The 57671-nt window shown below is 55.0% G+C and carries 51 protein-coding genes, 1 tRNA gene and 1 riboswitch (2 of these 53 cut by a window edge); of the genes, 28 read left to right on the top strand and 24 right to left on the bottom strand.

The window, feature by feature from the left end; all coding sequences use genetic code 11:
* The 9 genes from mutM to PUV47_RS06935 form a co-directional block, all read left to right on the top strand.
* Positions 1-188, top strand: partial view of a bifunctional DNA-formamidopyrimidine glycosylase/DNA-(apurinic or apyrimidinic site) lyase gene (mutM, locus tag PUV47_RS06975; RefSeq protein WP_274217794.1) — the end only. The gene continues 709 nt to the left of window position 1, outside the view; only the last 188 of its 897 coding nucleotides appear in the window; its start codon lies off the left edge, out of view; it ends in the stop codon at positions 186-188.
* A 97-nt stretch (positions 189-285) separates the two neighbouring features.
* Positions 286-1230: an L-lactate dehydrogenase gene (locus PUV47_RS06970; RefSeq protein ID WP_274217793.1), complete on the top strand. Its 945-nt coding sequence runs from the start codon at positions 286-288 to the stop codon at positions 1228-1230.
* 165 nt (positions 1231-1395) lie between these two features.
* Entirely contained in the window at positions 1396-2823 is a 1428-nt protein-coding gene (gene gndA, locus PUV47_RS06965) for an NADP-dependent phosphogluconate dehydrogenase (protein ID WP_274217792.1), read from the top strand.
* 141 nt (positions 2824-2964) lie between these two features.
* Complete coding sequence (locus PUV47_RS06960) at positions 2965-3609, top strand: GntR family transcriptional regulator (RefSeq protein ID WP_274217791.1); 645 nt, start codon at positions 2965-2967, stop codon at positions 3607-3609.
* A 114-nt stretch (positions 3610-3723) separates the two neighbouring features.
* A complete protein-coding gene (locus tag PUV47_RS06955; protein WP_274217790.1) occupies positions 3724-4524 on the top strand; it encodes a DeoR/GlpR family DNA-binding transcription regulator in 801 nt (266 codons plus the stop codon).
* Complete coding sequence (locus tag PUV47_RS06950) at positions 4521-5612, top strand: ABC transporter ATP-binding protein (protein WP_274217789.1); 1092 nt, start codon at positions 4521-4523, stop codon at positions 5610-5612. The genes PUV47_RS06955 and PUV47_RS06950 overlap by 4 nt, the downstream gene beginning before the upstream one ends.
* Positions 5613-5686: 74 nt before the next feature.
* The gene (locus PUV47_RS06945; protein WP_274217788.1) at positions 5687-6976 is read left to right on the top strand and encodes an ABC transporter substrate-binding protein; all 1290 of its coding nucleotides are present in this window, start codon (positions 5687-5689) and stop codon (positions 6974-6976) included.
* Positions 6977-7049: 73 nt separating this feature from the next.
* Positions 7050-7928, top strand: a complete 879-nt coding sequence (locus PUV47_RS06940; RefSeq protein WP_274217787.1) for a carbohydrate ABC transporter permease — start codon at positions 7050-7052, stop codon at positions 7926-7928.
* The gene (locus PUV47_RS06935) at positions 7925-8782 is read left to right on the top strand and encodes a carbohydrate ABC transporter permease (RefSeq protein WP_274217786.1); all 858 of its coding nucleotides are present in this window, start codon (positions 7925-7927) and stop codon (positions 8780-8782) included. The genes PUV47_RS06940 and PUV47_RS06935 overlap by 4 nt, the downstream gene beginning before the upstream one ends.
* Before the next feature lie 11 nt (positions 8783-8793).
* Here the strand turns inward: PUV47_RS06935 and PUV47_RS06930 are convergent, their stop codons facing one another.
* Entirely contained in the window at positions 8794-9312 is a 519-nt protein-coding gene (locus PUV47_RS06930; protein ID WP_274217785.1) for a hypothetical protein, read from the bottom strand.
* 250 nt (positions 9313-9562) lie between these two features.
* Positions 9563-11566: a bifunctional metallophosphatase/5'-nucleotidase gene (locus tag PUV47_RS06925; RefSeq protein ID WP_274217784.1), complete on the bottom strand. Its 2004-nt coding sequence runs from the start codon at positions 11564-11566 to the stop codon at positions 9563-9565.
* A 343-nt stretch (positions 11567-11909) separates the two neighbouring features.
* On the opposite strand from PUV47_RS06925, the gene PUV47_RS06920 reads away from it, so the two are divergent.
* The 6 genes from PUV47_RS06920 (at position 11910) to PUV47_RS06895 (ending at position 15994) form a co-directional block, all read left to right on the top strand.
* Positions 11910-11986: transfer RNA gene (locus tag PUV47_RS06920), tRNA-Arg, on the top strand.
* Between the two features lie 283 nt (positions 11987-12269).
* A complete protein-coding gene (locus PUV47_RS06915; RefSeq protein ID WP_274217783.1) occupies positions 12270-12896 on the top strand; it encodes a TetR/AcrR family transcriptional regulator in 627 nt (208 codons plus the stop codon).
* A gap of 1 nt (position 12897) precedes the next feature.
* Positions 12898-13671 (top strand): enoyl-CoA hydratase/isomerase family protein, encoded by a 774-nt coding sequence (locus tag PUV47_RS06910; RefSeq protein WP_274217782.1) that lies wholly within the window; start codon positions 12898-12900, stop codon positions 13669-13671.
* A 42-nt stretch (positions 13672-13713) separates the two neighbouring features.
* The gene (locus PUV47_RS06905; protein ID WP_274217781.1) at positions 13714-15243 is read left to right on the top strand and encodes an AMP-binding protein; all 1530 of its coding nucleotides are present in this window, start codon (positions 13714-13716) and stop codon (positions 15241-15243) included.
* Positions 15243-15626: a MaoC family dehydratase gene (locus PUV47_RS06900; RefSeq protein ID WP_274217780.1), complete on the top strand. Its 384-nt coding sequence runs from the start codon at positions 15243-15245 to the stop codon at positions 15624-15626. Before PUV47_RS06905 ends, PUV47_RS06900 begins: the two co-directional genes overlap by 1 nt.
* The gene (locus PUV47_RS06895; protein WP_274217779.1) at positions 15623-15994 is read left to right on the top strand and encodes a phosphate acetyltransferase; all 372 of its coding nucleotides are present in this window, start codon (positions 15623-15625) and stop codon (positions 15992-15994) included. The genes PUV47_RS06900 and PUV47_RS06895 overlap by 4 nt, the downstream gene beginning before the upstream one ends.
* 39 nt (positions 15995-16033) lie before the next feature.
* Here PUV47_RS06895 and PUV47_RS06890 read toward each other — a convergent pair whose 3' ends face one another.
* The 13 genes from PUV47_RS06890 to PUV47_RS06830 form a co-directional block, all read right to left on the bottom strand.
* Positions 16034-16825: an alpha/beta fold hydrolase gene (locus tag PUV47_RS06890; RefSeq protein WP_274217778.1), complete on the bottom strand. Its 792-nt coding sequence runs from the start codon at positions 16823-16825 to the stop codon at positions 16034-16036.
* On the bottom strand, positions 16822-17883 hold the full coding sequence (locus tag PUV47_RS06885; RefSeq protein WP_274217777.1) for a branched-chain amino acid ABC transporter permease: 1062 nt from the start codon (positions 17881-17883) through the stop codon (positions 16822-16824). The genes PUV47_RS06890 and PUV47_RS06885 overlap by 4 nt, the downstream gene beginning before the upstream one ends.
* An 11-nt stretch (positions 17884-17894) precedes the next feature.
* A complete protein-coding gene (locus tag PUV47_RS06880) occupies positions 17895-18923 on the bottom strand; it encodes a branched-chain amino acid ABC transporter permease (protein WP_274217776.1) in 1029 nt (342 codons plus the stop codon).
* Positions 18920-19645, bottom strand: a complete 726-nt coding sequence (locus PUV47_RS06875) for an ABC transporter ATP-binding protein (protein ID WP_274217775.1) — start codon at positions 19643-19645, stop codon at positions 18920-18922. Before PUV47_RS06875 ends, PUV47_RS06880 begins: the two co-directional genes overlap by 4 nt.
* Complete coding sequence (locus PUV47_RS06870; protein ID WP_274217774.1) at positions 19645-20415, bottom strand: ABC transporter ATP-binding protein; 771 nt, start codon at positions 20413-20415, stop codon at positions 19645-19647. The genes PUV47_RS06875 and PUV47_RS06870 overlap by 1 nt, the downstream gene beginning before the upstream one ends.
* 132 nt (positions 20416-20547) lie before the next feature.
* Complete coding sequence (locus PUV47_RS06865) at positions 20548-21744, bottom strand: substrate-binding domain-containing protein (protein WP_274217773.1); 1197 nt, start codon at positions 21742-21744, stop codon at positions 20548-20550.
* A gap of 332 nt (positions 21745-22076) precedes the next feature.
* Positions 22077-23300, bottom strand: a complete 1224-nt coding sequence (locus PUV47_RS06860; protein ID WP_274217772.1) for a M10 family metallopeptidase — start codon at positions 23298-23300, stop codon at positions 22077-22079.
* A 411-nt stretch (positions 23301-23711) separates the two neighbouring features.
* Positions 23712-24647, bottom strand: a complete 936-nt coding sequence (locus PUV47_RS06855; RefSeq protein WP_274217771.1) for an alpha/beta hydrolase — start codon at positions 24645-24647, stop codon at positions 23712-23714.
* A 12-nt stretch (positions 24648-24659) separates the two neighbouring features.
* Positions 24660-25862, bottom strand: a complete 1203-nt coding sequence (locus tag PUV47_RS06850) for an MFS transporter (RefSeq protein ID WP_274217770.1) — start codon at positions 25860-25862, stop codon at positions 24660-24662.
* A 197-nt stretch (positions 25863-26059) separates the two neighbouring features.
* Entirely contained in the window at positions 26060-27262 is a 1203-nt protein-coding gene (fabV, locus tag PUV47_RS06845) for an enoyl-ACP reductase FabV (protein WP_274217769.1), read from the bottom strand.
* A 46-nt stretch (positions 27263-27308) separates the two neighbouring features.
* The gene (locus PUV47_RS06840; RefSeq protein WP_274217768.1) at positions 27309-27728 is read right to left on the bottom strand and encodes a MaoC family dehydratase; all 420 of its coding nucleotides are present in this window, start codon (positions 27726-27728) and stop codon (positions 27309-27311) included.
* 43 nt (positions 27729-27771) lie between these two features.
* Positions 27772-29364 carry an acyl CoA:acetate/3-ketoacid CoA transferase gene (locus tag PUV47_RS06835; RefSeq protein ID WP_274217767.1) on the bottom strand — a complete coding sequence of 531 codons (1593 nt, stop codon included), beginning with the start codon at positions 29362-29364 and terminating at the stop codon, positions 27772-27774.
* Between the two features lie 136 nt (positions 29365-29500).
* The gene (locus PUV47_RS06830; protein WP_274217766.1) at positions 29501-30436 is read right to left on the bottom strand and encodes a LysR family transcriptional regulator; all 936 of its coding nucleotides are present in this window, start codon (positions 30434-30436) and stop codon (positions 29501-29503) included.
* Between the two features lie 303 nt (positions 30437-30739).
* Between PUV47_RS06830 and fabG the strand changes: the two genes are divergently transcribed.
* Together fabG and PUV47_RS06820 are read left to right on the top strand one after the other, a co-directional pair.
* Positions 30740-31474, top strand: a complete 735-nt coding sequence (gene fabG, locus PUV47_RS06825; RefSeq protein WP_274217765.1) for a 3-oxoacyl-ACP reductase FabG — start codon at positions 30740-30742, stop codon at positions 31472-31474.
* Between the two features lie 10 nt (positions 31475-31484).
* Positions 31485-32690 carry an acetyl-CoA C-acetyltransferase gene (locus tag PUV47_RS06820; protein ID WP_274217764.1) on the top strand — a complete coding sequence of 402 codons (1206 nt, stop codon included), beginning with the start codon at positions 31485-31487 and terminating at the stop codon, positions 32688-32690.
* An 89-nt stretch (positions 32691-32779) separates the two neighbouring features.
* On the opposite strand, the gene PUV47_RS06815 is transcribed toward PUV47_RS06820, so the two are convergent.
* Positions 32780-33805: a substrate-binding domain-containing protein gene (locus tag PUV47_RS06815; protein WP_274217763.1), complete on the bottom strand. Its 1026-nt coding sequence runs from the start codon at positions 33803-33805 to the stop codon at positions 32780-32782.
* 128 nt (positions 33806-33933) lie between these two features.
* Here PUV47_RS06815 and PUV47_RS06810 point away from each other — a divergent pair, with 128 nt between their 5' ends.
* The 6 genes from PUV47_RS06810 to PUV47_RS06785 all read left to right on the top strand — a co-directional run bounded on the left by PUV47_RS06810 (position 33934) and on the right by PUV47_RS06785 (position 41322).
* Positions 33934-34911 carry a substrate-binding domain-containing protein gene (locus tag PUV47_RS06810; RefSeq protein WP_413697772.1) on the top strand — a complete coding sequence of 326 codons (978 nt, stop codon included), beginning with the start codon at positions 33934-33936 and terminating at the stop codon, positions 34909-34911.
* A 155-nt stretch (positions 34912-35066) separates the two neighbouring features.
* Positions 35067-36557 carry a sugar ABC transporter ATP-binding protein gene (locus PUV47_RS06805; RefSeq protein ID WP_274217761.1) on the top strand — a complete coding sequence of 497 codons (1491 nt, stop codon included), beginning with the start codon at positions 35067-35069 and terminating at the stop codon, positions 36555-36557.
* Entirely contained in the window at positions 36550-37521 is a 972-nt protein-coding gene (locus PUV47_RS06800; protein ID WP_274217760.1) for an ABC transporter permease, read from the top strand. The genes PUV47_RS06805 and PUV47_RS06800 overlap by 8 nt, the downstream gene beginning before the upstream one ends.
* Before the next feature lie 70 nt (positions 37522-37591).
* Positions 37592-38509 (top strand): ABC transporter permease, encoded by a 918-nt coding sequence (locus tag PUV47_RS06795; protein WP_413697771.1) that lies wholly within the window; start codon positions 37592-37594, stop codon positions 38507-38509.
* 16 nt (positions 38510-38525) lie between these two features.
* Positions 38526-40064, top strand: a complete 1539-nt coding sequence (locus PUV47_RS06790; protein WP_274217758.1) for an FGGY-family carbohydrate kinase — start codon at positions 38526-38528, stop codon at positions 40062-40064.
* Between the two features lie 94 nt (positions 40065-40158).
* Positions 40159-41322, top strand: coding sequence for a hypothetical protein (locus tag PUV47_RS06785; protein WP_274217757.1), 1164 nt, complete (start codon positions 40159-40161; stop codon positions 41320-41322).
* 59 nt (positions 41323-41381) lie between these two features.
* On the opposite strand, the gene PUV47_RS06780 is transcribed toward PUV47_RS06785, so the two are convergent.
* Positions 41382-42494, bottom strand: coding sequence for a zinc ABC transporter substrate-binding protein (locus tag PUV47_RS06780; RefSeq protein ID WP_274217756.1), 1113 nt, complete (start codon positions 42492-42494; stop codon positions 41382-41384).
* Between the two features lie 113 nt (positions 42495-42607).
* Between PUV47_RS06780 and PUV47_RS06775 the strand changes: the two genes are divergently transcribed.
* The 3 genes from PUV47_RS06775 to PUV47_RS06765 are packed head-to-tail and all read left to right on the top strand — an operon-like array spanning position 42608 to position 44661.
* Positions 42608-43414, top strand: coding sequence for a metal ABC transporter ATP-binding protein (locus PUV47_RS06775; RefSeq protein ID WP_274217755.1), 807 nt, complete (start codon positions 42608-42610; stop codon positions 43412-43414).
* Positions 43407-44237 (top strand): metal ABC transporter permease, encoded by an 831-nt coding sequence (locus PUV47_RS06770; protein ID WP_274217754.1) that lies wholly within the window; start codon positions 43407-43409, stop codon positions 44235-44237. Before PUV47_RS06775 ends, PUV47_RS06770 begins: the two co-directional genes overlap by 8 nt.
* A complete protein-coding gene (locus tag PUV47_RS06765; RefSeq protein ID WP_274217752.1) occupies positions 44230-44661 on the top strand; it encodes a Fur family transcriptional regulator in 432 nt (143 codons plus the stop codon). Before PUV47_RS06770 ends, PUV47_RS06765 begins: the two co-directional genes overlap by 8 nt.
* On the opposite strand, the gene PUV47_RS06760 is transcribed toward PUV47_RS06765, so the two are convergent.
* Genes PUV47_RS06760 through PUV47_RS06745 form a run of 4 tightly spaced genes read right to left on the bottom strand, consistent with a single transcriptional unit; the run spans position 44658 to position 49207 of the window.
* A complete protein-coding gene (locus tag PUV47_RS06760; RefSeq protein ID WP_274217751.1) occupies positions 44658-45431 on the bottom strand; it encodes an ABC transporter ATP-binding protein in 774 nt (257 codons plus the stop codon). The genes PUV47_RS06765 and PUV47_RS06760 overlap by 4 nt on opposite strands.
* Positions 45428-46429 (bottom strand): FecCD family ABC transporter permease, encoded by a 1002-nt coding sequence (locus PUV47_RS06755; RefSeq protein ID WP_274217750.1) that lies wholly within the window; start codon positions 46427-46429, stop codon positions 45428-45430. The genes PUV47_RS06760 and PUV47_RS06755 overlap by 4 nt, the downstream gene beginning before the upstream one ends.
* Complete coding sequence (locus PUV47_RS06750; protein ID WP_274217749.1) at positions 46426-47313, bottom strand: ABC transporter substrate-binding protein; 888 nt, start codon at positions 47311-47313, stop codon at positions 46426-46428. Before PUV47_RS06750 ends, PUV47_RS06755 begins: the two co-directional genes overlap by 4 nt.
* A 46-nt stretch (positions 47314-47359) precedes the next feature.
* Positions 47360-49207 carry a TonB-dependent receptor plug domain-containing protein gene (locus tag PUV47_RS06745; RefSeq protein ID WP_274217748.1) on the bottom strand — a complete coding sequence of 616 codons (1848 nt, stop codon included), beginning with the start codon at positions 49205-49207 and terminating at the stop codon, positions 47360-47362.
* A 158-nt stretch (positions 49208-49365) separates the two neighbouring features.
* A riboswitch (cobalamin riboswitch) is annotated at positions 49366-49576 on the bottom strand.
* 231 nt (positions 49577-49807) lie between these two features.
* Here PUV47_RS06745 and PUV47_RS06740 point away from each other — a divergent pair.
* Positions 49808-51112: an HlyD family type I secretion periplasmic adaptor subunit gene (locus PUV47_RS06740; RefSeq protein ID WP_274217747.1), complete on the top strand. Its 1305-nt coding sequence runs from the start codon at positions 49808-49810 to the stop codon at positions 51110-51112.
* A gap of 62 nt (positions 51113-51174) precedes the next feature.
* Here PUV47_RS06740 and PUV47_RS06735 read toward each other — a convergent pair whose 3' ends face one another.
* A complete protein-coding gene (locus PUV47_RS06735) occupies positions 51175-53427 on the bottom strand; it encodes a type I secretion system permease/ATPase (protein WP_274217745.1) in 2253 nt (750 codons plus the stop codon).
* 48 nt (positions 53428-53475) lie between these two features.
* Positions 53476-54846, bottom strand: coding sequence for a TolC family outer membrane protein (locus PUV47_RS06730; protein WP_274218299.1), 1371 nt, complete (start codon positions 54844-54846; stop codon positions 53476-53478).
* Between the two features lie 478 nt (positions 54847-55324).
* On the opposite strand from PUV47_RS06730, the gene PUV47_RS06725 reads away from it, so the two are divergent.
* Positions 55325-55984 carry a GntR family transcriptional regulator gene (locus tag PUV47_RS06725; RefSeq protein WP_274217743.1) on the top strand — a complete coding sequence of 220 codons (660 nt, stop codon included), beginning with the start codon at positions 55325-55327 and terminating at the stop codon, positions 55982-55984.
* 33 nt (positions 55985-56017) lie between these two features.
* On the opposite strand, the gene gyrB is transcribed toward PUV47_RS06725, so the two are convergent.
* Positions 56018-57671: the 3' portion of a DNA topoisomerase (ATP-hydrolyzing) subunit B gene (gene gyrB, locus PUV47_RS06720; protein ID WP_274217742.1), read on the bottom strand. The gene runs 800 nt beyond the window's last position; 1654 of the gene's 2454 nt are visible here — the last part of the coding sequence; its start codon lies beyond the right edge, outside the window; it ends in the stop codon at positions 56018-56020.

Below are 57671 nucleotides of genomic sequence, written 5' to 3'. Positions count from 1 at the left end.
TAGAAGCGGGCGGCTCGACGCTTAAAGACCACGTTCAAACCGACGGCTCTCTTGGCTATTTCCAGCACAGCTTTGCCGTTTATGATCAAGAGGGCCAGCCCTGCCGCAAGCCGGACTGTAGCGGCACCATTGAACGCGTGGTGCAAAATGGCAGATCGACGTTTTTCTGTGGCTCGTGTCAGCGCTAATTTGTCACGTCCTGCTGTTTTGCTTAGACTAAGGTTGCAGATTGCCATGAACCAACCCTAAGAGTTCTTAAGGTTCGTGAACCCTCTGGAGAGTGTGATGAAAATTGGTGTTGTTGGTGTTGGCGCTGTTGGTAGTACGGCGGCCTACGCGCTTGTGCTGAATGGCGTGGGAAATGAACTGGTTCTGGTCGACTACAACCCAAAACTTGCAATCGCCCAAGCGGAAGATATCTGGCATGCGACCCCGTTTTCCCATGCGGTGAAGGTGCGCGCCGGTGATTACTCGGAACTGGCGGGCGCCAAGGTGGTGATTATCGCCGCAGGTGTTGGCCAGAAGCCCGGCGAGAGCCGCATCGAATTGCTGGCCCGTAATGCGCAGGTGTTTGGCACCATTATTCCCGAGGTCTTGAAGTATGCCCCGGATGCGATCTTGCTGATTGCGGCCAACCCGGTGGACATCATGACCAGTGTTGCAACGGAAATCTCCGGCCTGCCAGCGTACCGCGTGATCGGTTCGGGCACCATCTTGGACACAGCTCGGTTCCGCACGCTGCTTGGGCAGCACCTTGGCATTTCCCCCATTTCCGTTCATGCGGATGTGCTTGGGGAGCATGGTGACAGTGAAGTGCTGATCTGGTCTGGTGCCAAGGCGGGCAACACCAGCGCCCATAAATTCGCCGAGCAAATTGGCCGCCCGCTGACCGAAGAGGTCAAAGCCAGGATTGACGTGGGCGTGCGGCGCGCGGCCTATTCGATCATCGAAGGCAAGGGCGTCACCAACTATGGCATCGGCGCTGGTCTGACACGCATCGTAAAAGCGATCTTGCACAACGAGCATGCCGTGATCGGCCTGAGCATGGTGAACCCGGAAATCGTGGGCGTGAAGAACATTGCGCTTTCCATTCCACGCGTTGTGGGTGCCAAGGGCATTGAGGCCACGCTGTTTCCTTCCATCACACCGGAAGAGGAAGCGCAGCTGCGCCAGAGCGCCGAGTCACTCAAGGCCGCAGCAGATGCGGTCCTTTCAGCCACCCGGAGCTAATCTGCGGTAATCAATGAGAGAGAATGGGTCTTGGCACTTGGCAAGGCCCATTTTTTTGCCTATGCCACTGGCAGAGTTTTAATGCGTGCAAATGCTGCATAGGGGCGACAAAGCCGAACCGCGCAAGAAACGGTTCTCGACAAGAACAACTTCAGGAGTTCTGACATGACACAGGCGGATATCGGCCTCATCGGACTGGGGGTCATGGGTGCCAACCTGGCCCTGAACATTGCAGATAATGGATACAAGGTTGCTGTGTTTAACCGGACGCCGGAAAAGACAACAGCCTTCATGGAAAATGCGGCTCATCTGAAAGATCAGTTCATCGCGTGCTACAGCCTTGAAGAACTGGTGAAGGCCATCAAGGCCCCGCGCCCGATCATCATGATGGTGAAAGCGGGCGAAGCGATTGATCAGCAGATTGAAGCGCTGAAGCCGTTCCTCTCCGAGAGCGACATTCTGATTGATGCTGGCAACAGCGACTACCACGACAGCAACCGCCGCTATCGCGAGCTGGCCGACACGCCATTCACCTTTGTCGGCATGGGTGTTTCCGGCGGCGCAGAAGGCGCGCGTCACGGTCCGTCCATCATGGTGGGCGCATCTGAAGCTGCGTATACCCGCATTCAGCCAATTCTTGACGCGATTTCCGCCAAGCATGATGGCGAACCCTGCTCTGCATTGATGGGACCGGAAGGCGCTGGCCACTTTGTGAAGACACTGCACAATGGCATTGAATATGCCGATATGCAGATGATCGCAGAAGTGCATGAAGTGCTGACCAAGTGCCTCGGGCTTTCCATCGCAGAGCAGGCTGACGTGTTCAAGAAGTGGAACGAAGGCCCTCTGGCTTCTTACCTCATCGAAATCACCGCCAATGTGATGGGCGTGATCGACGAGGACAGCGGCAAGCCAATTCTGGAAGTGATCCTTGATACGGCGGGCCAAAAGGGCACCGGCCGCTGGTCTGCCGTTGAAGCGCATGCGCTTGGCGTACCAGCCACCGGCATTGACGCTGCTGTCGCCTCGCGCTGCATTTCCGCAAACCGGGCGCTGCGTCAGGAGATCGCCGAGATCTATCCAAACAACGAAGTGCCGCAGTCCTGGGAAGACAAGCAGGCTGGCATTGATGCCTGCGAGCGCGCGCTGATTGCGGGCAAGATCGCGGCTTATGCAGAAGGCTTTGCGGTTTTGGCTGCAGGCGGCACAGAGAACGGTTGGGACCTGCCAATGGGCACGATCGCCCGGATTTGGCGTCAAGGCTGCATTATCCGTTCCCGCTTTCTGGATGAGATCGCCTCTGCCTATGATGAAAATCCTGAGCTGCCTTCTCTGTATCTGGCACCGACCATTGCAGAGCGCATGAAGGATGCGGCACCGGGCCTGCGGGAGACGCTCTCCAAAGCGATCCTCTCCGGCATTCCAATGCCGGGTCTTGCCGCAGCCATGGGTTCATTTGAGATGATGCGCCAGAAGCGGACAGCGGCCTACGTCATTCAGGGTCAGCGTGACTTCTTCGGTCAGCACGGATTTGAGCGCACAGACAAGGAAGGCTCCGGTTTCCACGGTCCTTGGCCTGCTGGCGGCGCATAAATCCACACTCATAACGAGAACCACGATGTTTTATAGCAGGGACCGTTGCGGTACCCTGCTATTTTGCTAAAAGAATTAGGGAGCTGTGGGTCTTTACATCCGCAACTCATGCTGAAGTCCCTAGGAGAAAGTAGAGATACCGTGGTTGCCAACTCTCCAAACGGGGCGGAAATCTACCGCCTCCTGATCAAAGCCATTGAAGCACGTGAGCTCAAACCGGGCAGCCGTTTGAGAGAAGCGGAGCTGGCGGAAAAATTTGGCGTAAGCCGGACACCAATCCGCGAAGGCTTGAAGCGCCTTGAGGCACAGGGGCTTGCGGTTCATGAACCGAACCGGGGCATGGTGATCCCCACGCTGGACCACAACCAGATCAGCGAACTCTACTTTCTGCGTGAAGTGCTGGAAGGCACTGCGGGACGCTTGGCTGCCCAACATGCTTCGAGTGCGGAGATCGAGATTCTAGAAGAGATGGTGGCCTCTGACAAAGAGCACCTTGCAGATGCGGAGCGCTTGATCCGCACCAACCGCGAATTCCACCGCCGGTTTTACCTTGCCTCGCACAACCGGTATCTGGTTGAGCAGATCGACCATATGCGGCTGTCTCTGCTGTTGTTGGCTGGCACCACGCTGACGGACGATGACCGTCGTCGTCAAGCGATTGACGAGCACGCAGAGATTGTAGACGCGATTGTGAAGCGTGATCTTGATCGTGCAGACAGGGCCGCACGGCATCATATCGCTGAAGCGCACAAGGCGCGTCTCAAGTTTTTCACTCAGCTCACCTGATTAAGCAGACCTCCCTATTTTCGTTAAGGGAAGTCAAAAGTTCAGCAAACCATCACATTAGTTTCATATGAGCGCGGCAATGTTCATTTGAATAAAACAATGTGGTGGACTGAGTTGAGCGACCTATCACCCTCCAATCAGAGCATTAGCCCGCGGCAATCCGAGATCCTCAAGCTGGTGAAGGCCCGCGGCTTTGTAAGTGTTGAACTGCTGGCGGAGAAGTTCTCCGTGACCACGCAGACCATTCGCCGCGACATCAATCGGCTGAGCGAGCTGGGGCTATTGCGCCGCGTGCATGGCGGCGTGGACGAACCTGCGACGCCGCACAACATTGCTTACACGGCCCGCAAGATCCTGAATCTGGACGCTAAAAAGCGCATTGCCTCCGTCGTCGCCGGGCAAATACCAGACGGTGCCAGCCTTGGGTTTTCCATTGGTACGACGCCAGAGATGGTGGCACAGGCTCTGGACACCCATGAGGGGCTAAAGGTCTACACCAACAACATAAATGTGGCGATTGCCGCTTTGAAGAACCCGGTCACCGACGTGACGATTGCGGGCGGACGCCTGCGCCACGGCGACCGCGATGTGCTGGGCCTGAAGGCCGAAGAGTTCTTCAAGGGGTATAAATTCGACATCGGCATTTTTGGTGTGGCGGGCGTAGATGCAGACGGCACCCTGCTCGACTTCCACGAGGACGAAGTGTCTGCCCGTCAGGCGATCCTTGCCAATTGTCGTCGCTCCTATCTGGTGCTCGACCACTCGAAGTTTGGCCGTCATGCCCATGTGCGCGGCGGTTGGATCACAGATGTTACGAAAATCTTCGTCGATCGCGAGCCGCCAGAGGCGATTATGCGCCTGATTGCCAAATCCAACGCAGAGCTTGTTATCTGCAACCCGGATCAGAAGACATGACCCTTCAAGACACCAGCTCCACCAGCGTTGAACTCGCCAATCTGACCAAGAGCTGGGGTGGATTGAACGCCGTCAACGACATTTCATTGTCCATTCCAAGCGGCTCTTTTACCGTACTTCTGGGGCCGAGCGGCTGTGGCAAGTCCACGACCCTTCGCCTTATTGCAGGTCTGGAGCAGGCGACATCCGGCAAGATTATCATTGGCGGCAAGGACGTTACCCATGCCTCCCCGGCCCAGCGCGACTTGGCCATGGTCTTTCAGAACTATGCGTTGTTTCCGCACCTGAGCGTTGCGGAAAACATCCTGTTTGGCTTGAAGGTGCGCCGTGTCTCGCGCGCGGACCGGGATGAACGCTTGAAACGGGCGGCAGAGATCCTTGGGATCAGCGCGCTGCTTGAACGCAAACCTTCGCAGCTTTCCGGCGGGCAGCAGCAACGCGTAGCCCTTGGCCGCGCGATCGTTTCGCAAAAGCCGATCTGCCTGATGGATGAGCCTCTTTCCAACCTAGATGCGAAGCTGCGCCACGAGATGCGGGTGGAAATCCGCGCCCTGCAGCAGAAGCTTGGCCTGACCATGGTGTATGTGACCCACGACCAGACCGAGGCCATTACCATGGCCGATCAGGTGGTGTTGTTGAACAATGGAGAGGTGGAGCAGGCCGCCAGTCCGCATGAGCTCTACACCTATCCCGGCAGCGTGTTCACAGCGCGGTTCATTGGGACACCGCCCATGAACATTGCCGAGCTTCACGGCCTGCGCGATGCCGAATTGAGCGGCCCCGACCTTTTTCCGGAGGCCCCGGAAGACGCGCTGCTTGGCATTCGTCCGGAAGACATTGAGCTGAGTGACGAGGCCGGCGTGGCCGCGCGCGTGGAAGCAACGGAATATCTGGGTGCCGATACCCTTGCAACATTCAAGGTGGGAAGCGCGCAGCTGGTGGCCCGTGTGCCGGGCCGCAAGGCTGTGAAGACGGGAGACACCATGAAGCTGACATGGGATGCCGCCAAGAGCCTGACCTTCAACCGAACAACCGGCAAACGCCGGGACGTAATCAAGCCGGAAGAGCTGCAACTCAATCCGGCTTGAAAGCGCGCCGCCCTACTGGCGGGAAGCGCACTGGAATGCCCCCGAACATAGAGGCAATTAAAGGATATACATCCATGAAATCCCTTTTCAAGTCCTTGACGATGGCGGCATCTGCCGCTGCCCTTTCCCTTGGTACGCTTGCAAGCGCACATGCTGTGGATCTGGAGTTCTATTTTCCGGTTGCAGTGGGTGGCAAGGCCGCACAAACCATTGAAGAGCTGACCAACTCCTACATGGAGCAGCACCCGGACGTGAAGATCGACGCGATTTACGCCGGCTCCTATCAGGACACCGTTTCCAAGGCCCTGACTGCGGCGCGCGGTGGCAACCCTCCTCAGCTTTCCGTGATCCTGTCCGTGGACATGTTCACCCTGATTGATGAAGACGTGATTGTTGCGTTTGACGAGATCGCCACTTCTGACGACGACAAGGCATGGCTGAACTCTTTCTACCCGGCTTTCATGGAGAACTCCCAGACGGGCGGCAAGACCTACGGCATTCCTTTCCAGCGCTCCACGCCAGTTCTTTACTGGAACAAGGAAGCCTTCAAGGAAGCAGGCCTTGACCCGGAAAAGGCACCAGCAAACTGGGAAGAAATGGTTTCTTTCGGCCAGAAGCTGGTTAAGAAAGACGACAACGGCAACGTAACCCAGTGGGGCGTGCGTATTCCTTCCTCTGGCTTCCCTTATTGGCTGTTCCAGGGTCTGACCACGCAGAACGGTGTCATTCTGGCAAACTCCGAAGGGAACAAGACCAACTTCGATGACCCGAAGGTTGTTGAAGCTCTTCAGTACCTCGTGGACCTTTCCACCAAGCACGAAGTGATGGCACCGGGCATCATCGAATGGGGCTCCACCCCGAAAGCTTTCTTTGAAGGCAACACTGCTATGATGTGGACCTCTACCGGCAACCTGACAAACGTGCGTGACAACGCGCCGTTCGACTTCGGTGTGGCCATGCTGCCTGCCAAGGAGCGCCGCGGCGCGCCGACCGGTGGCGGTAACTTCTACATCTTCAAGGATTCCACCGATGAGCAGAAGCGCGCTTCTGTCGATTTCGTGAAGTGGATCACCGCGCCTAAGCAGGCTGCCAAGTGGTCCATGGCAACCGGCTATGTTGCGCCTACGCCTGCTGCCTGGGAAACCGACGAGATGAAGGCTTATGTTGCCGACTTCCCACCTGCTCTGGTGGCCCGCGAGCAGCTGGAGTTTGCTGTGGCGGAACTGTCCACCTACCAGAACCAGCGCATCACCCGCATCTTCAATGACGCCCTGCATGCCGCAATCACCGGCACGAAGAGCGCCGAAGAGGCTCTGAAGGACGCGCAGGCCGAAGCCGACCGCATTCTCGCAGAATACCGCTGATGATCTGCGGAGCCGGTCACGTGCCGGCTCCGTTTCCCTGCCCCGAACACGCGCTCTTGCAAGGACACTGACCATGACCCAACGCCTGCAATGGATCTATGGCTGGCTGCTGCTTTTCCCTGCCATGGTGATGCTGATGGCGTTCACCCATGTTCCGGCGGTGACCACAGTCATAAACAGTTTCTTTTCAACACCGCGTGGGCGACGCGAGGCCAAGTTTGTAGGCCTTGCCAACTACGAGAACCTGATCAACGACCCCACCTTCTGGAAGGTGCTTACCAACAATTTGTGGTACGCGCTGGCGACCATTCCCGCTTCCATCTTCCTATCGCTTCTGATGGCCTTGTGGGTGAACGACAAACTAAAGGGCCGCAGTTTGGTGCGCATGTCCTTTTTCGCCCCGACCGTGCTGCCGCTGATTGCTGTCGCGAACATATGGCTGTTCTTCTACACGCCGGGTTTCGGGTTGATTGACCAGATCCGCATGGGCTTTTTCGGCTTGCCGGAAAACAGTTGGCTGGGTTCTCAGGAGACGGTGCTGATCTGCATGATGGTGGTGACGATCTGGAAAGAAGCCGGGTTCTTCATGATCTTCTATCTGGCCGCGCTGCAGACCATCCCACCGTCTTTACGGGAGGCCGCAGCCATTGAAGGGGCAAGCCGGAGCACGTTCTTCTGGCGGGTGACCTTCCCGCTGTTGATGCCGACCACGCTGTTTGTGTCTATCAACGCCGTCATCAACTCGTTCCGAATGGTGGACCATATCTTCACCATGACTGGTGGCGGTCCGGACAATGCCTCCTCTCTGCTGCTGTTTTACATCTACGAAGTGGCCTTCAAGTTCTGGGATACCGCCTATGCCGCCACCTTGACGGTGGTGCTTCTGGTGTTGTTGTCGCTGATCGCCCTCGGCCAGTTCTTCTTCATGGACCGCAAGGTGCACTACCGATGAGCCAGACCCTTTCTCACATCAATGCCGAACTCGCGGAAAAGCCGCGGTTTGACTATGACCGCCTGCTCAACACCGTCGGCGCATGGACGCTGGCCCTGTTGTGGGCGGCCCCGTTGCTCTATGCTATCTGGACGGCGTTTCACCCGGCAGCCTATGAAGCGAACTTTGAGCTGTTTGCACCAGTGACTCTGGAGAATTTTCAGGAAGCCTGGGCGGCTACCCCGTTTGCGCGCTACTTCTTCAACACCACGATTTTGGTGAGCATGATCCTGATTGGCCAGTTCGTGCTGTGCACGCTCGCGGCCTATGCCTTTGCCCGTTTCACCTTTCCCGGTTCCAACTTCCTGTTCGCGCTGGTGCTGTTGCAGCTTCTGGTGATGCCGGACATTCTGATCGTGGAGAATTACAAGACCATTCGCGATCTGAGGCTCGTGGATACCATTGCCGCCATTGGGCTGCCCTACATGGCGTCCGGGTTCGGCATTTTTCTGTTGCGCCAAACATTCAAGACCATTCCCATGGAGCTGGACGAAGCCGCGCGCGTTGAAGGCGCAAGCCCTCTTGGCGTTCTGTGGCGGGTGTACATCCCGCTCGCCAAACCGACCTATCTTGCCTATGGGCTCGTGTCCGTGAGCCACCACTGGAATAACTTCCTGTGGCCGTTGATCATTACGAATTCAGTGGAGACGCGCCCTGTGACGGTGGGGCTTTCGGTGTTTGCGGCAATTGATTCCGGAGTGGAATGGTCGGTTATCAACGCGGCTACGCTGATGACATCCGGCCCTTTGCTCATCGCGTTCTTGCTGTTTCAGCGGCAGTTCGTGCAGAGCTTCATGCGAGCGGGCATCAAGTAGCCCTCGCCGGATCAGCGTGCGAAAAGGGCAGCGGCTGTTGTGGTTTCGTCGTTTTGACGGCTGTTTTGCTGGCTCGCCCGCAGTTTGACAAGGGTGGCACTGCGGCGGAACTCGCTCAGTTCTGCCTCTGTCAGGATGGCGGAAAGGTCCATCATGATCTCGCGCTCAAGCTCTGCCATGCGCGGTGAAATCTGCACGCGCTGGATCATGTTTGTGGTTTCACCCAGTTCAGCACCGGCGTCCTGATAGATACGGCGGGCGTTCACGCGGGCTTCCTCAAGGATCATGTGCACCAGATTGCGCTTGTCATCCGGCAGGTCCAGCTGCTTCACCACGCTCTGGATTTCCTGCTTTTCACCCCAGATGAGCGGCACCTCTTTCGCCCCGGTCGAGGCAATGAGGCCTGCGGAAATAATCAGTGCTGTCAGCAGCTTCTTCATTACCATTTCGCGCGTCATCTTCCAGTTGTTGCAATCTGAGGAACCCAGCGCCCGCCAGAACAAGTAATGGTTGGCGTGCGGGGCGTACATCCCACATCCATGGTTAACAAAGGGTGGAGATAGAAACCAGCTGAACCGCCCGATTCCGCTGAGAGAGCGCTGCCTAACCCTCAAATGCGGCGGAATTTGTATCCCGTGCGTCGTCGCGCTGTCATATTTCTTGTGCGCATGTGAGGCCACCGGGGAAAGTGCAGGATGCGCAAGGTAAAGATTGAATCAAATTCGGGGCGACTCATCAAGCCGCCCCGTAAGCCTTCATCTCATGCAATGAGAGCGATGATCAGGCTGTAACACGCAGGCGCTCGTCGAGCAGTACACCGGTTTCAGGTGAGATGAACTTCATCTCCCGGATCGCCGCAATAATCTCGTTGCGGTAGACAAGACCCGTGTGATTGAAGGTCAGCTTGCGTACATCCATGCTTGGGATGTCACCCGCGACGCCGCCGCCAATCGGCTTGCCGTTCCAGCTTTCACCAAACCCACCCAGCGAGATGTAGGTGTTGAACGCCATTTTAAACTCCTGATCCAACACCTCTTCAATTGGCTTGCCCTGAAGGGTGATGTTGACCGCTTTCGCTTCAGCTGCGCTGTTGCCAAGCACGATCTGATAGCGAATGCCAGAGGAGAAATGCAGGAAGCCGCGGGAGACGAAGCCCGTCAGGTCGGTGCCCTCAACCTCTTCCGGACGCAGCAAACGCTTTGCATTGTTGTTCAGGAAGTCACGGATTTGTGCGCCGGTCATGGTGGCTACATGCACCGCATCTGCATATGGCATCACATCGAACCACTGACGGAATGTCAAAGGCCCCTTATGGATACCTGTAGAGAGGCCGGTCGCATTGAACAGAGCAAAATCAACCGCGCCACCAGGGAACGTGGAGGACTGCTTGATGAGCGTGTCGTTCATGAAGTTGGCCAACGCGCTTTCGCCTACATAGCGGTCCGCAATGGTGCGCTTCGTGTTGACCAAGGTGTCGTCGGAGACCGTTCCAATCACCTCTGCCAGCTTTTCATCGAGCTTGGCCACCATTGGCGCGATAACAGCATCCTCAAAGGCGACATCATAGTCTGCTGGCTGCTCATAGCTCGCAAAACTAGGGTCATCCGCCCCAACGCGCTGATCGCGCTTCTTGGTTGGGTGCAATGTGACAGAGTTGAACCAACCATCCTGTCCCTTGTGAGCGGCGACGGACATGGAGATGTCACCCAGATACTTGCCGTGGGCAAGCGCCTGTGTGAGCAACAGGCCATTGACCATGTTGCCCTGATCCAGCCCCTCTTCGTTCAACAGGGTGTGGGAGTGACCGCCAACGAGAACCGCAGGCTTCTTGATCATCGGACCAACGGCCTCTGCGATGGCAAAATCTCCATCACCGATGGTGCGGGCAGTGGCTGCTTTACCACTTGCGTGTTGGCCCTTGCCATAGCCGCAGTGGCTAAGGATGACCACAACATCTGAGACCGCTTCTACGGCCGGATAAAGGTTCTTGATGGCATCCACCGGGCTTGCAACGGCCAGGTTCGGATCGCTTGGCTGACCGACGCGGGTGTCAATGGCTGTGGTGAGGCCGATGAAGCCGATGCGCAGGCCCTTCACTTCGGCCACGGCTGCTGGTGCGTAGTGCTCGTTCGGCTTCATGTGGTCAGAGCCATACACATTCGCTGAAAGAACGGGGAATGTGCAGTCGTTTTCCAGGCCGATGCGGAGCTGTTCTGCACCACGGTCGAACTCGTGGTTACCGAGAACGGAAATGTCCAATCCGGCCTCTGAATAAGCGCGATAACCGGCATCCACCACAAACTCATCCGGTGCCCAGCCCATCAGCTCGTCAAAAATGGATCCGGTGTGATCGTCACCGGCGGACAGGAACAACACGATCTCGTTTTCCTGTGCATTCGCCTTAGCTTCTTTCACCATTTTAACGATCTGGGAGAAACGGTGCGTATCGCCGCGCTTGCCATGAAACTCGGTGAGGTGGTTGTGCATGTCATTGAAATGCAGCAGGCGCAGCACACGCTGCTCGCCCTCTTTCAAGGCCGCTTCCGGCACCTGCTCACCATTTTCAGAGACAATCGCGGAGATCGGACCGCCCAGTGCATCCCCCTTCAAAAGGAAGAGGCGATCGAAAGCACCTTTGGGATTGTGGGGCGCTGGAACCATGGCCAACTCGCCGGCCTTGGGCGTTGCATTCGCTCGAATAACGAAAGAAGGCATGATTGCCGCCCCCAACGCCAGACTACTGGAGGTTGCAAGAAAGCTGCGTCTCGTGATCTTGGTGGTCATAAGTAAACTCCCCTTGTTGAAGGGAAGGCCTTACGGTGCGGCCACGACACTTGAATGAACTTAATGCAACAATTGCGTGAACATGATTGATGTGCTCTCAATAAGTGTACGCTCAGCGCTGGAGCTTGTCACGGCTCAAAACCGATCTGCGCCCCCCGCGCCAAACGACCACTTCATGCCATGCAGGTCGCTTGGCAGCAGAAAGGCGCACATAATGCGGGAGCCCCCGTCCAAGAACGCGTATCCACATTGTGGCGAACTATTGCAACTGGGGCGTTGCTCTGTCGCTGCAGATCGGTTAAAGACGAGAACGCTTCCGGCACAACTTGTGCCGTGACATCAAGCACCCGTAGCTCAGTTGGATAGAGCGCTGCCCTCCGAAGGCAGAGGCCATAGGTTCGAATCCTATCGGGTGCGCCATTTTCCCTGCCAAACATCGTGACCCCAAAATAATGAGCTTGCTTTGAGAGCGGTGCCTCTCAGCCAGGCGTTGGACGAGATTTGTTCTGAGCAAACCTCTGCTGGCTGTCACTTGCGCATCATTGCAGCCGCGGCATTCTAACCTCTCCAGATCTGAAAACATCAACGAACCTGTCAGGCCCTACCCAAACTGATTAGGCGGCTGAGGCGATAGCGCTTGCTTTTGCGGCGCCAAACATGAATAGTGATTCATGTTTCAACATTGTCAAACCGGAGAGTGAGCTTGCCGCGATCCCAAAACGCCACCGCAGGGCGGGCAAAAGCGCCGACCAAGCCAAAAACAGCCCGCGGTGAAGCAACAAAAAAAGCAATCCTGACCGCAGCAGAACGCGTGATAGGCGCGCAAGGCTACAACGAGGCTTCCATTGGCGACATCACGCGAGAAGCGGGCGTGGGCCAAGGCACGTTTTACATCTACTTCAAAAGCAAAGAGGAAGTGTTTCACGAGCTGGTGATTGAAATGGGCCGACTCGTGCGCCGGGAGCTTTCCTCTGTGGCACGGGATGCAACAGACCGGCTGGCCGCAGAAAAGGCTGGCTTGAAGGCGTTTTTGGAGTTTGTGCGCGCTCACCCGGATCTCTACCGCGTTGTGCAGGAGGCCATGTTTGTGGCCCCGGACGCTTACAAAGCCTATTACGACACTTTTGCCGATGGCTATCGGGAGGGACTCGTTGCTGCGGCTGAAGCTGGGCAGGTGAGCCCGGGAGATGCGCATACGCGCGCCTGGGCTCTCATGGGGATGGCTCGAGCACTCGGAGAGCGGGCCGTGATCTGGGGAGACGAGACCCCTGTCGATGACATCGTTGAGACCACCCACGATCTGATCGTCAACGGACTGAGGCCTTCCTGACATGACTGAACTCGTCAAGCTGACCCTTCATGATGACTGGGCTGAAATTCGCCTCAACCGCCCAGAGCGCCATAATGCTCTGGTGCCCGAGGTGCTTGACGATCTTCACAGGGCCATTGAGGCGGCTAAAGCGGCTGCGCCGCGGGCGTTGGTGCTGACCGGGGAAGGCCGAAGCTTCTCGACTGGTGGCGACGTAGGCGCGTTTCTGGAGGCTGCGAGCGACCCGGAACAGCTACGGGCTTACTCGGAACGGGTTGTGGGCGGCCTGCATGATGCACTCATGAAGCTGCTGGCATTCCCGGCCCCGGTGATCGCGCGGGTAAATGGCCCCGTGACCGGAGGCTCGGTGGGATTTGTTCTGGCTAGCGACATGGTGATCATGAGCCAGCGCGCCTTCGTCCAACCCTACTACGGTGTGGTGGGCTTTGGCCCAGATGGCGGCTGGACGGCACTTCTACCGGAAAAGATTAGAACGGCCAGAGCGCTGGAGGTGCAGTACCTCAACACTCGGCTCAGCGCTGAGGAATGCGTTTCACTGGGATTGGCGAGCCGCGTGGTTGAAACAGAGGAGCTGGACACGGGCATTCAAGAATGGCTTGGCGGCATTCGGGAGATGAACGCCAGTACACTCGCCGCGACACGGGCAAACGTCTGGGATGCGCCGCGCCGCGCCCAAGTGAAGGCTCGGCTGGATCAGGAAAAGGCGCGTTTTCTGGAGCGCATATCCGCGCCAGACACCCGAGAAGGAATGCAGCGCTTCACCAACAGGCACTAAGTTTCAAGAGGATCAGACTCACAAACATGCGGGGAGGGCATGATGGAATGGGTTACAGATATGGCGGCAAAGCGCGCAGGGCTTTCGCCGCACGCATTGGCGTTTATTGATTTGGAGAGCGGGCAGGAGTTCACCTTTGCCGCCCTCAATGAGCAGGCAGAACGCATCGCTGCAGGCCTTGCGCACATGGGTTTACAAACCGGGGACCGGGTTGCCATTTTGTGCCTCAACCATGTTGAGTTCTTTTCCATTCTGTTTGCAGCACAGAAGACCGGCCTCATTCTCGTACCGCTGAACTGGCGTCAACCCGTAGCCGAGCTGGAGCCGATCCTGAAATTGTCAGAGGCGACGCTGCTGATCCACGATGACGCTTTTTCTGAGGCGGCGCATGACCTGAAAGCACGCGTCGATCTGCCTCTGTGCAATCTGGAGGGAGACGGCGAACACGACTTGAGCGCAATGATGGCCGCCGCCCCTGCAAATTCGCCAGAGGCTCGCCCCATTGCGAGCAATGCGCCTTGGTACCTGCTCTACACCTCTGGCACCACAGGCAACCCGAAGGCTGTGATCCAAACGGCGGGGATGGCCTGGGCCAATGCCGTCAACTATGGTCAGGCCGTCGACCTTACCAGCACCGATACCAGTGTGAACTTCTTGCCGCTGTTTCATACGGCTGGCATCAACCTGTTGACCCTGCCCCTGTTTCTGGCTGGGGGCTGCTCCACGGTGCTGCGCAAGTTTGATGCAGATGCGGTAATTAATCTCTTGGCCGGAGGTAAAGTCAGCGCTTTCTTCGGCGTGCCTGCGATTTACCAAGCGCTTTCGCTGCATCCGCGCATTGATGACGTGGACTTCACCAAGCTCAACTCTTTGGGCTGTGGCGGCGCGCCCATCCCGGCGCACCTCCTGACAGAGTTCATGGAACGGGGCGCAACTATTTGCAATGGCATGGGCATGACCGAGACCGGACCAACCGTGTTCTTGATGGACAAAGCCAGCGCGCCACTCAAGGTCGGGTCTGTGGGCAAGGCGCAAATGCTGACGGATGTGCGTCTTGAGGGTGTCGACGGCCGCATTGTTGAAGGTGCCGGGACTGGCGAACTCCAGCTACGGGGGCCGGGAATTACGCCCGGATACATGGGAAATGCGCAGGCGACTGCAGCAACCTTTACGCCAGACGGATGGCTAAAATCCGGCGATATCGCCCAGCGCGACGAAGATGGCTACTACTATATCATTGATCGCATCAAGGACATGTACATCTCCGGTGGCGAGAACGTCTACCCCGCGGAAGTAGAGAAGGTTCTGACCACGCATCCAGCCATTTTGGAAGCCGTGGTGATTGGTGTCGCGGACGCCAAGTGGGGCGAAGTGGGGGCTGCTTTCCTGATTGAGCGCCCAGGCGCTGACCTGAACACCGCTGACATGACCGGGTGGTGCCGTGAACGATTAGCCGCCTACAAAGTGCCAAAGAGCTTTCAAGTGGTCGATGAAATGCCACGCACAGCTGCAGGCAAAGTGCGCAAGAATATCTTGAAAAACACGTTTACCAATGAAGCGGAGGAGGTCTGATGAGCGTCCTGAACCAGAGCATTCAAGAACGCTGGGTTCCAACGCAGCAAGACTTTGATGATTTTGCCGAACTGTCAGGTGATGACAATCCAATTCATGTTGACCCGGAGTTTTCCGCGCGGACACGGTTTGGACGCACCGTGTCACATGGCATGTTGCTCTACACACGCCTGTTTGGCCTGCTTAAAAGAGAGTGGCCGGACTTCGAACACGCATTTCAGGCTCTTGTGTTTCCCAATCCGACCTATGCGGGCGAAGAAGTGATTTTCAGCCTCACGTCATCGGAAGAAGATCCGAACAAGATCGTTCTGGAGGCGAAACGAGGGACAGACAACAAGCCTGTTTTGACGGGAGAGTGCTTACTCTCAGGAGGCGCGGCATGAAACTGGAACTTGGCGCATTTGCTGAGATCACGCGTAGCTTCAGCTCACAAGACATGTCCAACTTTGCCCGTCAGGCAGGCACTGTACCGGGTCACTACAGCACCGTGCCGGGGCCCCTGATTGGGGCGCTGTTTTCTTACCTTCTGGGAGTCAAGTTGCCCGGACGTGGCACCAACTATCTCAAGCAGGATTTGAACTTCCTGCAGGATGCTCCTCTCGACGAACCGCTGACTGCCCGCGTGACGGTGACGCGGCTGCGGCCCGAAAAACACCTGGTGGATCTGGCAACTGTATGCACCACTCAGACCGGTACGCTCGTCTGCGAAGGACGCGCTCTGGTCTACGTGGAAGACGTGGGCAAAGAGTGATCCAATGAGACAAAGAGGCCCGGCTCTTTGCCGGGCTTTTCACGAGGCCAGAAGGGCTCCAAGCACTTGTGAGAAGCGCTCGGGGTCTTCCAGATGGGGACTGTGGCCCGCTGCTTCAAACAGATTGAGTTCCACTCCGGGAACATGGTCCAGATACCAATTGCGCGTTCCAGCGCCATAAAGGGCGCTTTGTCCCCCAAACACCAAATGAAGCGGCTTTCCTAAAGCTGTGACGAGCGAACGAAAGTCCTGCGTAGTGAGCGACGCCCACATGGGCTTTAATAACTCTGGGTTGGCGCGGCGGATTTCTTCTTCTGCATGCATGAGCTTGCCCGGATCACAGGGCGCGCCAGTGGCGAACATGCGCTGCGCGATTTTGGGAACCAGCCCCGCCCAGCTCGGGACCAGCGTTGCCAGCAAGTGGTGATTACGGGCTTCGTCCAGCCCGCCCAATGAGCCGAACGGCCACTCCGGATCGTTTAGAACCTTCGGCGCCATATCAACTGCCACAAACTGTCGGATCCGATTGGTGCCGTGCCGCTGCGCCAAGGCAAAGGCCACATGGGCCCCCATGGACCAACCGCACAGAGTGACATCCCTTAGATTTCGGCGCTCCAACTCGGCAAACACGGCGTCTGCCGCGGCCTCAATGGTGAGCTCTGCGGCATTGAGGTTTTGGCCATGGCCCGGAAGATCAGGCACCAGAACATGTGCCCTGCCGCGATGCGCCCTCACCTGCTCCTCAAAGAAACCACCATGGCACGCCCAGCCGTGGAGAAGGACCAGGGGTGAACCACTGCCCTCCTCCCGCCAATACAGTTTGGAAGTCATGATTTCATTTCTCTAAGCCGACCAACAATGCCGCTTGGAAAGAAATAGACCGACAGAATGAAGAGCACCCCAAGCCACAAGAGCCAACGTTCCGGCTCCACCAGATGAGAGATGAACGGCACAAAACTGGTGGCGTCAGCTGCCACGCCCATCAGGTTTTGCAGATAGGTTTGCGCCAGAATGAAGATGGTTGCGCCCAATATGGCGCCGTACATGGTTCCCATGCCGCCGATCACCACCATCAGAAGGATATCAATCATGATCTCCATGGAAAGAGTGGTGGCCGGGCCCGTGTAGCGCAGCCAGATGGCAAGCAGAGACCCGGCCAAAGCTGCCATGACCGCGGAAAGGACCGTTGCCGTGGTGCGATACCATATAACGCGATAGCCGATAGCCTCTGCCCGAAACGCGTTGTCGCGCACAGCCTGCAACGTGCGGCCAAAGGGCGAGTTCACGATGCGGAGCATGACGATGAACAGGATCGCGGAGGAAAAGAAGACCAGATAGTAGTTCAGCAGCTTGCCATTGATGCGCACGCCGAAAACCTTGTCCGGCAAAAGTTTGAAGGCAGGTGTGAGTTCTCGCGGAATACGGTAATTGAGGCCATCCTCACCACCTGTGAGCCAAGAGGCTTGAGAAACGGCAATGGCAAAGGCGCTGGCCACAGCCAGCGTTACCATGGCGAAGAAGATTGCCTTTACCCGCAGGGAGAAAAGACCAATCGCCAGCGCGAAGGCGGCAGCGATGACCACACCTGCACCTGTGCCCCAGAGGATCGACAGGAACGTTGGCCCGGTAGCTGACAACGCGAGGGCCGTTCCATAGGCTCCAATGCCAAAGAACATGGTGTGGGCGAACGACACGATACCCGCATAGCCCAGCAGCAGATCGTAGCTGGCCACCAGAACAATGAAGATGCAGATGCGCGCCGCCGTTTCCAGTGATTTGGTGCCCGGAAACAGAAAGGGTGCCAACGCCAGCGAAATGACAACCGCAAGCAGAACAAGGCTCAACACTTTGCTGCGAGGATTGTCACCTGAGAGGAGAGTTTTCAGCATTTGTCTGTGCCTCACTTTGCCTTGACGACGGGGTAAAGCCCCTGAGGACGCCACATCAGGATGATGACCATGAGCGCAATGGTGGATACGAGAGCCACCTTTGGTGCGAGGAACGCCGTGTAGTTAGACAGCAAACCAACCAGTAGCGCGCCGATGAAACAGCCCTCTACGGAGCCAAGGCCGCCAATGATGACCACGATGAACACCAGCACCATGATTTCCGAGCCCATGTGGGCGGTGATGGTTTCCTGATAGAGCCCCCACATGACGCCGCCGAGCCCGGCCAGCGCTGAGCCAACCATGAAGACGATGAGGAACAAGCGGCGAATGCGATATCCCAAGGCTTCGACCATCTCGCCGTTCTCAACACCGGCGCGAACCAAGAGGCCAATCTTGGTAGACTTCAAGACGTGGCGCATGGCCAGAAACAAGGCAACGCCGATGCCGACCGCAACGAGACGATACTTTTCAATAGCTGCCTCACCAATAACGATGGAGCCGCGCAGGCTTTCTGGCCGTGCCACGTGAATTTCATCGGGCCCCCAGAACACATGAATGAGCTGCTGGGCCACGATAAGCCCGCCCATGGTCACAAGGATTTGCTTCAGGTGCTGGCCGTAAACCGGCATGACGATCACCCGCTCAAACGCATAGCCCATGAGCCCAGTGGCCACCATCGAAACCAGAATGGCGAGGAAAACGGCGGCAAGGTTTAAGAACACACTGCTGGAAGCCGTCCAGCCACCAAGCCAAATGAGAATGGAGAAGCCAACAAACGCGCCTACGGAGATAAACGCTCCATGGCCGAAATTGATCACGTCCATGAGGCCGAAGACGACGGTCAGGCCCGATGCCATGATGAAGATCATCAACCCCATGGCCAAACCGGCCACAGTGAGGGTGAGCCAGGCGGCGGGATCGCCAATGGCAACGAACCCCAGTACCGCCAGAACGGGTACAAGTGCAATTGGAAGCGCAGTGGTGATGCGCTCAAGAACAGGCGCTTTTTCAATGCGCGGCTTGATTGTTGTGTCGCTCATTGGTGGGCCTCCAGGCTCAATCCCATAAGTCGTTCCTGCATCCGAGCGTCACCAGCAAGTTCGGCCATTTCGCCCGCATGAACGATGTGTCCGTCATCCATGACTGAAACGGTGTCTCCAACAGCTGAGGCCATGGAGAAATTCTGTTCCACCAAGAGGATTGTGGTGTCCGTTTCCTTCAACTCCAGAAGTGCGTCACTCATGGCTTTGATAATGGCCGGCGCCAGACCCTTCGTCGGCTCATCAATCAAGATCAGCTTGCGCGGCTCAATGATGGCGCGAGCAACCGACAGCATCTGCTTTTGGCCACCAGACAGGGTTCCGGCCGAGGACTCCCAGAAGGTGCGGATTGGCGGAAACAATGTCTTGATCCACTCAAGGCGATCGGGATCCAGCGGTCCGCGTGCTGCTGCAAGGGTCATGTTTTCCGCCACCGTCAGATCTGTGAAGATGCCCATGTCTTCCGGCACAAAGGCAATGCCTGCGCGTGAGATCTCTGGGGTTGGCAGTTTGGTAATGTCCTGCCCTTCAAACAGAATCGTGCCCTCGCTGGCCTGCCAAAGGCCCATGATGGTGCGAAGTGTGGTGGTCTTTCCGGCTCCGTTACGACCTAAAAGAACGGAAACGCCCCCCTTGGGAACAACAAGGTCCACGCCCTGAAGAATGTGATAGGGGCCAATATGAGTGTGAACACCAGAGAGGGTGAGAAGAGGCTCTTTCATCACGCGGCCTCCGGAACTTTGCCAAGATAGGCCTCTTGCACCACGGGCAAGGCAATCACCTCCGCAGGGTCGCCATCAGCAACAAGGGCCCCGTTGTGCAAGACGATGATGCGATCTGCCAGCGACCGGATCACGTCCATCTTGTGCTCCACAAGCAGGATGGTGCGGTCAATGTCCTGCTTGAGGGACTTGATCAGATCCAGAATGATCGGCACCTCATCAACACTCATACCTGCAGTCGGCTCATCAAACATAAGCACTTGCGGCCCCAAGGCGATCATGAGCGCCACTTCCAGCTTTCGCTGGTCCCCATGCGGCAATGCCGAGACAATCTGCTCGCCGGAATCGATCAGATTGACTTCCGCCAGCACGTGCTCCGCACGCTCTATGAGTTCAATGTGACTTTCGGCAACGGAAAACATGTCAAAACCCAATCCGGCCTTGGCCTGTGCCACCAGACGCACGTTTTCTCGCACGGACAGGGAGGGAAACAGGTTGGTGAGCTGGAAGGCGCGGCCAATGCCACGATCCGTCCGCTCTGGAACGGACGCACGGGTGATATCAGCGCCGTTCAGGATGACTTGCCCCGCGGATGCCTTCAGCTGGCCGGAGATGAGATTGAAATATGTGGTCTTCCCTGCGCCATTCGGCCCGACAATTGCTGTAAGCGTGCCACGCTTGAACGCACAGCTCACGTGATCTACCGCGACATGCCCACCAAAGCGAATGGTCAGATCCCGCGTTTCAAGTATTGGATGTTCTTCAGTCATGTTGCAGTTCCCGCCCCGACAAGATGCACTTCACCCGACAATCCGGCGGCCGACCGCTGGAAAGCGCAGGAAACGATGGAGGTGCAAGGCGATGCACGTTGTGAGACGCCCTGCTCCTCCTTTGTTGGCTGGTTAGTTGCGGATTGGAATGTTCATGTCCTCAATGGACAGCTCGCGCACCAACTCCGGAATGCCCCACTCCACATCCGGATCAACCTTGATCTTGAAGTGGTACATGGCCTGCAGAGCCTGATGGTCTTCCGGACGGAAAAGCATCTTGCCCTTGGGGGTGTCGAATTCCATACCTTCCATGGCTGCGATCAGCTCTTCGGTGTCGGTGGACCCTGCCTTTCGGATGGCCTCAACAATCGCAAGACCTGCCGTCATACCGCCCGCAGTGAAAAAATCCGGCGGCGCGTTGAAACGTTTCTGGTGTTCGGAGACCAGCCACTCGTTCACCGGGTTCTGAGGGATGTCATGGTAGTAGTAGGTGGCGCCTTCCATACCCGGCAAAGCCTTGTAGGCTTTCATGGCTGCAAGGATGTTGCCCCCCGTGGCAATTTCAATGCCAAAACGGCCCGGCTCCATGGCCTGCACCTTGCTGATCAGATTGCCCCCACCAGCCCAAATGACAAACAGGAACTTGCGGCCTGGCTCATCTTTCAAGGCGTCGAAAATGCGCTGTGCGCTCGCGGTGAAATCCTTGGTGTCGGTTGGGGCGTATTCTTCGAACACCAGTTTGGCACCGGTGCCTGCCAGCGCTTCCTTGAAGGCTGCCACCCCATCGCGGCCGAATGCATAGTCCTGCGCCAGCGTTGCAATGGAGACGTTCTCGGCACCAAGCGCGACAGCATTTGCAACGGCATCTTGAGATGAATTGCGACCGGTGCGGAAGACGTAGCGGTTCCAGTTGGAGCCGGTGATGCTGTCTGCAACCGCAGGCTCGACGATGAGGATCTTCTCATATTCTTCCGCTACCGGAAGCATTGCCAGCGCCACACCGGAAGATACGGGACCGACGGCGATATCGACCTCATCGTCTCCGTAGGCTTCGGCCAGAACAGCTTTGCCAATGTCTGGCTTCAACTGCGTGTCTTTTTCAATGACGACGATTTCGCGGCCATTGATTTCCATGGTGCCTTCAGTGGCATATTCCAGCCCCATCATCAGGCCAACATGCGACTGTTTGGCGTAGGCCTCGTAAGGACCTGTCTTACCATAGACATGTGCGATTTTGATTGGATCTGCTTGCGCCGAGAATGCGCCTGCAGAAACGGCTAAAACTCCAGCCAGCGCAGAAGCCGCCAGCTGTCTCAGTAGAGACGCCATTTCGATTTTCCTCCCCAATAGATCAGTCGGAAAACCAGCGCCATACCTCCCCTGATGCAGCTGCCGTAGTTTTACCGACCTCGACTATATGAAACCTGAATCAGTGTTCATGTCAATCACTCGCATTACTTTAAGGGAATTATGAAAGGTGAGGCCCCACCAAGGAAGGACCGAAACTCACGAAAAGGCAAGGATTCTCGGCACTCAGTTGGCTCGGGCTTCTTTCGTCTAAGATGCGCGTGCCAGCCAACATAAAGCCGCTCCCATTGTTGGGAGCGGCGGATCTGCCCCATGCCGAAGGTAAAGGCCAGGCTTTTCAGTGCTGCAACGCGTCAAGCAAACGCGAAGTCGCTTTGATCCAGTTGGGCAATGCTCACATTCTCAAGGGTGATGGTTGAATTGCCCCAAGAAATGCTGGTGTCAAAACCTGAACTGAGAAACTCCAGGAGGTCAAAGCTGGCCGTTGAGAAGGACGAACCATCGTCAATCAGAATGGTATCGATACCGTCTTCAAAGTCGACGATTGTATCGCGATCGCCGAAGCCTTGCGTGGTCGCATCGAAAACGAAGACATCAGCCCCAGCGCCACCAGTCAGGGTGTCGTTGCCGCCACCACCTTCAAGGGTGTTGTCTAATGCGTTGCCGATGATCACGTCATCGCCATTGCCACCCACGGCTGCTTCAATTTCTGTGCCACGGGCAATCATCATGTTACCGGTGTGACCCCGAACACTCGAGATGGCCTCTTCATTCAAGTTGATGACTTGATCTTGAGAAACACTGCTGAAATTGAAGGTGTCGTAGCCGCCATCGTCCAAAACGGTGAACGTGACGGCTTCGTCGATGCGCGTAATGTAGGCAAGCGCATCTCCAGAGTCTGCACCATCGCCGTAAACAGTATCGCCAGTCCGGGTGGTACCCGTTGTGCCGTAGAGGTTCTGAATGGCGATGATGTCTGCGACTTGAGGTGTGAGAGCATACGCAAACGTGGCATCAATTGACGTGTTCTCGGTCTGGCTGAAATAGGACATGATCGAGGCTTGCCAACTGTCGTTGGTATAGTCGTTGTCGATGCCATAGTCTGCGCTGCCATTGTAGTTTCCGGCATGGCCCAAGCCCAACGCATGACCGATTTCATGGACATAGGTCTGGAACGAATAGTTGTTCAGATCATAACCATCTCGAGAGATCCACGAAGTCGACACGTTCACATAAGAGGCTGTAATCGTGTTGCCCGAAAGGTCTGAGTAGGCATAGGCACCCCTGTCATTGTCGTCAAAGGTGATATCCGCCGTGCCACGGGTTTGAACAAACTCAATACCCGTAACATCTGACCAGAGCTGGAGCGCATAATACGCATAAAACGCGCCTTTGTTCGTAAGACCCGAGAGGTTCACCGTCAGGACGCCATCTGAACCGACATCAAACGAACGGGTTGGGCGACCATTGGCTTGCCAATAGCCCGTGGTCAGTTGGTCTGCGATCTGGTCGTTGGTGAATGTTGGCGTGCTCGCAAGACTTGCCGCTTCATCACCTTGAAATGCTGTTGTGCTCATCTTTTTGTCCGTTTTCCCTTGGAAGGAGTATTGGGAAACCTGAAGAAACAGCCCTTTTCCGATGAGAAAATGAAATAATTCTCTCAGAGACCACCCCTTCAGGACGTATTATTACGTACCTAACCATGCGTAATTTTCAATTATTTAATCGTGATGATTTTCGAAATTTCATCAGTATTTGTTGTATAATGAAGTTTTCTATTTATTTAACGATTTAACTATTCAATTAATGTGATGACTTCATATGTTATGACTTATGAATCGAGCTCTTTATCAATAATCAATACTCAATAAAGTCAGAATTTTTAATCCAAAAAAACACAGGAAAATACCCAGCTCTCGGGAAAACTGATGCTCAAACGCAAACGGGGCCCCAAAAGGGCCCCGCAGCGCATCGAGTCTGAACGGTTCTTAGCTGTTTAAGAACTCATTCATGCGGGAGTAGACCAACTGGCACTCTTCCTTGACCAAATCTTCCAAATTCAGGAAGGTATGGGTCATATCGTTGAAGTAGAGATGCTCTGCGCGCACGCCTGCTTCCTTCACCTTCTCATAATAGAGCTTGCCTTCATCACGCAGTGGGCAGAACTCCGCCGTGACCACAAATGTCTCAGGCAGGTGGCGAGTGAAGTCTTTGAACAGGGTGGACGCGGCTTTACGGCATTCGCCTTTCTTGAAGTAGTTGTCGAAGTACCATGCACATTTTGCGGTGTGCAGCAGATAGCCAACAGCGTTTTCGGTGTAGGACGGTGTATCCATGGTGTAGTCGACGCATGGATAGACCAGGAGCTGCTTCTTGATGGTTACGTTGACATCGAACTGCGCCAGATGCGCAACCGCAGTTGCCAGTGCGCCGCCAGCGGAGTCGCCGCCGATGGACAGCTCGCGCTTGTACTTCATGCCACGACGGTCAAGCGCATCCCAAACGCCGCGCAGTGTTGCATAGGAATCTTCGACACCTGCTGGATACGGATGCTCAGGGGCAAGGCGATACTCTGGTGCGACCACGATGTGTTTCGTTGCCAGAGCCATCTTGCGATAGAGCGGGTCATACACCGTGACACTGCCCGCCATATGGCCGCCGCCGTGGTAGTACACCAGAACAGGAAGCTCTTCTTCTGGAGCCGGGTTAAAAATGCGAACCGGTACGTTGTAGCCTTCCGCATAAATCAGATCGTCCTGTATCAGCGCGACCTTTGGAATGTCCGTGACATGTGTCTTGGTCATGTTTGCCAGTGCTTCACGAGCATTGATTGCGTTCGGCTTGAAGCCATTCGCAATAAGCTCCGCAATGGTCTTGTTGAACTGATCAAGAAATGGAACGAGCTTTGGACTTACTTGACGCATTGGGGCCCCCTTTTATGCTTTTGCAGGTGCAACAGAGTGAAGTTTCTTTTTACCGGTTTCCGGCAGGAAGAACGTTGAGATGAACAGGGTGGCGGAACATGCCACCGCAAAGGTCGCTGCAATCGAGATGTTGCCAGTCTGATCAGCCATGACGCCCGCTGCATACATCAGAGCGGTTTCGATGATGTAGGAAATTGACCAGAACATTGCAAAGATGATGGTGATGCGACCTGGGTTCATGCCCGGCAGCTCCTGAGGCAACGTAACGAGACAAGTCATCGGCACGAACAGGAAGAAGCCAGCGAGAAAGGCGGATGCTGTCGCTACCATCGGACTTGAAGTGGTGATCATAAGCGCGGCAAAGCCGGTCATGGCAAGACCACACCAACGCATGATGGGCAGACGCAACGGGTAGCGCTTGGCAACAACAATGCCCACTACGGTACCAACCATACCGGCACCAATCATGATGGATGCCAAATACTGGGAGGACACAGCAAAGGTTGGGATCATTGGAAACAGCGCGAAGACGGAAATGTAGCAGAACAGCAATCCGGAATAGGCAAATGGCAACAGCCAGTTTACCGGATCTTTGACGCCATCCTTAAAGGTGTATGCCTTCTCCACTTCGCCAACGGCATTCTTTGGTCCGGAAAGCTCAAAGTCTTCTGAAATGAACCACCAGATGACGAGAAGAACGAAACTTACGACGGATATACCGAGGATCACGTTCTGCCAGCTACCAAGCTGGGACACGAGCGAACCCGTGAGCAGCAAGGCGAACAGGTTACCTGCGTTGAACGCGGCCGCGTTGAGGCCGTTGACGATGGGGCGCTCTTCCGGCGTGAAGTAATTGACGACGATTGGGTTGAAGTAAACGATCACAAAGGCACCGCCAAAGCCCATCACGAGACGTGAAAAGACATAGAGCGGATAGTTGGAGGCGAAGGCACCAGCAGCGCCAGCGACAACCAATAGTGATGCAAAGGCAAAAGCCTTTTTGGGACCGAGTTTGACCAGGAACCATGCAGCAATCAGGTTACCAATGATTTTTGCGATGGTGATGGCGTTTGTCATCCAGGTTGCGGCAGCAACACCCTCAACCTGATAGAAGGACATGATGTCTTTCGTCATCATGTTACCGGCGACCCATGACATGGCAAAGAGCGCATAAGTCATGAAGATCACGAATTCAATTACGTGCTTGCGGATCATTTTTGGGAACCTCCCTAGTCCCTTCTCTTGAATTAAGACTAGGCAAAACATATCCCGTTTTTTTAAGAAGCATTTTCCCGATTTCAGGAAGGTATATTGCTTTATATGAAATAATATAGTGATATATGTACAAATACATAAAATAAAAATGGCCCAGACTCTGATCCGGGCCATCAGGTATACGTAACGTAAGATAATTACGGCATTTTTATACTTAAGTCATCGACATAAACTTCTTTTTCGTAATCTACACCATCTAAGCCAAAACCATTGAGTGCAAGGAAATCCTTTTTATAGCCCTCGTAGTCAGAAATACTCTGGAAGTTGTTCTGATCAAGCTCTTTGAGAATGACTTGCACTTTCTCTTGCACATCGTCTCGCAACTCCCAATCGTCGATACGTATCAGGCGCTGCTCGTCCACCGGGACCAACTCTTCGCCGTTGTAAAGCCGATCAGCAAACAAGCGCTGCATTTGCTCAATGCAACCTTCGTGCAGCCCCAGCTCCTTCATTACCTTGAACAGAGCGAGGATGTATGGCGAAAAGGCCGGAATGAACACACTTGCCTTTGTCACCAGGGCCTTACACACGGCAACATGGGCTTGGCCACCAATCTCCTTAAGCTTGGCATCAAGCACATCTGCCGTTCCATGAAGATGAACCTTGGCGCGACCAAGAGTCCCTTCATGATAGATTTTATGGGTTATTTCGGAACCGATATAAGAGTAGGCAACGGTCTGACACCCGTGTGCCAACACTCCTTCGCCAGATAAGAACTCAATCCACTCCGCCCAATCTTCGCCGCCCATAACACGAACGGTATCCGCCACTTCCTGTTCAGTTGCAGCTTCAAGCACACCTTCCTGAAGCCGATCCTCTTCAAGATTGACGGTATAGCCCGTAAGCGGCTCCCCGATTGTCTTGAGAGACGAGCGGATTCTTTCACCGGTCTTCGGATCAGGTCGGATGCCTGTGGCGAGCGAATACACCACCAAGTCGACAGAGCCACCAAACTCGGTCTTGATGTAATCCACCACACCTTGACGCATGGCAGGCGAGAAAGCGTCGCCAATGAAGTTCTTGGCTATCAACCCTTCCTTTTCTGCGGCCTCGCGGAAATAGATGGAGTTGTACCAGCCAGCGGTCCCTAAGCCTGTTTCGGAAGGGCCACGCTCAAACGCGACACCAATCGTGTCCGCCCTTGCGCCACCAAAGGCGAGAGAAATGCGAGAAGCGAGACCAAAACCAGAGGAGGAGCCCAGTACAAGGACCTTCTTTGGCCCCTCCTTGATTTGTTTGGATTTTCGAACTTGGGCGATTTGGTCTTCGACTGCTTTTTGGCAGCCAATGGGATGACAGGTCTTAGCCACCTGCCCTTTGATGACTGGTTCGATTTTCATGGTGTGCTCTTCTGGGAACTTTGTGCGAGTGAAATTTGATTTTTGGTTATGCAGCGCGTGGCGGCCTGACGGTCGCAACGCCTTCGATGACGGCCTTGCCATCTTGATTGACGCTGACAGTGCGCAGCTTTGCTATTTTCTTTTCCTTATTAATTTCAATAACTTCGACTTCTGCCCGGATGGTGTCGCCAATATAAACCGGCGCCTTAAAGCGTAGCTCTTGGCCGAGATAGATGGTACCGGGCCCGGGCAGCTGCATGCCCAAGACCGTGGAGGTGAGCCCAGAGACGAGAATGCCATGGGCCACGCGCTTGCCAAAGACGCTTTCGCGCGCTGCGGTATCGCTGACATGCACCGGGTTAACGTCCCCGCTGATCCCGCAGAAAGCCTGAATGTCTGCTTCGCAGATTGTTTTTTCAAAATATGCTTTTTGCCCAACGGCAAGCTCGTCCAGTGTGTAACTCATGAGAAGCCTCGTGCATTCGTGATTTGTTATTCGCGCTGCGGCCTCAGGCCACAGCTTCCAGTAATTGTGGCTCTTCCCGCAGCGACTTAAGAGTGAGCCCAAGCGGCTCATCCATGAACAGGCGCGCCTCCATCAGCTTCAAGTCCGGGCTGACCTGAGGCTGAAAGTCCATCTGGTTCAGAATGTCCCTTTCCAGATCTACCCCCGGCGCAATTTCGATCAGCTCCAGCGTCTCCTCAGAAAGGCGGAAGACGGCCCTCTCGGTGATGTACATAACCGGCTTACCATTTCGGCGCGCTTGATTGGCTGAGAAGGTAATCTGCTGAACCTTATCGAGGAACTTCTTGATGCGGCCCTCCTGCTCGATCACCAAACGGCCTTCGCCAGCTGAGACCTTCAGACCTGCAGCGGTGAATGTTCCGCAAAAGAAAACTTCCTTGGCATTTTGAGTGATGTTGATGAAGCCACCGCAACCCGCGATTTTTGGCCCGAAGCGGGAAACATTGAGATCCCCGTTGCGATCGCACTCAGCAAGACCGAGAAATGCTTGATCGACACCGCCGCCATCGTAGAAGTCGAACATCTGGTCTTGTGTGATCACCGCTTCAGGAAAGGCTGAGGCGCCAAAGCTGAGCCCGCCTGCAGGGGTTCCGCCGATGGCACCTGGCTCAACGGTGGCAATCATCTGCTGGGTGACGCCCTCTTCATCTGTAACTTCTGCAATTACTTCCGGGACACCAATGCCGTAGTTCAGGATGGCTCCACTCTTCAGCTCAACAGCCGCCCGGCGGGCAATGATTTTCTTGGCGTCGAGCTTTCTGGGTCCACTGTTTTGCTGAAGAAGGTCACCACGGCCACAATACGCAGGGTTCATGGGCTCCGCGAACGTTTGCATGTGGTCTTCTTCGTTTGCAACCACGACGGCGTCAACGAAGATGCCAGGAATGCGCACCTGCTGCGGATCGAGCTCACCAGCTTCGACAATTTTCTTCACCTGAACGATGACCTTGCCACCCATATTGGTCACCAACTGCGCAGCGGCCAGGTTCTCAAGGAACAGGCATTCATCTTCCATGGTGATGTTGCCATTGGTGTCTGCCGTTGTGCCGCGCAGGAGGGCGACATTGGCGTTGATGCGCTTGTAAAAAAGGTACTCTTCGCCCTCCACTTCCATCAAGGAAACGCGGTCTTCTTGAGTCACCTTGTTGATCTTGCCACCCTCAAGGCGTGGGTCGACGAAAGTGCCAAGACCAACATGGGTAAGCGTTCCGGGTTTTCCGGCAGCGCTGTCGCGCAAAAGCTGCGCGATCACGCCCTGCGGAAAGTTGTAGGCTTGGATGCGCTCGCGGTTGGCCAGATCCTGAAGGCGTGGGATGAGGCCCCAATGGCCGCCCATGGCAAGGCTGACCAGCCCTTCATGAGAGAGGTGGTTGTTGGCCCGGTCCTGACCATCCCCTTGGCCTGCCGTGAAATAAAGTTCGAGATTGCGCGGCGAACCGCTTTCCAAGAAGCGATCTCGAATTGCTTTTTCTATGGCCTCTGGAACGACTGCACCAATAAAACCGCCTAAAATGACGCGGTCCCCGTCCTGAATAAGACCAGCGGCTCCCTCTGGCGTCAGAACTTTTACTTGCATCTTGTGACCCTTCATTATGGTGATGCAAGTGAACAAGGTCACGCATCACTTTTTTGCTTCCTAAGGCAAGTGTAGGAGGGTTCCGTGATGCGAAAAATAGACAATCACCTAAAAGACAATTGCACAATCGGGACAATTAAACCGCGCACTGCAGATCGCTGGCAGGCGATTCCTGACTAAGCTCTCGGGTGCGCTTGATCAGGAAATCCTTGAAGTTCGTACACATGAGAGGCATTTGGCGACGGCGTCGGAAATACAGGTTGTATTCGAACTCGGCGTCAATGTAGTCGCTCAGAATGGAGATGAGGCGACCGTTTGCCAGCTCATTTTGCAGGATGTGGATTGGAAGATAGGCAATGCCCCCGCCCGTGAGCGCGATCGACTTGATGATCTCGCTGTCATCGACCTCCACCGTGCGGGCGATCTCAACAGCGGCACAATCGCCATCGTACTCGAAGACCCATTTGTTTCCGCCAACAAGCGTATGGGCAAACAGACAGTTGTGGTGCCTCAGATCCTCCGGCGCTTTCGGGATGCCATAGCGATCCGCATAGTCAGGCGAACAGCACGCCACCAATGGATATCGGAGCAGAGAGCGGCGCACCAGAAGGCTGTCTTTCTCCTGGAAGCCGTTGTAGGTGGCGTTGGCCCGCACAAAAAAGTCTACCTGTTCAACCAGATCAACATCATATGCCGTCTGAAGAATTCGGAAGTCCACGTGCGGATGCTCAAGAAGGTATTCACCCACGATTTGCGCCAGAAAATCGCGGGCATAGAGCGGCGTTGCTGCGACACAGATCGTGCCCCGCTCTTCCTTGCCCAAGTTCTTGATTTCCGTGAAGATATCTTCGATTTCCGAGTTCACGTCGCTGAAGCGCTCGTAGAGCCGCTGGCCTGCCTCTGTTGCAACCACCTTGCGGGTGGAACGCTTGAGCAGGCTGACACCCATTTTCTCCTCAAGTTCAATGATCCAGCGACTTCCCGCACTTGCAGAAATGCCATAGAGCCGCGCCGCGTCCGAAAAGGAACCGGTGCGCACCACGTGCAAAAAGTACACGATCTTGTCGAGCATGAGGCCTCCACTTTGGCTTCGTGATTGGAGTGAGCGGGCACAGCCACTGCGGGAACTTAAGAGTGAGTTGCAAGAGTAAGGGGATCTCCTGCGGTGTATAGGCTAGGAAATGTCGCAGGCTACATTTTCTCAGGCAGTGGACCGTGTTTGAAACGACATGCCGCAAAACGCCTATCCCATTTCCTCATTATTGTTTTGCGGAGCTGTCTGTAATCATTCGGCGCGCTTCATGTCAAGAATATCACCAACAACCTGCGGGCGACCTGCCAGGTGCCTGCGCAGCGAAAAAGAGGTGGTATCACTATGCTCAAGGATAAAGTTTGCATCGTAACCGGCGGCGCTCAGGGAATTGGACGCTGTATCGTTGAAACCTTCGCAAATGCCGAAGCAGCCAAGGTATACGCTTGCGATATGAACGAAGATGCCATGGCGGATTACCGCGATCGGTTCCAAAACGTGGAGCCTGTGGCACTTAATGTATGTGATCGCGATGCGATCATTGGCTTCATCGAGAAGATCAAGGCAGACCATGGCCACATCGATGTGTTGGTGAACAACGCTGGCATCACCCGAGACAACCTTTTGGACCGCATGAGCGAGAATGATTGGGATCTCGTGCTTGATGTGAACCTGAAGGGCGTCTTCAACATGACTCAGGCTGTGGTGCCAGTGATGATTGAAGGCGGCGCGGGTTCCGTGATCACCATGTCCTCCGTGGTGGGCACCGACGGCAACATCGGCCAAAGCAACTACGCTGCCACCAAGGGTGGTGTAATTTCCATGACCAAGGGCTGGGCAAAGGAATTTTCGCGTAAAGGCGCTCAGGTTCGGGCGAATTGCGTGGCACCGGGCTTCATCAAAACACCAATGACGAAAGACCTTCCGGAAAAGGTCATTGACCACATGAAGAGCAAGACCCCGCTTGGCCGAATGGGTGAAGCCGAAGACATCGCAGAAGGTGTTCTGTTTCTCGCGAGCGATCGCTCCAAGTTCATCACCGGTCAGACGCTGAAGATTGACGGCGGACTGGTGATCTAACGAGGCTGCCATGACAAAGATTTTTATCGTAGGTGCAAAACGTACCGCACTTGGGAGCTTCCTTGGCTCTCTTGCCACCGTTCCCGCCGCAAAACTGGCAGCAACCGCAATTTCCTCCGCCCTTGAACAGAGCCGGGTTGCCCCTGATCAGGTCGATGAAGTGATTGTTGGCAATGTTTTGTCGGCTAATCAAGGCATGGGGCCGGGCCGTCAGGCGGCGATCTACGCTGGCATTCCAGACCGCATTCCAGCTTACACGCTGAACATGATCTGCGGCTCAGGCATGAAATCCATCATGGAGGCGGCAGCTCACATCAAGGCCGGAGATGCGAGCATCGTCGTGGCGGCTGGCATGGAAAACATGTCTCAGGCACCCTTTGCCTTGCCTGGCGCAAGCAGACAGGGCCACAAGATGGGCACGCAGAACTTGGCCGACACAATGATTGTCGATGGGCTCACCGATGTGTTCCACGGCTACCATATGGGCATCACGGCCGAAAATCTGGCCGACAAGTTTGAGCTGACTCGTGAAGCGCAAGATGCATTTGCGTTACGCAGCCAGCAAAAGGCCTCTTCCGCAGTGGAGGCAGGTCTTTTCGATGCCGAAATAGCGCCGATTGAAGTGAAAGTTCGCCGAAACACCTTTGTTTTTGCGCGCGATGAGTACCCTCGCGCAGATGCTTCTCTAGAGAGCCTTGCGAAGCTGAAACCTGCTTTCAAGACAGACGGTTCGGTCACAGCGGGCAATGCATCGGGGATCAATGATGGCGGCGTCGCCCTTGTTCTTGCCTCAGAGGAGGCTGTCGTCAGTTTTGGCCTTGAGCCACTTGCGGAAATCGTGAGCTACGGTCAGGGCGGCGTTGCGCCAGCTGTTATGGGTTACGGCCCGGTTCCCGCGATTGCTCAAGCCCTCGAACGAGCTGATATGCGCCTTGAGGAAATGGAACGGCTTGAACTCAACGAAGCATTTGCCGCACAAGCCCTTGCCGTAATGAAGGGTCTTTGCGTCGACCATGACGTGTCCATGGATTGGTTCGAGGACAAGACAAACGTTACAGGCGGCGCCATTGCGCTCGGTCATCCCCTAGGGGCGTCTGGCGGACGCATCGTGACCACCCTGCTCTATGGCATGATGCGCGACAACTGCACACACGGCTTGGCGTCGCTGTGTATTGGTGGCGGCATGGGAACCGCCGTGGTTTTGAGAAAACCATAGTCTCCACATCGCCGGTTCTCGCAGGGCGATCCCATGCACACCAGGAAAATGCCCCGTCGAAAAGGCGGGGCATTTTTGCGTGAGTGCCTTCAGCTGCGACGGATGACTTCCGGGAGAACTTGTGTCACGCCGGCCTTGCGCTTTTCCGGATCTTCAAGAAACTCAAAAAGCAAATCCATCATGACCGGCACGTTTTGGCGAACCATTGAGGTCTTGTTGCCCAACAGAGCGGCGTAAGGATCCCAGTCGAAGCACCCCAACGCGACCGTTTCCAAACCGGTGATATCGTTCTGCTGGAACCAATTCACGATCCCTTCCAGAGAAATCGTCGAGTTGATGAAAATGCCTTTCGGCAAGCCGCCCATTTTGTTTACGAACTCATCCAAGCTGCGCTCAGCCTTGTGGGCAGCATAACCACACGGCCGGATGTAGGCCTCGGCAATGCGGGCACCAACCTCCTCATGCGCGTCTTTAAAGCCGCGAATACGCTCGCCGGTGTTGTGATCCTCTTCCCGACCACCAATGAAAACGATATCGCTGTCATTACCTGCGCAGCCGGATGGTAGCCGACTAATAATATCTTTGGTCAGCTCAACGGCCGCTTGATAGTTATCTGAAATGATAGAGGGCGCTCTTGTTCCTGGCAGGTCGACATTCAGCGTTTCAACGCCATGGGCCGCACACAGGTCGGCAATTCGATCGGGATCAGTCGCACCGGTACAGACAATATTGTCAACCCGGTATGCCAGCATGGATTGTGCCGCTTCGATTTCGAGATTCGGGTCACGACGGGTACAAGTCACGATGGGAAACAGACCTCGATCGCGAGCGCGCTGCTCAAATGCCTCTGCCAGCGCGCCAAAATAACGGTTGTCATACATGGGAACGATCATGCCAATGATGTTTGAACGCTCGGTGCGAAGTGCACGCGCCTGCATGTTTGGCGAGTACCCTTGCTCAATGGCAACCTTCCGGATCTGGTCTGCAAGCTTTTGACTTATGCGACGTTTTTTCCAACTCCCGTTAAGGACCGCACCCACTGTACTCGCCGACGTATTCGTTAGTTTTGCGAGATCATAAATTGTAGGGCGCTTATCGCTGCGACCATCGGTCATCAAGCCTCCTCCCGATCATTCCTTTTAATCATGCTTGACAAGAAATGCAGTGATGCGCAATATGCACCTTCGATGGTGCAAGTGTAAAGCACTGATTTCGATAGGTTTGGGAGGACCCAATGAAGACTATTTCTAAGCTACTTGGTGCAGCTGCTATCTCCGTTTCCATGCTGGCAGGTTCTGCCATGGCAGCCGAAAAGCCGACAATCGGTGTGGTTGTGAAGGTTGGTGGTATTCCATGGTTCAACGCCATGGAGCAGGGCATCGAGGAAGCTGGTGAGAAGCTGGGCGTGGATGCATTCATGGTTGGTCCTACCAGTGCCGATCCGGCACTTCAGGTCCGTGCCATTGAAGACCTCATCGCACGCGGCGTGGATGTCATCGGCGTGGTCCCAAATGATGCTCAGGTGCTTGAACCTGTTTTAAAGCGCGCTCAAGAAGCTGGCATCAAGGTTATCACGCATGAATCCGAAGCTAGCCTCAACAAGGATTTCAACTTTGAGCTGATCTCTGCTGAGAACTTCGGTAAGGCCCATGCGGATCTGTTTGCTGAAGCAACAAACTGTGAGGGCAAGTACGCTGTGTATGTTGGCGGCCTGACGGTGCCTGCACACAATGCCTGGGCGGATGCTGCAGTTGCACACCTTGAAGCAAAGTGCCCTGACATGTCTCAGGCTGCTGACCGTTTCGGCGTTGCAGAAAGCGTTGACGACAGCCGCACGACCACGCTGGACTTGCTGCGTGCCAATGAAGACTTCGCCGGCGTAATGGCTTTCGGCAGCCAGGGCCCAATCGGTGCCGCACGCGCTGTTCAAGAACGTGGTCTTGAAGGTCAAGTGGCCGTTGTTGGCTTGTTCTCTGCTGGTCAGGGCCGACGTCTGGTGCACTCAGATGCCCTTACCGGCGGCTTCGTATGGAGCCCAATTGAGGCAGGCAAGGCATTTGTTGAGCTGGGCACCATGCTTGTTATGGGCGACACCGTGAAAGATGGTGACGACGTTCCTGTGCTTGGACAAGTGGAACTTGAAGGCAAGAACATCTATGCCAACAAGCCGCTTGCACTGACCAAGGACACTGTAGACGGATTGGCCGAAATCGGCCTCTAAGCTCCCAAGTCGGGTTCAGGCCCGCTCATTGCCGGAGCCGGTTCACCACGAACTGGCTCCGGCTCCCCTTAGCCCTCCGGCATGACCTTCTAACCTACTGGTTGGGCAGCCTTGGCCGCCCGAGCAGGACAGCTGTGCCCAGTCGAGAAGAACACATGACTGAACTAGCAATTCGCGCGCGGTCCATAACCAAGCGCTTCGGCGGCTTCACGGCGCTGGACAATGTGGAATTTGAACTGCGTCCGGGCGAGATACATTGCCTTGCAGGCGAGAACGGCTGCGGCAAGAGCACGCTCATCAAGATCATCAACGGGGTGTATCAACCTGAGCCCGGCGCACAATTCGATTTCTCCGGACAGGAAGCCGTAGGACACATCACCCCTTCAAGCGCGAAACGCCTGGGCATTCATGTGATCTGGCAGGATCTGTCCTTGTTTCCGGACCTAAGCGTTGCGGAGAACATCTGCTTTGACGCTTTTGTAGCCAATCCATTGAGAGGTATTGGCCGCGCGCAAAAGCTGGAGCGCGCCCAAAAAACCATTGAGCAGTTGGGTGTCCAACTGGATCCCAAAGCGCGGGTGGGTGACTTGAGCATCGCCAAACGGCAGCTCGTCGCCATTTGCCGCGTCATTCAGGCAGAAGCGCGCATCGTCTTCATGGACGAACCCACGGCTTCTTTGACCCAGAAAGAAACCGAAACCTTGCTGCAGATCGTTCGCCGATTGTCTGAGCAGGGTATTTCAATTGTTTTCGTAAGCCACCGTCTGGGAGAAGTGCTCGATGTTTGCGAGCGGGTTACCGTCTTGCGGGACGGCAAGCTCGTTGGCACCTTTCCCACGGAAGGCATGACGCAAAAGAAGCTCTCAACTCTGATGACCGGCAAGGAACTGGACCAGACACCGAGAGCAGGGGATGTTGATGGCGAACGCATGTTGGTGCTGAAGCACCTCACTCGCCGCGGCGAATACGAAGACATCAGCTTTGACTTGCGCAAAGGTGAAATTCTCGGCCTCACGGGGCTGATGGGATCCGGTCGGACCGAAATCGCCCTAAGCATCTTCGGAATGACATCGCCCGATAGCGGTGAGCTGCGCCTCGATGGAAAAGAAGTGAAGTTTCGCAGCAACCGTGACGCCATCGACGCCGGTGTTGCCTATGTCTCCGAAGATCGGTTGAACCTTGGCCTTGACCAGCAGCAGTCAATTGCCGACAACACCGCCTCGACGGTGCTTAAAGAGCTTTCGCAACCAAGCTTCTTTTTGAACCCGAAACGAATTCGCGAACTCTGCGATCTCTGGATCGAAAAGCTGAAAACCAAAGTAAGTGACCCCATGCTGCCGGTCTCATCTCTTTCCGGCGGCAATCAGCAGCGCATCGTTCTCGCAAAGTGGCTGGCAACAAACCCGAAGGTGCTGGTGCTCGATTCCCCGACAGTGGGTGTTGATGTGGGCGCAAAAGCCGGAATTTTCGAGATCATCCGCAATTTGGCAAAAGAAGGCATGGCGATCATCCTGATTTCTGATGAGGCCAGTGAGATCTTCCATCACACCGACCGGACGATTGTCTTGAAAGCGGGCAGGGTGGCCCGAAGTTTCAAAACATCTGAAGTGAGCGAAGAAGAGTTGGAGGGCATCATCAATGCTTAATCGCTTGAAAAGCGTCGAAGGCTCTCTGTTCGGTGTGATCATCGCACTTGGGATTGTCTTGAGCCTGACAACGGACAGCTTCCTGACCGTTCAAAACATGTTTGACCTCTTAAACAACCAGGCTGTGAACATCATCTTCGCTGTTGGTCTCGTTGTTGTGCTGGTCTCTGGTGGTATCGACATTTCGTTTTCCATCACGGCATCGGTAGTACAATACGTGGCCGTTTCCCTCGTGCTTTCCTTGGGCGGCGGTAACTGGGTCATCGGCTTTGCGTTCGCCATGGCCACTGGCCTCATGCTGGGACTGGTGAATGCCTTCCTCATTCACAAGTTCCGCATCGTTTCGATCATAGTAACCATTGGGACGTTCAACCTGTTTTTCGGCCTCCTGATGTACTTCACACGAGGGCGATCAATCTATGACATCCCAGATTGGCTGTACTACCGCATTCCGGTGTTCGAATTTGCCTCTGCCACTTTGTATCTGCCCATCGTTGTGGCGATTGTTCTGGCCTTTGTTACCTGGTTCTTCATGACCAAGATTGGCTTTGGCCGCATGATAGTCGGTTTTGGTTCAGATCCCGAAGCCGCGCGCCGTTCGGGTGTCAACATCGCCTTCATTCAGGCTTTCGCCTATGGATGGCTTGGCCTGTGCGCGGGCATTGGCGGGCTGATGCAGGCGCACATCGTACAGGAAGTTGTGCCGAACGCGCTTTATGGCCGCGAACTCGACATTCTCGCCGCCGTTGTCTTGGGCGGGGCGGTGCTGGGCGGCGGTCGCGGCACAGTAATTGGCGCTATCCTTGGTGTCATGCTGCTCGCCGTCGTGCAGAACGGTCTGAACCTGCTCGGCATCACCCCCTTTGCCTTCAAGGCGATCGTTGGCCTCATCATCCTCATGGCGATCACTGCAACCAACATTGACCGACTGCTGCCAAAGCGTGCGGCGCGTGTGGAGGGATAAAACAATGGACAACAAAGGTCTCTTCACGCTGTTACGGAAGCAAAGCAACGACACGCTGGAGCTGGCAGCCATGCTCGGGTTCTTGGTGCTCTGCCTTGCAGCTTTTAGTGCGATAGCGCCGGGTTTTCTCTCCGCTGGCACATTCCGTTCCATGGCGTTTCAGCTGCCGGAGCTAGGGCTACTAACCCTTGCGATGTTCATTCCGATCATCTCTGGCGGTCTTAATCTGGCCGTTACATACTCCGCGAACATCTGCGGGCTTGCTGCCGCATTTCTGGTCAAAGGTCTGCTGATGTCAGCGGGCTGGGCTTCGTTGCCAATCGCGCTCTGCGTAGGGGTTGGGGTAGGGGCCGTGATTGGTGTCATGGTGGGGGCCATGGTTGCCTATGTGGGCGCCCACCCGATCCTCGTGACCCTTGGTGCCATGATTTTCCTGCGCGGTCTCGGCGAGTTGCTGACCCGCGGCGGTGACATCTCCGGCATGCCGGAGGCCTTCAACTTCGTTGGCCACGGCTCGCTGTTTGGCATCCCCATGCCGATGCTGATCTTCCTGATTGCAGCGGGGATTGTGCTCTACATCATGCAATACACGAAGGACGGGTTTTCCATCTACATGTCCGGCTCAAATCCGGAGGCTGCAAAGTACACTGGCATCAACGTGAACCGAACCTTGATGCTGGTTTATGGCCTTTCTGGCGCGATTTCCGGCCTTGCGGGCATCTTGATGCTGGCCCGTTTCAACTCCGTTCGTATTGGCCACGGAGATTCCTATCTGCTTATCACTGTGCTGGCCTGTTTCCTTGCCGGGGCGAACCCGTTTGGTGGTTTCGGCCGCGTGCTGCCACTGGTTGTGGGCCTCATGAGCCTTCAGGTGGTTGCCTCGGGCATGAACCTTCTCGGAGCAAGCCAACACCTCTCAACTGCGATCTGGGGCGGCTTTCTTCTGCTAGTCATGATCTTGAGATCCCCCTTTCTAAAGAAAAACTAAGTTTCCAGAGGTAGTTATGACCTACGTGATTGGCGTCGATGTTGGAACCGGAAGTGCACGTGCGGGCCTGTTCGACGAAACCGGCAAAATGTACGCCACCGCTCAGGCTCCCATCAAGATCAAGCATCCGCAGGCGGAATGGGCAGAACAAAGCTCCACTGACATTTGGCAGTCAGTGTGCTTCAGTGTGCGCGAATGTGTGAAGCAGAGCGGTGTTGCTTCAGACCAGATCAAAGGCATCTCTTTCAGCGCGACCTGCTCTCTCGTCTTGCTTGATAAAGACAACAAGCCGCTTTCCCTTTCCGAAGGCGATGACCTTTGGAACATTGTGGTCTGGATGGACCACCGGGCAACTGCTGAAGCCGAAGAGATTACCTCCGGGGGGAGCCCTGTCCTTGAAAACCTCGGCGGGCGAATGTCACCGGAGATGCAGATCCCCAAGCTGATGTGGCTAAAGCGGAACCGGCCAGACGTCTGGTCGGACCTCGCCTATGCAGGCGATCTGGCAGACTTCCTGACCTACAAGTCCAGCGGCTCTCTAGCCCGTTCTGTGTGTACTCTTGGCTGCAAGTGGACTTACAATCCCGATACCGAGAGCTGGAACAAGGAGTTCCTGAAGTCTGTCGCACTCGAAGACCTCCTTGAAAAAGCACAGCTGCCACAACAAGCAAGCCCCATCGGCACAGCGCTTGGTGCGCTCACCCAAAATGCTGCAGCTGAGCTGGGCCTTACTGAAAACTGTCAGGTTGGCGTTGGCCTGATCGATGCGCACTCAGGCGCCTTGGGCACCCTCGGCCTTTTTTCCGAGGATCAGCCGGAACGACGCATGGCCCTTATTGCTGGCACATCCAACTGTCATATTGCGTTGAGCACCGCACGCAATGAAGTTCCGGGCATCTGGGGGCCTTACTTTGGCGCCGTTGCTCCCGGCATTTGGGCCAACGAGGGCGGGCAGAGCCTGACAGGTGCGTTGCTGGACCATGTGATCGCCCTGTTCTCTGGTGGCAAAGAAGCTTCAGGAGACGAACACGCCGAACTTACAGAAGTTCTGCTTGAGCGGATGAAGTCCACGCCTGATGTTGCAGGCCGTATACATGTGAAGCCGGACCTTCTTGGAAACCGCTCGCCGTTCGCGGATGCAGAAATGCGCGGTGAGATTGTTGGTCTCACGCTAGAAGACCCGAAAGAAACCTACCTCAAGGTCTATTGGGCCGCTGCAGCCAGTATTGCCTACGGCACCAAGTTGATCATAGACCGTATGAATGAACACGGGTATGCCATCGACACATTGCATCTGAGCGGGGGGCACAAAAAGTCGGAGCTTCTCGTTGGCCTTTATTCAGATGCCACTGGATGCGATGTCGTGATCTCGGAGGCTGAAGAACCAGTGCTTCTCGGGGCGGCTATCGCTGCTCTGGCAACACAGAAAGGCGAGGAGGGTGTATCGGGCGCAATCTCTGAAATTGCTTTGAGCACCACCATCAGCAAGCCCGATGCCAAATTGGCTGCGATGCACAGGCATCGCTATCAAACGTTCCTTGATCTCTATCGTTGAGGTTGAACGGAACTAGCTAGGCAAAGGCGGGTGATTGACCCGCCTTTATCATATTTGCGGTCACTACATTGGCGGTTGCAGAAGAGCGTTGATCTTGCCGCGTGAACCAGCTAGCTCTACCGAGATCATTCAAACACTTGGCCTGGCGGTTCTTTTGAGCACACCTCACCTCATTTCAGGAAGCCTCGCGCTTTTCAGCTCTGGCATGCTCTCCCATCGCAGAGAGATCGAGCACCTAAGCGGGCTCGAAGTGCGGTTCTACAAAGAGGGCCAACGTCTTTCCAAAGATACAGTAGCCATCGGAGGCTGGGGCTATAAAGACTCCGCCAATCATGCCCGCATACGCTCAAAAGTGGACGGCCTTCCGTACTGGGCGTTTGAAGATGGTTTTCTGAGAGCGGTCGCGCCCGGTATCGCCGAACCAAGCTCATGCATGCTCATCGATCGGGGCGGGATTTTCTACAACGCCACGTCGGAGAGCCACTTGTTTGAACTCATCCGGCAAGCCAAACTGGCAGCGGATAAGCTGGATGACGTGCAGAGCGCGATGGCGCATCTAAAACAAAAGCGCATCTCCAAGTACAACAACTTTGACCCCTCCTACCTTCCCGAGAAGCTCAAAGCCGTGCCTGATGGCTCTTCCATACTCATCATTGATCAAACCGCCGGAGATGCTTCAATTCCAGGAGCACTTGCCTCGGCAGACAGCTTCAAGGAGATGATCTCCTTTGCGCTCGCCTCTACAGACTCCCAGAGCATTCTGATCAAAACCCACCCTGACGTTATGGCCGGGCTGAAAGAGGGGTTTATTGGCACTGGTTGGACGGATGCACGCCTTATCTGGGTTACAGAGCCGGTATCACCTTGGCTTCTTTTTGAGAAGGCTGAAACCGTGTTCACTGTTTCAAGCCAACTTGGCATGGAAGCGCTGATTGCTGGGTGCGCTGTACAGTGTTGGGGGATGCCATTTTATGCTGGCTGGGGCGTTACCACAGATCACATCGCCGCTCCGGAAGATAGGCGGCTTGCAAAGAGCATTCCTGAGATTTTCTCGGCCTCTTATCTGCAGTACTCAACCTACTTTGATCATTGGAACCGACAGCAAATCAGCATTCATGAGGCCATTGATCAACTGGACTATTTAAGAAGATGCTACCTTGAGAAGCCGCGAACAACTTTCGGCTTCCTCCCAAGGAAACCCAAGCAGTGGGTCTACAAGACGCTTCAACGTCCTCCACGACCTAGCGCAAAGCCATAAAAGGGAATGCGCCACCCACGAATACCGCGGGCGGCGCTCAAACACCCGAACGACGCTGTTCAGCCTTTCAGGCACTCTTTCAAACTGGCTGCAAGGCCGCGGATCAGTTCGAAGTACTGATCTTCACCGGGAGTCATCGTGGCTCCAAGCGGGTCAAGTTCGCCGGACTTTGCATCCGTCCCTTCCACCAGAACTTGCACGATCTTTGGCTCAAACTGCGGTTCGGAGAACACGCAGGTCGCGTTGAGATCTTCAATACGATGCTGAATTTCAGCAACACGCTCAGCACCCGGTGCCCGCTCTGGGCTTACAGTCACGGACCCCGCCGCAGGAACGTCAAAGCGGTTCTCAAAGTACTGATAGGCATCGTGGAACACAATGAAAGGCTTGCCTTGCACGGCTTTCATCTCGCCAGTGATTTCAGCCGTCAGATTATCCAGACGAGCCATTAACTTCTCAGCGTTGTCAGCGTATGTTGCAGCGTTTTCCGGATCGATTTCTGAAAGTTCTTCGCTCAGAGTTGCAACGAATGCTTTTGCGTTGAGCGGGTCGAGCCACATGTGAGCATCGAATTCGCCGTGCGCATGATCGTCATGCTCATGGTGTTCATCATGTCCATGTTCTTCATGGGCATGGTCGTCGTGGGCATGGTCGTCGTGGGCATGGTCTTCGTGACCGTGTTCCGCATGAGCATGCTCTTCTTCATGCGCATGTTCGTCATGATTGTGATCATGTTCAGCGTGGGCCTCATGATCGTGTGTGTCGTGATCGTGCCCCTCATGCTCCTCATGATCGTGGTTATGCTTCTCGAATGGACCACCCTCACGGAATGGCAACAACTCCAAACCGGGCGCCTTGGATAGCGGCAGTTTGTGCGCGCCATGGCCAAGTGTTTCAAGCGGCTTGATCATGAAGGTCTCGAGCTCAGGTCCAACCCAAACGATCAGCTCCGCATCTTGAAGGGAGGCTGCCTGAGAGGGTTTCAAGCTATAGCCATGCGGTGAACCTGCACCTTCGACAAGCAGTTTCGGCTCGCCAACACCCTTCATGACACCTGCCGTCAAAGAGTGAATTGGCTTGATGGTGACAACCACATCAGGTGCGGAATAGGCTTGTGCGCCAAGGGCTAAGAATGAACCGGCAGCAAGAAGAGAAGAGGCAAGGGTGCGCATTGGTGCTCCTAAGATCATGTAATGTTATGATATTACATCAGTTGCGAAATGGTATAACGTGTGCCATATCCTTTGACAAGATTGTGCGCGAGAAATTTTGGAAGTAGCACCCCTTGAGCAGCTTACTAACTTTGCAGAATGCTGGCCTTTATCGAGACGGAAAATGGCTGGTACGTGGTGTGGACCTCTCAATCCGGAAAGGTGAGATCATTACGCTTATCGGCCCCAACGGCTCCGGAAAATCGACAACAGCCAAACTTGCCCTTGGCATTCGCCGGCCCAGCGAAGGCACCGCCCAGCGCCAAGAAAATCTGCGTGTCGGCTATGTGCCGCAAAAGCTCTCAATTGACTGGACATTGCCGCTAAGCGTCGAGCGTCTCATGCGTCTGACCGGCTCTCTGTCTGCCGCGTCTATGGATGCAGCCCTGGATCGCACGGGTGTTTTGCATCTTAAGAAGGCGCAGGTTCAAAACCTCTCGGGCGGCGAGTTTCAACGGGTCCTCATGGCACGAGCGATTGCGCGCCAGCCGGATCTTCTGGTGCTTGACGAGCCGGTTCAAGGCGTCGACTACTCCGGCGAAATCGCTCTATACGAGTTAATCGCCGATATCCGAAAAGAGCTGGACTGTGGTGTGCTCCTCATCTCCCATGACCTGCATATCGTTATGGCAGCTACCGACAGCGTCGTCTGCTTGAACGGGCATGTTTGCTGCCAAGGCTCTCCCAGCGCAGTTGCTCAGTCCTCGGCCTATCAGCAGTTGTTTGGCCCACGGACACAGAGTGCACTGGCCGTCTATGAGCATAACCATGACCATACCCATCTGCCAGATGGGCGTGTGATGCATGCAGATGGGTCGATAACCGAGCACTGTCACAAACATGACGGCCACCACCACGCAGAGGAGGCCCGCAATGCTTGATGACTTCTTCACCCGCGCCCTGGTTGCCGGTATTGGTGTCGCCCTGGTTGCCGGACCGCTCGGCTGCTTTATAATCTGGCGCCGATTAGCTTATTTCGGGGATACCTTGGCACATTCAGCGCTGCTTGGGGTCGCTCTGGCGTTTCTGTTTCAGCTAAACCTCACCATATCGGTGTTTCTGGTCTGTGCGCTGATCTCTCTTCTTCTTCTCGGCTTGCAGCGCCGCGCTACCATTTCCTCGGATGCGCTGCTTGGCCTCCTCTCCCATTCTGCACTTGCCATTGGCCTCGTCTGCCTGGCCTTCATGAGCTGGGTCCGTGTGGACCTGATGGGTTTTCTCTTCGGCGATATTCTAGCCGTTTCCAAAACGGACATTGCCATTATCTACGCCGGAGGCCTGATAACGCTTGGTCTTCTTGCTGTGATCTGGAAGAGCCTTTTTGCCTCAACCGTGAATTACGAGCTGGCAGAAGCAGAAGGGCTCAAACCCGAAGTTGCCAACACCATATTCATGCTTCTTATGGCGACGGTCATCGCCATCTCCATGAAAATTATTGGGGTGCTTCTGATCACGGCGCTGCTCATCATACCGGCAGCGACCGCACGTCGGCTTGCATCAGGACCTGAGCAGATGGCAGTGATGGCGGCCGCTTCCGGCTGCCTTGCAGTAGTGGGTGGGCTCTTTGGGTCCTTGGAGTGGGATACCCCCACCGGACCATCGATTGTGGTTGTCGCGCTTTTGTTGTTTATTCTCAGCTTCGCGCCCATTAAACACCTAGTGAGATACCGTTCCTCTGCGCAAAAGGGGGCAGCAGATGGCTGAGCACCAACATGCTCTTGGGGGTAAACCCCTTACGAAAAACCAGCGTTTGGTGCTGGAACGTCTCGAAAAGACGGAAGGACCGCTGAGCGCCTACTCCATTTTGGATGAGCTGCGCGACGAGGGGTTTCGCGCGCCGCTTCAGGTCTACCGCGCGCTGGACAAGCTGGTTGATGCGGGTCTTGTGCACCGGCTGGAAAGCTTGAACGCCTTTGTAGCTTGCCGTCACCCTTCTTGCCATTCTCACAGAATGATCGGGTTTGCCATTTGTGAAGAATGCGGCTCTGTGCAGGAGTTTTCTCAGGACCGCATTTCCGAGGAACTCGTTGCATGGGCGAGGGATGATGGGTTCCGCTTGAAGAAGACAACCATCGAGCTGCGCGGTCTTTGCAAAACCTGTGCTGAACAAGCCCCGCTTCAGTCCTAGGTAACGCGGCGCACAGGCACAATCACTGTGCCTTGCGCATCTTCTCCTCGAAATGCTTCAATGCCAAACACATCTCGAAGCACCTGTTCGCCAAGGGTTTCCTGAGGGGCCCCGTCTGCGACAAGGGTGCCTTCCGAAATCACCAGAAGACGAGAGCACCAACGCGCAGCCAGGTTGAGATCGTGAAGTGACACGAGGATGGTTTGCCCTTCGCTGGCAACGCGTTGCAAAATGCTCATCAAGTGAATTTGATGAGCCGGATCAAGGCCCGCATTCGGCTCATCAGCAAAAAGGAGCGGTGTTTCCTGCGCCAGTGCCCGCGCAGTCAGAACACGAGCCAACTCGCCGCCGGAAATTTGCGTCGCAGAACTTTCGCGCAGGTGCGTGACTTCCATTGAACGCAACGCGGCTTCAACCTTTATCATGTCAGCAGCATTCGACGCGCCAAACGCCTGAGAGTAGGGCGCACGCCCCAACGCCACGAGATCCTTTACCGTGACACCCCATGCCACTTCTCGATTCTGCGGCAGATACGCCATTCGGCGCGCACGTTCATTAAGACTGAACGCGCTCACAGGCTTGCCTTCAACCATTGCCATGCCAGAATGCGGCAAAAGGCCAAGAATTGCCTTCAGTAGAGTGGATTTACCCGAACCATTGGGGCCAACAATACCGATCAGCTCGCCCCCTTCAGCAGAAAACGAAACCTTGTTTAAAGTGGTACGATTTCCCCGTTGGACACTGAGGTCATTAACGCTCAGCAAGGTCATAGCATGCTCCTTCGCTTCGCTAAGATGAGCCAGAGAAAGAAGGGCGCCCCGACCAACGCAGTGAGCACGCCAAGTTTCAGGCCGCTTTGCGGTGTGATGATCCGCACGCCAATGTCAGCCACAGTCAGCATAATGGCCCCGCCAAGCGCACTAGGCAGCAAGAGCTTAGACGGCTGATGACCAACCAAGCCCCGCATGAGGTGCGGCACCACCAAACCAACAAAACCGATAGCACCAGCAACTGCTGTTGCCGCCCCAACGCTGGCCGCCGTGCCAATGATTGCAATGAAGCTGAGGCGTTTCAGGTTCACACCCAAAGTCATCGCCGCTTCTTCACCTATCGTCAGCGCATCAAGCGCGCGGCCCAATGACAGCATCATGATCCATCCCACGACCATTAGCGGCAGTGCCAGCCAGACGTGCTGCATGGAGCGGTCTTCCAGTGACCCAAGCATCCAGAACACAATTTCCATTGCCGCAAAAGGATTAGGAGACAGATTGAGAGCAAGCGAAGTGAGCGCCGTTGCAATGCTCGAAATGGCCACCCCCGCCAGTATCAGCGTCAACGTATGCCCCCGCTGCCCAGCCAAACCATTGAGAAGCGCGCCTGCAATGGCCGCTCCCATGAGCGCCATAAGAGGCAGCGCCAACGGAAACGCGACTGAAAGGCCGGTATAGATCGCGATCACCGCGCCTAAACTAGCTGTCGAACTGACGCCTATGAGGCCCGGTTCTGCCAGCGGATTGCGCAGGTAGCCCTGCAGCACGGCCCCCGAAAGCCCGAGAGAGATACCGATCAATACGGCGAGCACCGCGCGAGGTAAGCGGATGTCTTGCATGACAACGGCAACTGGATTGCCATCATCGGCGAAGAGAGCTGCAATCCCCTCCGTGAAAGGAATCTGAGCTGGACCAACCGATAGGGACCCCACAAATGCGCAGAGGACAGCGAGGCCAAGCAACGCCACCAATAGAGCGTAGGGGATGCGCAGGTTCATTGCTGTTTTTCCTCTGGAGTGCGGGCAACCCTGTCACCAGCGATGCGGAGCATTTCTACGGCCACATTGACAGACGGCAAGCCGCAAATTGTGTACTTGCTGTCGATAGCAACCTCGCCCTGACTGTGAATGGTGTTGTAGAGGGCCGGATGCCGTAAAACCTCATGGGCAAGGGCTGGTGGATGCACCATTTCGCGGGCCGTTATCAATACCTCCGGCGCTTCCATTACGAGAAGCTCCAAAGGCAGGCCTTTCGTGCCGGAAAGATTCAAGCGTTTGGCGATGTTCTCAAGCCCCGCGGCGCTCATAACCTCGTTCATGAGCGTCCGATCGCCTGATGTGTAACTGTTCGCGTAATAAACAGCTGCGGGGACCTTGTTAGTGCGCGCACTTTCCTTAGCTAGCGCAAGTTCATTCTCAAAGGCCTCGACCAGTCGTTCTGCGGCTTCTTCACGGCCAATGATGGCACCAAGCTTGCGCAGGTTTGCCGGGATTTCATCGAGCGAACGCACTGGAGAGAACTGCTCTACGCGGATGCCCAGTTCTCGTAGAAGGTTGATGCTCGTATGGCGCGTAAAAGTGCCCGCAAGGATCAGGTCCGGCTTCATCAAATAGATCTCTTCGGCACGACCGTGGTTGACTGGGTACTTTGCCGCCTCCTCACTCATGACAGCCAGCGTATCATCACTTGCCAGATGAGAAAGGGCCCGGACTTGTTCTGGTGCGGCCACAAGCATGAGCAGTTGGTCGGTGCACAGGTTCATTGAGACAATACGCTCTGGCGGGTTGTTCTCAGCAGCGTTCGAAGCGCTCCAGGGCATGCATGCGGTACACAGGCCTATGAGGCCTAATGCTCCGATCCAGCTTGATTGTCGTGCCACCATATGCCCTCAAAGAATGGCCCTGCTCCTCAGAGCAGGGCCGCACATGTTAAAATTGTGCCTTTACCCCTGCATACACTGAAAACCCAGCAGTGCCATAGCCGTTCGCAGTCTGGTACTCCTGATCAAGGATATTCTCAGCCCGCAGATACAACTCAGGACCTTCATCAAACGCATAGGACACCTTGCCATTGAGAAGGAAGTAGTCGTCCAGTTCCGTAGTTCCTGGCCACTGGCTATCAATTGTGTCCGCGACATAATTGCCATTCATGGATACGGTCCAATTGTCATTAGGCTGGTAGACCATGCCCAAATTCAAGTCGTGAAGAGGCACACGCACCAGTCTCGCTCCATCGGGATCTTCCGAATCCGTATAAGTATACGCCGTTGACAGAGCCAGCCTTTCATTGACCGCATATTCAGCAGAAAGCTCAACGCCTTGGTTCTTGCTGGTGCCATCTACCTGCACATAGCCACTCGTCACGAAAGAATAGTCGATCAGGTCTTCTCTCTGGATGTAAAAATAGGTCGCTGAGGTAAGCAATCGTCCATCGAACCACACTCGATCTACGCCTAGGTCAAAGCTCAAGCTTGTTTCAGGTTCGAGTTGAGCGTTCCCGTAGGTCGGATGATAGAGCTCGTAGTTTGATGGGGCTCGAAACCCTGTGCCGATACTGGACCGAAGGGTTGTTGCGGCGTCGACCTCGAAGGCCGCTGAACTTCGCCATGTCCACTGTTCACCAAACTGCGAGTGGTCATCACGGCGGACACTGCCAGTAAGCGCCAGACGATCAAACAGATCAAGGTTGAGCTGAGCAAAACCGCCCCAGATTTGGGTGTCTTCATTCAATCCGCTGGACAGATCAACTTCCTCATTAGCCCAATCGCCACCGAACACGACAGAAACGGTATCATTTAACTCGTAGGAACCAAGATACTCTACAGCCTGCCGATCCCCTCGATATGTACCGGGATTGTCGCTATGGATCTCACGATCAATGCGACTTATCTGAAACGACAAGTCACTGATGAAACGATCATCAATCAACGATAGCTTGGTGCCGACCAATCCAGCCCGATACTCTGAATCCTCATGATTATGTGCGCTTGGAGCACCAAATCCATCGTATTCGTTGCGGGCGTTGTAGTAGCGAACGGCGCTGTAGACTGCCAGCGCATCGGTCAGATCGTAGTCAACACGACCAGATAAAGTGGTGTTTCTATACCCATCATCATCTGCGCCCGGATTCTCATTTTCGTCCAATGCAGAGAACCCATCCGAACGAAGATGCTGAGCGTTCAGGGAAATCTGCCCTCGATCAAAGCCTGCACTGATGCCATAAGCACCGTTGAAGGTCCCATAGCTACCGCCTTCCACCGAAGCGCGGTGGTTCACCTCACCCGCTTTCGCTCTTTTGGTGCGAATATCAATGACGCCGCCAACAGCCTGTCCACCATAAAGGGCGCTTTGAGAGCCTTTCAGAACCTCGATGCGTTCGATGTCAGCAGTCAGCAGATCGGTGAGGCGGGCCGCTACCTGTGTCCCAGTTGGATCTGAAATGTTGATGCCGTCGATGCGCACCTGAAGATACTTGTTACCAAGGCCACGAATTCGAAGGGTGCTGGCCGTTCCCGCCGGGCCATTCTGGCTCACGGTAATGCCGGGGAGGCGCGCGAGGTAATCTTGAACGAAGGTGTCGCCTTCGCGCTCGAGTTCCTCAGAGGTTACCACCAGAACGGTGGAACCGGTTTTCGCCGCCTCTGTGGGCGTGCGGTTTGCAGAAACGGTAATTTCATCCAGCACAATTGCTTGCTCTTCAGCAAGTGCTTGAGCGAGGGATGGTGTGGCAGCGAGTGCAAAAGATACGCTTGCCAGAATGAGACTGGACTTCTTCATCGGTAACAGATCCACCAGACACGGCCCGAACGGCGCCGTGATGAGAAAAGTGTGCAGGTGGCTGAAACGAATTTAACTCAGAGCATTTCCGTTCAGGCGCCTGCGGTGAGACTGTCACTTGAACGGAAGGACCGCCCCTCAACGCGCCCCGCGTAAAGGGTGAGTGACGGCAAACGGCAGGTCTCCTGACTTACGGGTCGTCGCTATGTGCTCCGCCTTCCCAAGCGCTTCGGCTCAGTGGCTTTTGATGGAACCAAGCTCGTCGTTTACAGTTGCGGGGGCAGTCGCGGACTTCGAAACAGAGTTTCGGCACCGCGTTCCCTTTTCATTCAGCGGCGTGCCACTGAAACCGATTGCGGCGGCAAAAAGACCGGAATACGGCTTCATTGTCAATATTTATTAGTATCATTTTGAGGGTTCGAGTGTTCTGGCCAGCCTGAGCAACAGGGAAGAAGGGAGAACCGAACTCGCAGAAGCAATTTCCAACAGCAGCAGTGGCACCTCACTAAAGCATGATACAATTTTGTTGTTGTTGCCAATGACATGGAAACTATTCTTTATTACGTTGGGTCATCAATAAATTAACAAGAAGCGGGACCCATGATTGTCCTTGAAAACGACCGCCACGACAAACCACCACGAATGGCCAATGCCATCATATTCCTCATCATCGCCCTGCTTGTTGTTGGGGGCACTTGGAGCGCGTATGCCCGGCTCGAAGAAGTGACCCGAGGCGAGGGAACTGTCATCCCTGCGGGCCGAACTCAAGTGATTCAAGCCTCTGAAACTGGCAACGTTCAGGAGATCTTTGTAGAGATTGGACAAAGCGTCAGCAAGGGCGATCTCCTTTTCCGCCTTGACGATACGACCAACTCTGCGGCTCTGGGTGAGTTGACAGCACGCAGTCGTGCGCTGCGGGCCCAAATCGCCCGATTGAGGCTGGAGGTCTCCGGCGCTGCTGATGAAGAGAATTTCCAGTGTCCTGATGACATAACAGAGATTGCCAAACAGGTTTGCGAGAACGAGCTTCGGTTGTTTCGAAGCAAACGACTGAACCTGGAACGCCAGCTGGAAACCATCGACCAGCGGCAACAACGTAACCGAAGTGAACGGCTTGAGATCGAAGCCAACATTGCTGGTCTCGAAGAGAGTCTCGATATTGTCAAGGCCGAAATGGAGATGATGGAACCATTGGTGGCGCGAAAGATTGCGCCGCGCACCGACCTGTTGCGGCTGCAGCGTGAAATGGCGGATATTCGCCGCCAACAAAGCACGGCGCGAGAAAGCCTGATGGGAATAGACTCCGAATTGGCGGAGCTGGAGTCGCAAAAGGCCGAAATCCGATCCAAGGAGAATGAGGATATCCTCAATGAGCTGACCGAGCGCATATCTGAACTATCCGTCATTACCGAGAGTATTCGTGCTGCTGAACGGAAGCTGGCGCAGACCGACACATATGCACCAGTTGATGGCATCGTGAACAAGGTGGAAGTGAACACAAACGGCGCATTTGTGACAGCTGGAACACCCGTTCTTGAAATCGTGCCCATTGGGGACCGGCTGCTGTTTGAGGCCAAGATAAACCCCAAGGACATTGCCTTTATTCACGCTGGCCAGCAGGCCGTTGTGAAGATCACGGCCTACGACTTCGCCACCTATGGCGGGCTTGATGGGCGCGTGACTCATGTGGGTGCGGATGTCATCCATGATGAGGACACAGGCGAGGCGTTTTATTCCGTAATCATTGAATCAGACAACGCCTTTTTGGAGCTTCAGGGGCAGGAGCATCCATTGATGCCTGGCATGTTCGGGCAAGTTGATATTCTGACCGGAGAGAAAACCATTCTTGCCTATCTCATGGAACCGCTAATCACAGCGCAAAGTACTGCCTTGAGAGAAAGATAGTAGGCTTGTGAAGCCGCTGGTCCCAACGCCAGCGGCTTTTCATTTGCGAGCTGTGCGCCACATCACGCCTCATTTGTTTTGGGCAACTCATTGGTTTCGTCTTCAAGCTCGTCAAAGTCATTTGCAGAAACACGAGGGCCTTGCGCCGACGCCCGCGCAGCAGCCCGCTCGGCCAAAGCCGCCAACACTCTCTGCTTTGGTCCATCTGCAACCACCTTGCCATTGTCCACAACGATCAATCTCTCGACCAGTTCCAACATCGCTTGACGGTGCGTTGCGAGAATGAGGGTTTGGTCGGGCCAGATCGCTTCTTTCAAGTGCTGTATCAGGATCTTCTCGGCGGCCAGATCCAAGGCACTGGAAGGCTCATCAAGGAACAGAATTGGCGGCGATATCAGAAACACACGGGCAAGGGCGATTGACTGTATCTGCCCACTTGAAAGGAAACTGCCACGCTCACCAACGGGCATGTCATAGCCCATGGGATGGCGTGCGGCGAAGGTATCAACACCGGCCATGCGGCACGCAAACAAGATTTCATCATCTGTTGCACCTGGCTTTGCAATCAGCACGTTTTCTTTCAGTGAGCCGCGGAAAAGATCCGTTTCCTGCACGACCAAACCAACAGCTTTGCGAACCTCATAAGGGTGATACTGGCGGGCATCCACCCCATCAATCAGCACTTCGCCAGAGGTGGGCGTGTACAAACCGGAGGCCAACCGGGCAAGCGTGGTTTTGCCGGAACCGATTGGACCAAGGATACCGACCTTCTCTCCGGGCTTGATATGAAAGGAGACGCCATTCAGCACGCTGCGCTCCACCGCCGGATACTGAAAGGAGACGTTTCTGAACTCCAACTCGCCATCAAGGACAATGCGGTTCACATAGTCCTTGACCCCCACGCGCTCATCGGGCTGCCCCATCAGATCATCAAGGGTTTTTAGCGCTGCGAACGCATAGCGGGCGCGGGTCAGAACCGTGGTCATTTGCGTGAGGGGTGCAACGGCCCGGCCGGAGAGCATTACCACGGCGATGATGACGCCCATAGTGATCTCATTTTCTGCGAAGCGGTATACGCCAGTCACCACAACCCAGACGGTGGTCATTTGCTGCAGGAACTGGGCGATATTGACGGCCAAGGAACTGTAGGCCTTGATTTGTGACTGGGTACGGCTGCCCTCTTGGATGAACCGTTCCCACTTGGCGAGAAAATACCCTTCGGCACGCAAGCTTTTCACCGTCTCCATGGCGGTTACGCTCTCAACCAGCAACCCGTGCCGCTGCGCCGAGTCCGACTGAGCCCGAGCCAGATAGCGCGACACGAAGGCTTGGAGGACCAACCCTGAGATGGCAACCAGAACCACGGCGACAAGAGGTACGACGACCATCCAACCGCCGAGCAGGTAGATGACAAACAGGAAGACGAAGAGGAAGCAAACATCAACCAATAGCGACAGAGTACTGGAGGTAAAAAACTCGCGCACATACTCATATTGGGAGACGTGATTTGCGAAGACGCCTGTAGATTCCGGCCTCTCTTGCAGGCGTATATTCATAACCTTCTCAAAAAGTGCTGAGGAGACATGAATGTCCAGCTTGCGGCCTACATAATCGATCAGTGTCGCGCGGGAGACCTTCAGCAGAAAATCGAAGATGAAAGCGATACTCAAACCAATTGCGAGCACCCACAAGCTGGAAATCGCCTTGTTTGGCAGCACGCGGTCATAAACATTCATGACAAACAGCGGAGACGCCAGCGCCAATGCATTGATGACGCTTGCCGCCAAAATCACCTGAACCATACTCTTCCAGTAGGTCCTCAGTGGTGCCCAAAACCAGTTCTCACTGCTCTTTGTTGCCCCACCGGGCTTGAGCCCGGCATGGCGCTGCGGTTCAGCAAAACTAATGGTCCACCCGGCATAGTCCTCCGTGATCTCCAGTTCCGAAAGTGTGATGGTTTCGTTGCGTCCTGGCAGGGCGGCTTCAAAAACCCGGTCTCCGCTGCGTTCCAGCAGGACAACAGGGCCGCGTTTTTTCAATGCAATGATGATGGGCAGGGTAAAAGGAGGCTGTTTGCCAAGTGCTGCCCCACGCACGGACGCTACCAACTCAATGCGCTTGGCCGCACGAGCGATTAACTCGGGCGTAAAATGCTCAGTTTCGTGCGGAAGCCCAGCAGTAAGAACTGTCAAAGAGGTTGGCCGGTTGAAGCGTTGCGCTACGATTTGCAAACACGAGACCAATGGATCCGGATGATCCTCTGTCACCTCGCCGTGAGCAAGGTGCAGATCAACTTTTGAGCGCACAGGTTCCATCGTTTCCTCTGTCTTTTTTATGACGTTACGTCAATATGACAGAGAAACCTAATTTAAATCCGAACGTAAATATTCAATACGACCCATATTTGGATCTTTTCTTGGCATTTCCTTGGGTTTGGGCGGCGGAGGCACGTGTGCGTCTGCCCGAGCATAGGCATCTGCCTGCGGAGGCAAGGCAGTATGGACAGCATCCAGCAACCTTCCTGTAGCCGCAACCAAGCGAAAATCTGCGAAAGCGGCAGAATAATTGGATGTTTGAACCAACACGTTGGTGTTGAACCGGGTGTTCTGGGCGTCCAAGAGGTCCAACAAGGAGCGCAGACCAATCCTGAACTGCTCGCGATAGGAAGAAACAACATCGTTGTTGGCCGCAGCCTGCTCTTTCAGTTTCGCCAGGAGCACCCGCTGTTGAGTGCGCGTAATCCAAGCAGCGCGAACATTTTCTTCCACCTCTCTGATGCGCAGATCGCGGATTTTCCGCGCCTCCCCAACACGGCGGATCTGCTCCTGAACATCCGCGGTATCAATACCACCGCGATAAATGTTCCAGCGAAGAGCCAAACGAACTTGCAGGTCTGTTGTGCGGTCATCATCGCCGTCTATGTCCTGCCCGGTTCTCGCAAGACCTTCCAGATTAAGGCGCGGATAGAATGGCGCCTTTGCAGCCTTCAGCTCCGCAGCGGCCGTATCCACATCCGCCATCGCCAGCAATATCAACGGGTTATGCTGTCGCGCAAGCGCAACCGCCTGCGCTCGCGTCTTGGGCAGATAATGGTTCAAGTGCGGCAGGCCCGCGACCTTGTGAACGGGCCGGTTTACGTAGCGCTGCAAGCGCACAGCCGCGATCGCGCGATCTTCCTGAGCTTCGATGAGGCGGCTTTCGGCCCCGAGCAAACGTTCTATACCTTGCTCCAGATCTGCACTTGTCAGAGTTCCGCTGTTAACGCCCTCTCGAATGTCAGAGAGGATCGCGCGGTGAAACCGGACATTCTTTTTGGCCTCTTCAATAATCTCGTCCTGAAGCAGAAGCTCAACGTACTCGCGGGTGACCTCAAGACCAATGAATTCCGAACGCTCATAGACACGGAATGAAGCGCCATCGACGCGGGAGGCTTGGCGTTCTACCTCCGCCTCACGTCCGAAACCGTCAAAAACATTCTGGTTGAGTGACAAACCTATATCGCGGGGAAACAGGGCTGTGCCTTCATCACCAGTTGCCCGGCGCCCGTCATTGTCGAGACGACGAGCGCCGATTGAGGATTCCACATCCAACTGTGGAAGGTAAAGCCCACGCGCTTGGCGCAGTTCAAATTCGATCGCTTCCCGATTCTCGATTGAAGCCAAGATATCCGGGTCCGTTGCCACGGTTTCGCGAATTGCTTCTTGCAAAGTGAGCGCACTGGCTGGCTTGGCCACCAATGCAGATGCACCTAAACATGAAGCGATAGCAAAGAGTTGTAGTGCCTGTCGTGTCTTTGATAGCCAGATCATATCGCAACCACATATCCTTGATGGTATTGCGACCAGTCTAGTTAAACTCAAAACAATATTAACTAATTGGTAACAAATGAATTTTGTCTATATTGATATAAACTCGTCCACCTGTTCAATTGACAAATTTTACAATACTTCAAGAATACATGTAAGAAACTATAATTTCACTGAAATTCAATTCATGAATGTGAAATTTTTCATTGTTTTTATTTACCAGAAATATTCACAGCTAGGTGAGCGATCGTACCTAAGTCTGATTGCCCTGCAACTATTTGTTGCGGTACTTGCATGATATAAACACTGGCACCTACATGGGATGAGAATGATCACTATAATTCGAGCATCCCACGGATCAGGCTAAACGAACCCAATGCACCTCGATTTTATTAAAGAGTTCGGCGTGAGCCCACGTTCGAGCAAGAAGTCGCGCAAAAGTGACTTCGTGTATTATGGGCTCAAAGAAAAAATAATCATAGGGGCACTCAAGCCAGGGCAGGTTCTTGGCGAGCAACAAATCGCTGCAGAATATCATTGCGCTCAAGGTACAGTCAGAGAAGCTCTTATCCAGCTCGATAACAACGGCTTGGTATGCAAACACGACTATCGAGGCACCCATGTGGCGCCCCTATGCCGAGATGAGGCCCTGCAGATGGTCTACATCCGGCGGCAATTAGAGCAAGTGGCTGCACGGCGTGTCGCCTCGAAACTGTCCGATGAAGGCTTTGAAGAACTGAAGTTGGTTGTGGCGGCCATGCACAAGACTGCAGCCGACGGACGTACCTATCTTTGCAGTGAATACGACCGGAAATTTCATGGCCTGCTTTTTAGAGAATCCGGTCTCGTTGGTCTGGAGCCAATCCTCAACAGATGTGCATTGCACATGCATCGCTTCACCATGAATGGCCGGACTGAAGAGCTTGATGCCGAAGATGTAAGGCGCCGGCACACGCACATTCTGGAGGTCTACAAGTACGGTACACCGGATGAAGCGGAGAGGGAGGTTGGCAACCACATTGACTTTCTGATTGAAACATGGATGCCGGACCCACTCGACCTCTGATGAACAAAGCCCCGCACAAAGCGGGGCTTTTTGCTAGATATCAAGGTTTGCGACCGAAAGCGCATTGGCCTGAATGAACTCACGTCTTGGCTCGACTTCATCACCCATCAGCTTGGTGAAAATGTCGTCGGCAGCATCTGCCTCCTTGATCTTCACCTGAAGGAGAGAGCGCACATTCGGATCCAATGTGGTCTCCCAAAGTTGTTCCGGGTTCATCTCACCCAGCCCCTTGTAGCGCTGCATGGAAATGCCTTTGCGACCCTGGGCAAAAATAGCTTCCAACAACGCTTGCGGGCCACGCACCTCTGTATGTTTGTCCCTGCGCACCAAGGTAGCCGCCTTCACATACACTTCATTCAAATAGTCGTGATAGGAGTTCAAACGGCGCGCATCAGCCGAGCCCAGCAAGGCTGCATCAATTCGAGCGACTTCAAGAACGCCACGCACTTCACGCTTGAAGACAAGGTCGCCTTCGTCAGTTGCCTCGCCTTCCCAACCTTGCTCAAATTCGTCGGCCAGAATATCCAGACGGCGGGCAATATACGCCGCAGCCTCCCTGGCCTTTTCTGGATTGTGCAGGTTGTCAGGATTGAGCGCACCCGCAATGGCAGCCTGCTCCACTACCTGACGATCATAACGGGAGTGAAGGCCGTTCAGGATGGCTGAAACTTCGCGCGCTTTTTCAATGACTGCACGCAGATCGTTCGCCGAACGAACTTCGCCCGTTGCCAGCTGCAAGCTGCTGTCGTCCAAACCGTTGCTGATCAGGTATTCTTCAAGGGCGGCTTCGTCCTTCAAATACTGTTCGGACTGGCCGCGTTTCACCTTATAGAGCGGTGGCTGCGCAATGTAGACGTAGCCGTGCTCGATGAGCTCCGGCATCTGGCGGAACAAGAACGTCAGGAGAAGAGTACGAATGTGCGCACCATCCACATCAGCATCGGTCATGATGATGATCTTGTGGTACCGCAGTTTTGCCAGATCGAACTCTTCGCGACCAATCCCTGTGCCAAGCGCCGTAATCAAGGTACCGATTTCCTGAGAGGAAATCATTTTGTCGAAACGCGCCCGCTCCACATTGAGGATTTTACCACGCAGCGGAAGTACGGCCTGATTGCCACGATGACGCCCCTGCTTTGCAGAGCCGCCCGCGGAGTCACCCTCCACGATAAACAGTTCCGCTTTGGAAGCATCGCGCTCCTGACAGTCGGCCAGCTTGCCGGGCAGGGACGCGACATCCAACGCGCCCTTTCTGCGGGTTAGCTCACGAGCCTTTCGGGCTGCTTCCCGAGCACTCGCCGCTTCCACGATTTTTGAAACGATGGACTTCGCCGGAGCAGGGTTTTCTTCTAGCCAAGTGGACAGAGCCTCACCGACCAGGTTCTCAACCACAGGACGGACTTCTGAAGAAACCAGCTTATCCTTGGTCTGAGAGGAGAACTTGGGATCTGGAACCTTCACGGAAAGAACGCAGGAGAGCCCCTCACGGCAGTCTTCACCCGTCGGGTTCACCTTCTCGCGCTTTAGAAGCCCTGACGTGTCCGCATAGGAGGTTAGCTGACGGGTTAGAGCACTACGGAAACCCGCGAGGTGCGTACCACCATCTCGCTGAGGAATGTTGTTTGTGAAACATAGAACCTGCTCGTGGTAGCTGCTGTTCCACCACATGGCAACTTCAACCGTGATG

It is taken from the genome of Pseudovibrio exalbescens (assembly GCF_028737195.1).
Taxonomy (GTDB): Bacteria; Pseudomonadota; Alphaproteobacteria; order Rhizobiales; family Stappiaceae; genus Pseudovibrio; species Pseudovibrio zosterae.
The sequence above is the reverse complement of the archived record's forward strand: the minus strand, read 5'-3'. Positions and strand labels throughout refer to the sequence as shown.

Excerpts from the sequence above, each read along its gene's own strand:
- PUV47_RS06970 (WP_274217793.1), top strand. The coding sequence starts at position 286 with ATGAAAATTGGTGTTGTTGGTGTTGGCGCTGTTGGTAGTACGGCGGCC.
- gndA (WP_274217792.1), top strand. The coding sequence starts at position 1,396 with ATGACACAGGCGGATATCGGCCTCATCGGACTGGGGGTCATGGGTGCC.
- PUV47_RS06950 (WP_274217789.1), top strand. The coding sequence starts at position 4,521 with ATGACCCTTCAAGACACCAGCTCCACCAGCGTTGAACTCGCCAATCTG.
- PUV47_RS06945 (WP_274217788.1), top strand. The coding sequence starts at position 5,687 with ATGAAATCCCTTTTCAAGTCCTTGACGATGGCGGCATCTGCCGCTGCC.
- PUV47_RS06940 (WP_274217787.1), top strand. The coding sequence starts at position 7,050 with ATGACCCAACGCCTGCAATGGATCTATGGCTGGCTGCTGCTTTTCCCT.
- PUV47_RS06935 (WP_274217786.1), top strand. The coding sequence starts at position 7,925 with ATGAGCCAGACCCTTTCTCACATCAATGCCGAACTCGCGGAAAAGCCG.
- PUV47_RS06930 (WP_274217785.1), bottom strand. The coding sequence starts at position 9,312 with ATGTACGCCCCGCACGCCAACCATTACTTGTTCTGGCGGGCGCTGGGT.
- PUV47_RS06925 (WP_274217784.1), bottom strand. The coding sequence starts at position 11,566 with ATGACCACCAAGATCACGAGACGCAGCTTTCTTGCAACCTCCAGTAGT.
- PUV47_RS06910 (WP_274217782.1), top strand. The coding sequence starts at position 12,898 with ATGACTGAACTCGTCAAGCTGACCCTTCATGATGACTGGGCTGAAATT.
- PUV47_RS06905 (WP_274217781.1), top strand. The coding sequence starts at position 13,714 with ATGGAATGGGTTACAGATATGGCGGCAAAGCGCGCAGGGCTTTCGCCG.
- PUV47_RS06900 (WP_274217780.1), top strand. The coding sequence starts at position 15,243 with ATGAGCGTCCTGAACCAGAGCATTCAAGAACGCTGGGTTCCAACGCAG.
- PUV47_RS06895 (WP_274217779.1), top strand. The coding sequence starts at position 15,623 with ATGAAACTGGAACTTGGCGCATTTGCTGAGATCACGCGTAGCTTCAGC.
- PUV47_RS06890 (WP_274217778.1), bottom strand. The coding sequence starts at position 16,825 with ATGACTTCCAAACTGTATTGGCGGGAGGAGGGCAGTGGTTCACCCCTG.
- PUV47_RS06885 (WP_274217777.1), bottom strand. The coding sequence starts at position 17,883 with ATGCTGAAAACTCTCCTCTCAGGTGACAATCCTCGCAGCAAAGTGTTG.
- PUV47_RS06880 (WP_274217776.1), bottom strand. The coding sequence starts at position 18,923 with ATGAGCGACACAACAATCAAGCCGCGCATTGAAAAAGCGCCTGTTCTT.
- PUV47_RS06875 (WP_274217775.1), bottom strand. The coding sequence starts at position 19,645 with ATGAAAGAGCCTCTTCTCACCCTCTCTGGTGTTCACACTCATATTGGC.
- PUV47_RS06870 (WP_274217774.1), bottom strand. The coding sequence starts at position 20,415 with ATGACTGAAGAACATCCAATACTTGAAACGCGGGATCTGACCATTCGC.
- PUV47_RS06865 (WP_274217773.1), bottom strand. The coding sequence starts at position 21,744 with ATGGCGTCTCTACTGAGACAGCTGGCGGCTTCTGCGCTGGCTGGAGTT.
- PUV47_RS06860 (WP_274217772.1), bottom strand. The coding sequence starts at position 23,300 with ATGAGCACAACAGCATTTCAAGGTGATGAAGCGGCAAGTCTTGCGAGC.
- PUV47_RS06855 (WP_274217771.1), bottom strand. The coding sequence starts at position 24,647 with ATGCGTCAAGTAAGTCCAAAGCTCGTTCCATTTCTTGATCAGTTCAAC.
- PUV47_RS06850 (WP_274217770.1), bottom strand. The coding sequence starts at position 25,862 with ATGATCCGCAAGCACGTAATTGAATTCGTGATCTTCATGACTTATGCG.
- fabV (WP_274217769.1), bottom strand. The coding sequence starts at position 27,262 with ATGAAAATCGAACCAGTCATCAAAGGGCAGGTGGCTAAGACCTGTCAT.
- PUV47_RS06840 (WP_274217768.1), bottom strand. The coding sequence starts at position 27,728 with ATGAGTTACACACTGGACGAGCTTGCCGTTGGGCAAAAAGCATATTTT.
- PUV47_RS06835 (WP_274217767.1), bottom strand. The coding sequence starts at position 29,364 with ATGCAAGTAAAAGTTCTGACGCCAGAGGGAGCCGCTGGTCTTATTCAG.
- PUV47_RS06830 (WP_274217766.1), bottom strand. The coding sequence starts at position 30,436 with ATGCTCGACAAGATCGTGTACTTTTTGCACGTGGTGCGCACCGGTTCC.
- fabG (WP_274217765.1), top strand. The coding sequence starts at position 30,740 with ATGCTCAAGGATAAAGTTTGCATCGTAACCGGCGGCGCTCAGGGAATT.
- PUV47_RS06820 (WP_274217764.1), top strand. The coding sequence starts at position 31,485 with ATGACAAAGATTTTTATCGTAGGTGCAAAACGTACCGCACTTGGGAGC.
- PUV47_RS06815 (WP_274217763.1), bottom strand. The coding sequence starts at position 33,805 with ATGACCGATGGTCGCAGCGATAAGCGCCCTACAATTTATGATCTCGCA.
- PUV47_RS06805 (WP_274217761.1), top strand. The coding sequence starts at position 35,067 with ATGACTGAACTAGCAATTCGCGCGCGGTCCATAACCAAGCGCTTCGGC.
- PUV47_RS06800 (WP_274217760.1), top strand. The coding sequence starts at position 36,550 with ATGCTTAATCGCTTGAAAAGCGTCGAAGGCTCTCTGTTCGGTGTGATC.
- PUV47_RS06795 (WP_413697771.1), top strand. The coding sequence starts at position 37,592 with ATGCTCGGGTTCTTGGTGCTCTGCCTTGCAGCTTTTAGTGCGATAGCG.
- PUV47_RS06790 (WP_274217758.1), top strand. The coding sequence starts at position 38,526 with ATGACCTACGTGATTGGCGTCGATGTTGGAACCGGAAGTGCACGTGCG.
- PUV47_RS06780 (WP_274217756.1), bottom strand. The coding sequence starts at position 42,494 with ATGCGCACCCTTGCCTCTTCTCTTCTTGCTGCCGGTTCATTCTTAGCC.
- PUV47_RS06770 (WP_274217754.1), top strand. The coding sequence starts at position 43,407 with ATGCTTGATGACTTCTTCACCCGCGCCCTGGTTGCCGGTATTGGTGTC.
- PUV47_RS06765 (WP_274217752.1), top strand. The coding sequence starts at position 44,230 with ATGGCTGAGCACCAACATGCTCTTGGGGGTAAACCCCTTACGAAAAAC.
- PUV47_RS06760 (WP_274217751.1), bottom strand. The coding sequence starts at position 45,431 with ATGACCTTGCTGAGCGTTAATGACCTCAGTGTCCAACGGGGAAATCGT.
- PUV47_RS06755 (WP_274217750.1), bottom strand. The coding sequence starts at position 46,429 with ATGAACCTGCGCATCCCCTACGCTCTATTGGTGGCGTTGCTTGGCCTC.
- PUV47_RS06750 (WP_274217749.1), bottom strand. The coding sequence starts at position 47,313 with ATGGTGGCACGACAATCAAGCTGGATCGGAGCATTAGGCCTCATAGGC.
- PUV47_RS06745 (WP_274217748.1), bottom strand. The coding sequence starts at position 49,207 with ATGAAGAAGTCCAGTCTCATTCTGGCAAGCGTATCTTTTGCACTCGCT.
- PUV47_RS06740 (WP_274217747.1), top strand. The coding sequence starts at position 49,808 with ATGATTGTCCTTGAAAACGACCGCCACGACAAACCACCACGAATGGCC.
- PUV47_RS06735 (WP_274217745.1), bottom strand. The coding sequence starts at position 53,427 with ATGGAACCTGTGCGCTCAAAAGTTGATCTGCACCTTGCTCACGGCGAG.